We start from the raw sequence: 55,458 nt of genomic DNA, 5'->3' as shown, positions 1-55,458 counted from the left end.
CTGTTGGGCGGACAATCGCGCGAGGAGCAATCGCGTGAGGAGAACGTGCAGCCTCCGCCGCCGGCCCCGACAGTCGAAGCGTCCATCCCGCTCCCGAGATCCCGGCCGGTCCTGGCCAACCTTCAGTCGGCGAGAAGCGATCCGCCGCCGGTCTCGTCCGACAACCGCACCATGTTCGACAAGCTTGCCGATCTGGTGCCGATGCGCTTCTCGCTGGCCTCGTTGACGCCGGGGGATGGGCTGCTCAGCGAGCGCAAGGATCTGGCGGCGCTAGGCTATGACAGTCAGACCGCCGTCTACGATATTTCGGCCCGCGCCGTTTATCTGCCGAGCGGCACCAAGCTCGAGGCACACTCAGGGCTGGGCAACCTGATGGACAATCCGGCACATGTCGACCAGCGCATGGTCGGCGCGACCCCGCCGAACGTTTACGATTTGAAGCCGCGCGAGAAACTGTTTCACGGCGTCGCGGCGCTGCGCATGACCCCGATCGGCGAAAACGAAATGCACGGGCGAACGGGCCTGCTCGTGCACAGCTACCTGCTCGGGCCCAACGGCGATTCCAACGGTTGCGTCTCGATCAAGGACTACGACAGGTTCCTGCAGGCCTACCGGAACGGCGAGGTCAAGCGGCTCGTCGTCGTGCCGAGTCTGCGCGAAGGCCTCACCGCGTCGCGGCGTTCGCCATCTTCGTCATGACCGCAGTTGCGGGCGATGCCGCCGATTCCGACACTCCGCTGCGGGCGCTCTTCAAGATCAGCCTGAACGGCAGGACGGTGTCGATCGCCACCGTCGGCCAGGCCTATCGCTTCATCACCAATCTCTCCTCGATCGAATGGATCGAATTCCGCGCGCTGCATGCCGAGGCCGTGCAGGCGCTGCAGGGCGCCGCTGATAACGCGATGCTGACCGTGCAGGCGACCGACGCCTTGCGCGCGCTGTTCGTCCGCGCGAAGCTGTTGTGAAGACGCCGGCCTGTCAGTGGAAGTCCCCACGGTTATGTCTCATGGATGCTTGAGAAAATACGTCCCAAGGGAAAAATGCCCGCATGCCTTTAAGTCACGCCGAAATTGAAGACGATCGCCTGATCCGGGAATTGTTGCAGAACTGGGCAATCTGGCGCGATGCCGGAGACTGGGAGCGTTTCCGCACGGTCTGGCATCCGGACGGCCGCATGATGGCGACCTGGACGCAGGGCACCGGCGACCAGTTCATCGAAATCAGCAAGCAGGCCTGGGCCAAGGGCGTCAGCATCCTGCATTTTCTCGGCGGCATCTCGGTTGACCTCGCAGGCGCCCGCGCGATTGCGCAGACCAAAATGACGATCTCGCAGCGTGCCGAGGTCGAGGGCGTGCTGTGCGACGTGCTCTGCACCGGGAGATTCTACGACTTCCTCGAAAAGCGGGAGGGACGCTGGGGCATCGTGCTGCGCCAGCCGATCTATGAGAAGGACCGCATGGACCCCGTCACGCCGGGCACGGCCCCGGTGCTGGACAAGGCTCTCCTCGAGCAATTCCCGCCGGGCTACCGCCATCTCGCCTATTTGCAGACCCGTATCGGCTACACAATCAAGCGCGACATGCCCGGCCTGAAGGGCCCCGAGGTCGAGGCTTTGTATGCGCGCGGTGCGGCGTGGCTGCAGGGCAGGCCGCTTAGCTGATCTCCTTGCGCACCGTCGCTGCCGCGTCGCACATCGCCTTCAATTTCCCAAACGCGACATGGCGCGGCATGTATTTCATGCCGCAATCGGGCGCGATGACCAGCCGGTCGGCGGCGACGTGCTTGAGGCCGTTGCGGATGCGGCCGGCCACCACGCCGGCGGATTCGATCTCGGGATTGCCGAGGTCGAGTACGCCGAGCATGATCTTCTTCGACGACAGGTCCTTGAGCACGCCGAGATCGAGCTTCGGCTGCGCTGCCTCGATCGAAATCTGCTCGGCACTGGTGTCGGCAAGTTCAGCAAGGAAGGAATAGCCGGCCGGCTTGGTCGAGCCGGGGACGACCGCGGCATAGCCGAAGCACAGATGCACCACGGTCGGCACGGTGATGCCTTGCAGGGCACGGTTGATCGCCTTCACGGCGTAGCGGCGGGCAAGGTCCGGGTTGTTGCGCACCCAGGGCTCGTCGAGCTGGATCACGTCAGCGCCGGCCTTTTGCAAATCGAGCGCTTCGGCGTTGACGGCTTCGGCAAATGCCATCGCCAGCTCCTCGTCGTCCTTGTAGTACTCGTTCTTCGCCTGCTGGCTCATCGTGAACGGGCCGGGCAGGGTGATCTTGGCCGCGCGATCGGTATTTTCCCGCAGAAATTCCATGTCGTGCAGCTCGACCGGGCCGCGGCGTTTTACCGGGCCGACTACACGCGGCACCGGCGTTTCGTGTCCGCTGCGCGAGGTGATCATCGCCGGATTCTCGTCGTCGATGCCTTCAAGCGCGGTGGCGAAGCGATTGGAATAGCTCTCGCGGCGGATTTCGCCGTCGGTCACGATGTCGATGCCGGCGCGCTCCATGTCCCTGATCGCAACGATGGTGGCATCGTCCTGCGCTTCTTCCAGGTGCTCCGCAGGCAGTCGCCACATCGCGTGCAGGCGTGTGCGCGGCACGACCTTTGACAACATCGCGCGATCGACCAGCCATTCCGGCTGCGGGTAGCTGCCGACGACGGTGGTCGGCAGAAGATGTTTCGGCAGGTTCATCAGTGTCTCCTTGCTCTTGTTATTGCTTTCTCAATTCTCAAGCCGCGCGTGTCGCAGCCGCCGCAACCTCGTCCTTCACGGGATTGCGCAGCACGCCGATGCCGGATATCTCGACCTCGACCACGTCGCCATCCTTCATCCACAGCGGCGGCGTGCGGTAGGCGCCGACGCCGCCGGTGGTGCCGGTGACGATGACGTCGCCCGGAACCAGTTCGGTGAAGGTCGAGCAGTAGGCGATCAGGGCAGGGACGTCGAACACGAGGTCCGAGATCGGCGCGGCCTGCACTTCGACGCCGTTGAGGCGGGTCGCAATGGTCTGCTTGCTGATATCGGGGATTTCGTCCGTCGTGACCATCCATGGTCCGAACGCGCCGGTGCCGACAAAATTCTTTCCCGGCGCGAATTGCGAGGTGTGGCGCTGCCAGTCGCGGATGCTGCCGTCATTGTAGCAGGCATAGCCCGCAACATGCGCGAGCGCCTCTCCCCGCGAAATCCGGCGGCCGGCCTTGCCGATGATGACGGCCATCTCGCCCTCAAAGTCGAAACGTTCGGATTCCAGCGGCCGGATCATCGGCTGGCCGCCGCCGACCTGGCTATTGGCGAAACGGGTGAAGATCATCGGGTGCGGCGGCGTGGGATGGCCGCTTTCGGCAAGGTGGGTGGCGTAGTTGACGCCGATGCAGAAGACCTTGTCCGGGTCGGGCACGGTCGGCAGCAGCTCGATTTCGGCCAATGCATAATCGGGACGCTCACCCTGCAGCGCTTTCAGTTCGTCGAGCAATCCGTTGGCGAGCAGCGACTTCAGGCTCGGATAAGCCTTAAGCCGCTTTCCGGCATCGATAATGCCTGCGTTCGTGACCAGGCCGTAGGTGGCCGTTTGACCTGCCTTGAAACTCGCGATCCTCATGTTGTGACACTCTCTTCGATGTTGGAAACGTAGGGTTGGATGGGCAGCACGATCTTGCCCGACCGGATCGGGACGCAGTCGGGCGGAAAGTCCTGGTGGAAGCGCGCGCCGGCTTCCTCTGCTCGGTCGAGAAAGCGCTCAAGGTGATCCATGGCGCCGCCAGGCAGATCGTGCAGCACCATCAGGCTCCACGGCTGCGAGCGGCACAGGTCGAGGGCTCGGTCGACCCAGCCATCGGGATCGTCCCAGTCGCGCGGGATCGCATTCCAGAGTACGCAGCTATGCCTGTTGCGAATGAGGTACTCGACCACGGAGGGTTTCAAGAGCCGCTGATCGAGATTGCCGCCGCCGCCGAACGGCCTGAACCAGCGCTCTGGATGGGCGAGGTTGCCGATCGCGTCCTGCGTCCGGCCGATCTCGCTTTGTGCCACGTTCGGATCGCGTTGCTGCCCGAGCGGAACGGCGTGCGTAAAAGTATGATTGCCGATCCAGTGGCCTTCTTCATGCGCGCGTGCGGCCAGCCGGCGGCGTTCCGGATCGGAGAGCTTTTCGCCGATCACAAAGAACGTCGTCTTGATACCGCGTTCGCGTAAGGTATCCAGCACGCGCGGCGTGACGCCGCGGTCGGGACCATTGTCGAATGTCAACGTCAGGTCGAACACGTTCAAACTCCGTCAAGTCGCAGGCTGCAGGGCAGTCGGCGCGACTTCGCCCGCGGAGTCTTGCCCGGCGCGTGTGCCGGTCTGCCAGATCGCGGCCTTGCGCTCGATCCATTTGATGGCGGCGTTGAAGGCGATGGCCATCGCCAGCACCAGCAACACGCCGGCGAACACATGTGGACTGTCAAGAATGGTGCGGTAGCGCGAGATCAGATAACCGATGCCTGCGGACGAGATCAGCATTTCCGACACCACCACACCGACGATCACAAGCGCGCCGCCGACGCGCAGTCCCGACAGCACGGTCGGGATCGCTGCTGGAATGATAACGCGAACCAGCCGCTGGCTCAGCGTCGCGCCCATGCTGCGGGCGGCCAGCAGCAACTGCGGATCGATGGTCTGGATACCCGCGGCTGTCGCCAGCATCGTTGGCAGAAAGCCATAGATCGAAGCGAATGCGATCTTGGATTCCGAGCCAATGCCGAGCCAGACCGTGAAGACGGGGTAAAGGATGACCAGCGGCACCGCATAGAGGCTCGAGACCATCGGCATGATCAGGATGCGCGGCCGCGGCAGGCTGCCGACGATGGCGCCGAGCAAAATGCCGCCGCCGCAGGCGAACGCCATCGAGATCGCGACCTCGTAGAGCGTGACGGCAAGGGCGTGGCCGTATTCGCCAGCCTCGTTCCATCCGGCCGCGAGCGTCGAGGACAGCGACGGCAGAAACAGTTCCGGAATGAAGCCGGCACGCGGCAGGATTTCCCACAGCACAATCAGGCCGATCACGATCAATCTGCGAAGTGTTGCCGCGCTCATGCCAGTCTCACGCCGATTTACGGATGTGCCGCCAGATGCGGTCGCGCAGGCTGCCGAACGCGTCGCCGCTCAGCATCTCATAGGTGCGTGGGCGGGGCAGCGAGACCTGCAGATGATCGACGATGCGGCCAGGGCGCGGCGACATCACGATCACCTCGTCGGCGAGATAGACCGCTTCCGTCAGGCTATGGGTCACGAATACCACGGTCTTGCCGGTCGCCGCCCAGATCCGCAGCAACTCGTCGCCCATGGTCATGCGGGTCTGTTCGTCGAGCGCCGCGAACGGTTCGTCCATTAGCAGCACCGGCGGATCCTGCACCAGGCCGCGCGCGATCGAGACGCGCTGCTTCATGCCGCCCGACAACTCGTGTGGATGGCGCTTGCCGAAGCCGTCAAGTCCGACGAGCTTCAGCGCGTCTTGCGCCCTGGCGCGGCGATCGTTTTTTGTGACGCCGCGCAGCGCCAGCGGAAACTCGACGTTTTCTTCCGCCGTCAGCCAGGGGAACAGACTGGCTTCCTGAAACACCACGCCGACCCGGTTCGGATCGGGCTCGGGGATCGGCGCGCCGCTGATGGTGATGGTGCCGGAGGTCTGCTGGCGCAAACCCGCCATCATCATCAAAAGCGTCGACTTGCCGCAGCCGCTCGGGCCGACCAGCACGACGAAGCGGCCCGGTTTGACATCGAGCGAGACGTCCTCCAGTGCGACGACGTCCTGCGTCGTGGTCTTGAAGATCTGCCCGACATTGCGGACTTCGATCGCGCCGGCCGGCTTCAGCGGGGTTATGTTCGCCAATGGCTGCATCGTGTTTCCACCCATCTGACCAGTTCATTGAAGGCAATCGCGATGGCGGCGATCATCACCACGCCGGCCAGCAATTGCTTCATCTGGAAGTTCTCGCCCCAAGTCGCAATCTGGTGCCCGATCCCGTCGCGCGAGGCGTACATTTCGGCAAGAATGACGCCGGTGACGTTGAAGATCATCGAGATCCGCAGCGCTTCCAGCAGAACGGGGAGCATGCTCGGCAGGTAGACGCGGAACGCAGTCTGAACAGGGGTCGCGCCATAGGAGCGGGCGACCGTCAAATGCTCAACCTTGACCGACTCTACCGCCGTCGTGGTCGACATGATCACGATGAAGATCGTCGAGAAGAACCCGAAGCCCACCTTCTGCGAAAAGCCGACCCCGAACACCAGGATGAACATCGGCAGGAAGATCGACTTCGGAATGCTGAAGGCGAAGAACAGCAGCGGCTTTGCCACCTCGGCAAAATAGCGGTTCTCCGCGATCAGGAAGCCGATCAGTGCGCCGACCGGAACGGCGAGGGCGAACGCGGTCACCACCTCGGTTGCGGTGACCGCGAGATCCTTGCGCACACTCGCGCGCTGCAAGAGCTCGCCAAGCGTTGACAGCGTATCGGAGGCGGAGGGAAGCAGGCGCGGATTGACGATGCCGGTCCGCGACAGGATTTCCCATATCGCAAACAGCGCCACCACAATGGCGATCCGCGCCGCCTTTACCACTAACCCGCTTTGCATCGCGCTTGTCTCAGAACTTGGTCGGAACCGGCTTGAACTGCGTCGAGATTATTTCCGCGGCCGGCCCAAGGTCCTTCATGCCGCCGGCCTTGGCCATGTCGAGCGCCAGCTGGAGCTGTTCCGGAATTTTCGACCCATCCATGCTGCCGTCGGTTTCCAGCTTCATGATCGTGTTCTCATATTCCAGCGCCGCGATCTCGGCGGGAATTTCATAGAGTTCGGTGATCAGCTTGACGGAGGCGTCCTTGTTGGCGCGCATGTACATCAGTGCGCCATAGAGCGCGTTCAGCGTCTTCTGTACGAGCTGCGGCTTGTCCTGCACGTATTTGTCGAGCGCGATCCAGCCTGCGGCGAGGTTCGGCGGTACTTCCTTGGAGAAATCGAGGATGGTGCGCGCTTCGCCAGATTTTGAGATCTGGAAGCTCAGCGGCGAATAGACGACGGCCGCGTCGACGTTACCGGCGAGCAGGTTCGGCACCAGGCCGCCGCCGCCAACGGGAACGCGGGTGAATTCGATCTTCTTGTCCTGCTGGGTCCACAACGCCAGCAGGTCGGAGCCGGAGCCCGCGGAGGTGATGGCGACCTTCTTGCCGTTCAGGTCCTTCACCCCAAGCGTCGATTTCGAAAGCGTCATCAACTGCCAGCCGTAATAGCCCGTTGCGGCGCTCGCGAGCACCTTGGAGTTCACGCCCTTCTTGCGCCCGGCCGATACCAGCGAAGTGGCGTCGAGAATGACGTCGGCGGCGCCCGCCGCCATCGCCTCGAAGGTCTCGGCGCCGCCGCGATAGATCGTGAGTTCAGCCGTGATGCCTTCCCTCTCGAACAGTTTTTGGCGCACCGCGGTTTCCGCGATCGTCGTCGGCCAGTAGGTCTTTGTCGGAAGCCCGATGCGGACGGTATCGGCAGCTTGCGCCATGCCGGATGCGCCAAGCGCGGTGGCGGCCGCAATCGTTCCCAATATGTAGCGTCGCGTTATTCTCATGGTGACGTTTCCCTTTGCTTTTCTTGATTTGATTTGGTCTTCGAACGGTCGATCACGCGGTGTCGCCACCTCCGAAGGTTTTGGGTGTAGCGAGCTCGACGAGGTGCATGGTCGTCATGAAGTGCTTAGAGAGAGCCGCGACCGCGGCATCGGCATCGCGCCTGCGCACGGCATGCACGATTGCCGCGTGTTCGGCCTCGACGTCGCGTGTGTGTTCAGTGTTGCGCCGGATCGCAAGCCTTCGATAGCGTTCGCTCTGCTCGTGCAGGACGTCGCGAAAGCCCAGCAACCATTGCGAGCCGCAGGCGTTCACGAGTGTCCGGTGGAAGACGCGGTGCCGCACTATCCATTCTTCATAGTGATGCGTCGGATCGTCGGGATAGGTGTGGGGGACGGCGCAGAGCGCCGTAAAAGACTTCTCGACCGAGGCAAGCCAAGCCGCATCGCCACGCTCGATCGAACGGCGCAGCGCCAGACCTTCGATATCGACGCGCGTCTGAGTCACGTCCCTGAGGTCGGCTGATGATACCGGGCTGACACGAAAGCCGCGCTGGTCGGATGCCTGCACCAACCCGTCCGCGACCAGCCGCGACAGCGCTTCGCGCACCGCGGCGAGGCTGACCGAAAACTGTTTGGCGAGACCGGCGATATGCAGCTTCTGGCCGGGTGGCAGCCGGGTCGAGAGAATATCCGCGCGCAGCCGTTCCTGAACGGCGGACGTCAGGCTTCGCGGCCGCTCGTCGGCGAGGCGCTCACCAAAGCTCAACCCGATACTGCTCATGGCGGGCAGCTTGGCGAGAGCAGATGGGATCGTCAATCGAAAATCGATTTTTTAACTAAGTCACTGTCTATACTTGATTTTCTTCCTCGCCAGGTCTTTTCAAGCCGACGAGCCCGTGAATATCATCGATGAGCCCGATCAAATTCATCGTGACAACTTCCTTGCATTTGCCTTAGATAGTTCGCATGCGAAATAAATTGATCTAATCGATATGAGTCCGCGTCGCGAGCACCGGCTGGTGTTCCTGCTTAACGTCGCGCAGCGCCGGCTGCAGCGCTGGATGGCGGCGCGGTCCCCGCACGGCGGCGTGACTGCCGCGCAGTCCGGCCTGCTCTTCGTCCTGGGTCAGCGCGACGGCGCCCTGATGGGCGAGGCGGGTGCGGCGCTTGATCTTGGACCACCCGGGATCAGCGGATTGGTGGACCGGATGACGGCGGCGAACCTGATCGAGCGGCGGGCCGATCCGGATGACGGGCGTGCATGGCGTCTCTGGCTGACGCCGGCCGGCCGCGCGGCGATGGCGCAGTCGAAAGCCGGGCTCGCTGAGGTCAACGCGCGACTCACGGATGGGTTTACCGACGCCGAGATCGATGTCGTTGCGCGCTGGCTTGCCACCATGCAGAGCAGATTTCCCAAAGGAGAAGACGAATGACCGAGCACATCAAGATCGAGAAGAGCGACGGGATTTTGAGCCTGACGATGGCTCGCCCCGACAAGAAGAACGCGCTGACGAATGCGATGTACGGCGCGCTTGCGGACGCGATCGAAGCCGCGGAGACGGATTCATCTGTGCGCGTGCTGCTGATCCGCGGCGAGGGCGACATGTTCACCGCCGGCAACGACGTCGGCGAATTTGCAGCCATTGCGACCGGCGCACTTCAGGGCGAGCGCCATGTCGGCCGCTTCCTGCAGGCGCTTGCACATTCGAGCCGCCCCCTGGTCGCAGCCGTACAGGGCCGCGCCGTCGGCATCGGCACCACGATGCTCTTGCATTGCGATCTGGTCGTGCTGGCCGAGAATGCGCTGTTGTCGACGCCGTTCGTTAATCTGGCGCTGGTGCCGGAAGCAGCTTCCAGCCTGCTGATGCCGCTTCGCATTGGGTATGCCCGCGCCTTCGAGATGTTCGCGCTCGGTGAGGCGGTCGATGCCAAATCCGCATTCGCGTGGGGACTTGCCAACCGTGTGGTGCCGCTCGACAAGCTCGATGCGGAAGCGAAGGCTTTCGCGTCCCGCTTGGCAAAACAGCCGGCGGGCGCCGTCAGCACGACCAAACGGCTGATGCGCAATCCGGAACTTTTGATGGCGCAGATCAAGGCCGAGAGCGAGCAGTTCGCGGCTCGCCTGAAGACGATGGAGGCGCGTGAGGCTTTCGTTGCGTTTGCCGAGCGCCGGCCACCGGACTTTTTGAAACTGGCAAGCTAGCCGGCGCCGGCTGCAATTGAAGATCGATTCTACTTGCCTGCGACGGCGAGGCAATTGACCGCCCGTGGCGGCCCAGCTACCTCTTTGGGCGCCCGCGGGGGAAACAAATGAACAATAACAATGACACTTCCGAATTCGACTACGTCATCGTCGGTGCCGGATCGGCCGGATGCGTGCTCGCCAATCGATTGACGGCCGACGGCAAGCATTCCGTCCTGTTGCTGGAGGCCGGGCCGAAGGACACCAATCTCTGGATCCACGTGCCGCTCGGCTACGGAAAACTCTTCAAGGAAAAATCCGTCAACTGGATGTATCAGACCGAGCCGGAACCGGGATTGAATGGGAGGCAGGTGTTCCAGCCGCGCGGCAAGGTGCTTGGCGGCTCCAGTTCCATCAACGGCCTGCTCTATGTGCGCGGCCAGCATGAGGACTACGATCGCTGGCGCCAGCGCGGCAATGCCGGCTGGGGCTATGACGACGTGCTGCCCTATTTCAGGAAGGCCGAAAACCAGCAGCGCGGAGCGGACAAATATCACGGCGCCGGCGGTCCGCTGCCGGTGTCCGACTGGCGGCATCACGATCCCCTGTCGGAAGCCTTTGTGATCGCTGCGGCCGAGACCGGCATTCCAACCAACCCCGATTTCAACGGCGCCACGCAGGAGGGCGCGGGATTTTTCCAGACCACGACAAGGCGTGGGCGCCGGGCCAGCACGGCGTTCTCCTACCTTCGTCCCGCTAGGAAGCGACCTAACCTGCACATCGAGACTTCCTCGCTGGCGCAGCGCATCCTGTTCGAAGGACACCGCGCCAAGGCGGTCGAGTACAAGCAGGAAGGCCGCGTGCGCACGGTGCGGGCGCGTAAGGAAATTCTGGTCTCCAGTGGCGCATACAACTCGCCGCAACTGCTGCAGCTCTCCGGCGTCGGACCGGCGGATCTGTTGAAGCAGCACGGCATCGAGATCGTACTCGACGCGCCCGGTGTCGGCAACGATCTGCAGGACCACATGCAGGTCCGCCTGATCACGCGCTGTTCGCAAAAGTGTACGCTCAACGATGTCGTTAATAATCCGATCCGCAAGATGATGGCGGGCATTCAGTACGCAGCCTTGCGCAAGGGGCCGCTGACGATCGCCGCCGGCACGTCAGGCGCTTTCTTCAAGACCAGTCCGCGGCTGGCGTCGCCCGACATCCAGATTCACTTCCTGCCGTTCTCGACCGACAAGATGGGCGAGAAGCTGCATGCGCTTTCCGGCTTCACCGCCTCCGTCTGCCAGTTGCGCCCCGAAAGCCGCGGCTCGCTGCGTATCAGAAGCGCGGACCCTTCGGTGCCGCCGGAAATCCGTATCAACTACCTCGCCACCGAAACCGATCGCCGCGCTTTCATCGACGGCATCCGCATCCTGCGCAAGATCCTCGCAGCCCCCGCGCTGAAGGCTTACGCGGTCTCGGAAGTCGATCCGGGTTCGAAGGTACAGAGCGACGACGAACTGCTGGATTTCTGCCGCCGCACCGGCAGCACGGTCTATCACCCGACCTCGACCTGCCGGATGGGCAGCGACGCGCTCGCGGTCGTCGACCAGCGCTTGCGCGTGCGCGGCACCGAAGGCCTTCGCGTGGTCGATGCCTCGATCATGCCGGACCTGATGTCCGGCAATACCAATGCGCCGACCATCATGATCGCGGAAAAGGCGTCCGATATGATTTTGGAGGATGCAAGGTAGGCAACGGCGTTAGCGGCAAACACCGCCGTCATCATCCGCCAACGGGTCGCGCGAACGCGCGCCCGATGACAGGCTCCGGCGGATGATCCAGTACGCCGTGACGTCTCGGCTCTTACCTCCGCTGGCGGTTACTGGATGCCCGCCTTCGCGGGCATGACGACGATGTCGCGCATCATCCCTTCCACCCCCGCACCCGCTTGAGCATCTGCTCGACATGGGCGATCGGGGTTTCCGGCTGGATGCCGTGGCCGAGGTTGAAGATCAGCCGTTCTTGCGCGTAGTTCGCCAGCACATCGTCGACGGCGCGGTCGAGTGCGTCACCGCCTGCGATCAACACCAGCGGATCGAGATTGCCCTGCACGGCGACGCGGTTCTGCACGCGCTCGCGGATCATCGAAGGCTCGGCCGCCCAGTCGATGCTGACCGCGTTGACGCCCGTTGCCTCCACATAGGCTGGCAGCAGCGCGCCGGCGCCGCGCGGAAAGCCGATGATCTTGGCATCCGGCACTTGCGCGCGCACGCCGGCGACGATGCGTTTCGCCGGCTCGACCGACCAGCGCTCGAATTCGCGCGGCGGCAGCACGCCGGCCCAGGTGTCGAAGATCTGCAAGCAGTCGGCGCCGGCCTTGAGCTGGCCGAGCAGATACTGGATCGAATTCTCCACCAGCACGTCGATGATTTCAGCGAACGCCTCGGGATGACGATAGGCCATCATCCGCGCCGGCGCCTGGTCCGGCGTGCCCTGTCCTGCAACCATGTAGGTTGCGACCGTCCAGGGCGCGCCGCAGAAGCCGATCAGCGCGATCTCAGGTGCGAGCTCGCGCTTCACGCGACGTAACGCTTCATAGACCGGTTCGAGCTTGCCGAAATCGGCATGGCGCGCGAGCGCCGCGACATGCTCGGGGGTATCCAGCGGATCGAGCCGCGGACCTTCGCCGGCCTCGAAGCGCACGGAGCGGCCGAGCGCGTAGGGGATGACGAGAATGTCGGAAAAGATGATCGCCGCATCGAAGTTGAAACGGCGAATCGGCTGCAGCGTTACCTCGGCGGCATATTCCGGCGTAAAGCACAGGTCGAGAAAGCTTCCAGCTTTGGCGCGCAGCTCGCGATACTCCGGCAGATAGCGACCGGCCTGTCGCATCATCCACACCGGCGGCACCTTCTGCCTGCGGCCGGAGAGCACTTCGACAAAAGGTTTCACGACGGACTTCTGAGACAAAACGTGGATTCCTGCGGGCGAGGCTGATGCGCCTCTGATACACGCAGGTTCCCTCGGGGCCAAGGACGGATAGCGGGCGCAAACGTGGAACCGGCGCAAAACGGGGCCGTTATCTCACTTATGGAGGTTCCTATGGCCCAGAAGTTCAATCCTGCTGCGCATGACAAGCACGCAGACGATCCCCGCGAAGCGCTGAAGGCCGACCGGGAAATCCACGAAAAACTCGAGGCCGGACTGGTCGACACTTTTCCGGCATCGGACCCCGTGAGCGTTGCGCAACCGGCGCCGTCGAAAGCCGATCACGATGAGAATCCATCGCTGTGGCACAAGATTCGCGCCGTCTTCCGCTAATGCAAATGGCGTGAATCGTTTCGTGTGGCAAACGGTCTCCCCAAGCGGAAGCCGTTTCTGTTTGTACTTCAATAATGCGGCGGCGGCTCGTTCGCCGGGCCGGGGAAGTTGCTTTCGGCTTCCCGCAGGCGCTCCTTCAGTTCAGCCAATTGGCGCGTCAACGCATCGATCTGGTGCCACTGTGCGGTAATCGTGTGGTTCAGTACCTCGATCGTCTCATCCTGGAACGTCGCCCGTATTTCCAGTGCGTCGATGCGCTCGCTCAGTGCGGCGACGTCATTCTTGGGCGCCATCGTTCCCTCGTCGTTGCCGCAGGCCGTGGCCCAGCGCCACGCGTTCGTCGAACACGAAGCATTCGCCGCGCCAGCGGCTCTCATTCTCCGGTACGCCCTCGAGGTAGCGGAGGATACCGCCCTTGAGATGATAGACCTCGTCAAATCCTTGCGCCAGCAGATAGGCGCTGGCCTTCTCGCATCGGATACCGCCGGTGCAGAACATCGCAATCTTCTTGTGCTTCGCCGGATCGAGCTTCTGCGCGGCGAATTCCTTGAACTGCCCAAAGCTCTTGATGCCGGGGTCGACCGCGCCTTCGAACGTCCCCATCGCCACTTCGAAGACGTTGCGGGTATCGATCACCAGAGTGTCGGGCGCTGCGATCAGTTCGTTCCAGTCTGACGGCTCGACATAGGTGCCGACCTGTCGGGTCGGATCGACCGCCATATCTCCGAGTGCAACGATTTCCTTCTTCAGCCGGACCTTCAGCCGCCGAAACGGCATCTCGGAAGCGGTCGAAAACTTGAGTTCGAGATTGCTGAGCCGCCCGCCGAAAAGGGCGCCGTGCTGCAATTCGCCGACGAACGCGTCGATGCTCGCATCGCCGCCCGCAACCGTACCGTTGATGCCCTCATGCGCCAGCAGCACGCTGCCCTTCAGCCCGAGGCCTGCAGCAAACGAGCGCAGCGGTTCGCGCAACTCCCGGAAGTCCGATAGCGCGGCGAATTGATAGAAGGCGGCGACCTTGAGCGGCATGGCGATCGTTTATCAGGCGGACTGCGCAGGGGAAACCCCGTAAAGCCCTGCATATTCCGCGCATTGCCCCTGACGTGCCATTGGCATGCCAGCCATTGCCCTGCCGGGGATGAATATGCCAAAGAACCGTCTGTAAACCCGCCCGATGCTTCCGCGGGATGTTCAAGAAGCGCTGAAAAGAAAGCACTCGCGATGAGGAATTTCCATTTCGCCGGCCGCTCGACGGTCCATGCCCAGAACGCGATGGTAGCAACATCGCATCCTGAGGCCGCATTGACCGCGATCGACGTGATGCGGGCGGGTGGCACGGCGGCGGACGCCGCGGTCGCGGCTTGCGCGCTGCTCGGCGTCATCGAGCCGCAATCGACCGGTATCGGGGGCGATTGCTTCGCGCTGATCCAACCCAAGGGCGAGGGCAAGATCGTCGCCTATAATGGTTCCGGCCGCGCGCCGATGGCGGCCAAGGCCGAATGGTACCTCGAACGCAAGATCCATTCGGTACCGCTGACCTCGGCGCACGCGGTGAGCATTCCCGGCGCGATCGACGCCTGGGAGACGATCCTACGCGACCACGGCAAGATGGGACTCGACACGCTTCTGCAGCCCGCGATCAAGGCTGCCGAGGAAGGCTACGTCGTCGCGCCCCGTATTGCTTTCGATTGGAAGAACCAGTTCGACAAGCTGAAGAACGGCACCAACACCGAGCGCTATCTGCTGCCGCACGGCAGGCCCGCCGTTGCCGGCGACGTGATCCACCAGCCCGAATTGGGCAAAACCCTGCGTGCGATCGCCAAGAATGGCCGCGATGCGTTTTATACCGGCGAGATCGCCGAGGACATGGTCGAGACCTTGCTCGGCATCGGCGGCCTTCACACCTTGGAAGATTTCGCCGCACATTCGACCGAGACGACATCGCCGATCGGCACGATGTACAAGGACCACGATGTCTGGCAGTGCCCGCCAAACGGTCCTGGCATCACCATGCTGTTGATGCTGAATATCCTCTCCCGCTTCAATCTGACGAAATTCGCGCCGCTCAGCGTCGAGCGTTTCCATCTGGAGGCGGAAGCCGCGCGCATCGCCTACATGATGCGAGAGCAGCACGTCGCCGATCCGCAGCATGTTCATGTCGATGTCGCCGGAATCCTCGCCAAGGAATTCGCCGACGAGCACATCAAGAACATCCGGATGGACCGGCTGCTCGATCTGCCGAACGTCGCGCCGCCGATGAATCCATCGACCGTCTACATCACGGTGGTCGACAAGGACCGCAACGTCTGCTCGTTCATCAATTCGATCGCGCATTCCTTTGGCTCGGCGATCGTTTCCAACAACACCGGCATCCTCCTGCAGAATCGCGCCGGCGGTTTCCGGATCCAGCCCGGTCATCCCAACTGCATTGCGCCGGGCAAGCGGCCGCTGCACACCATCATCCCGTCGCTCGCGACCAAGAACGGCCGCGCGGTGATGCCGTTCGGAGTGATGGGCGGCCAGTATCAGCCAGTGGGACAGACCCATGTGCTGACCAATATGCTGGACTATGGCTGCGATGTGCAGGAAGCCATCGATATGCCGCGCGGCCTGCACTACGAAGGCGTCTATCAGCTCGAGGACAGCGTGCCGGCCGAGATCGTCGAAGGCCTGAAGAAGATCGGCCACAAGACCACCAGCGTGGTCGGTCCGCTCGGCGGCGGCCAGGCGATCTGGATCGACTGGGATAAGGGCACGCTGACCGGCGGTTCCGATCCCCGCAAGGACGGTTGCGCGCTGGGCTATTGAGCGTCTAGAAGCTCCGTCTCTCCAGAAAGAGGTTCAACAGATGCGCTTCTCGCGACGCACGATCTTCCGGACCGCAGTTGCCGCCGCGGCAGCCGCGGTTTCAACGCCCGCTGCCATCAGGATGGCAGCGGCCCAGACCGCAGGAAAACCCATGACCACAGCTTCAGGCTTGCAGATCATCGACAGCAAGGTCGGCACCGGCGCCTCGCCCAAGACCGGCCAGACCTGCGTCATGCATTACACCGGCTGGCTCTACGAGAACGGCCAGAAGGGCAAGAAGTTCGATTCCTCCGTCGACCGTAACGAGCCGTTCGAGTTCAAGATCGGCCAGCGCCAGGTGATCGCCGGCTGGGACGAAGGCGTCGCGTCGATGAACGTCGGCGGCAAGCGCACGCTGATCATTCCGCCCGCGCTCGGCTACGGCGCGCGGGGTGCCGGCGGCGTCATTCCGCCGAATGCGACGCTGATGTTCGACGTCGAATTGCTGGCGGTGAAGTAGCCGCACACTGAACGAGGGAGCGCATCGTGAAGGTCTCGATCCTCGACGACTATTTCGACACGCTGCGCACTCTCGATTGTTTCGGCAAGCTGGCCGGACACCATCTGGAACGACCACGTCCCAGATATTGATGCGCTGGTGGAGCGGCTTCGCGATACCGAAGCGCTGGTGCTAATCCGGGAGCGGACGCAGATTCGCACGCCGCTGCTGGAACGCTTGCCGAAGCTAAAACTGATCAGCCAGCGCAGCGTCTATCCGCACATCGACATCGACACCTGCACCCGGCTCGGCATCGTCGTGTCGTCGAGCCAGCATGCCGATACGCCGTCCTATGCGACCGCCGAATTCACCTGGGGTCTGATCCTGGCGGCGATGCGCGCCATTCCGCAGCAGATGGCGGCGCTCAAGGCCGGCAAATGGCAGATCGGCGTCGGCCACACGCTGCGTGGCAAGACGCTCGGCATTTATGGCTATGGGCGGATCGGTGCTGTTGTCGCGGGTTACGGCAAGGCGTTCGGCATGAACGTGCTGGTATGGGCGCGCGAACCGGCCAGGGCGAAGGCCCGCGCCGACGGATACGAGACTGCCGCAAGCAAGGCTGATTTCTTCGAACGATGCGATGTGCTTTCGCTGCACATGCGGCTCGTCGATGCCACGCGCGGCATCGTGAAAGCAGAAGATCTGGCGCGCATGAAGCCGTCGGCGCTTCTGGTCAACACCAGCCGTGCGCCGCTGATCGAGCCGAACGCGCTGGTCAACGCAATGCGCGCCGGACGACCTGGCATGGCAGCGGTGGACGTCTACGAAAAAGAGCCGCTCCGCGACGTCAACGATCCGCTCCTGAACATGGACAACGTGGTCTGCACACCGCATCTCGGCTACGTCTCGCGCGACGAATACGAAATCCAGTTCACGGATATCTTCGATCAGATCGTTGCCTATGCCGCCGGAACACCGACGAATGTCGTCAATCCGGATGTGATGTCCAGACGGCGTTGAATAGGCGGGGTGCGCCCGGCCATGACGAAAACCGGGACGCCTATGCGCCGCCGGCTCCCTTAATCCTCTGGTTTGCGGCCCCGGATTTCGATACCGTTCGGGACAAACGATATTTCGAGAAGGCGCCCAATGACCGGCACGCATGACCACACCCATTCACATCACTCCCACGATCACGACGAGCGCTGGAAGCATGACGGCGTCCGCGTGATTCCCGGTAATCAGCTCGATCCCAACGTGCCCTCGACCGCGGGCATGGATCGCAAGGCCGCGATCAATTTCGCCCGCGTCGGCGCGCAGAAATTGTGGGCGGGCACGGTGACGATCCGGCCCGACGCCAAGACAGGCGCGCATCACCACGGCCATCTCGAAAGCATCATCTATGTCGTGAAGGGCAAGGCGCGGATGCGCTGGGGCGAACATCTGCAGTTCACCGCCGAGGCCGGCCCCGGAGATTTCATCTTCGTGCCGCCCTACGTGCCGCACCAGGAGATCAATGCCAGCCGCGACGAGGTCCTGGAATGCGTGCTGGTGCGCTCTGACGGCGAGGCGGTGGCGATCAATCTCGACATCGAGCCGGTGGAAAAGCCGGAGACCGTGTTGTGGGTCGATCCCGTGCACCGCGATCCCGCCGAGAAGAAGTGACGATTGCAACGTTACCTGGCATCGCCGCCGCTTGAGAGAATCCCATGAAGCTTGTTCGCTACGAGAGCACGGGCTACGTCGCCACCATCACGATGGATCGTAGATCCTCGCACAACGCGCTCAACAACGCCTTATGCGACGAACTGCGGCAGGCCTGGCAGAGTTTTCACGACAGCGACGATCGCGTGGCGGTGCTCGCCTCGTCCGAGGAGGCGTATTTCTCGGTCGGCGCCGACGTGAACGATCTCCCTGTCAACATGTGGCACGCGGTGCCCGGCTTGGGCGTTGAGCTGGACAAGCCGGTCATTGCCGCGACCTCGGGATGGGTCGTCGGCGGCGCCTTCGTGCTGGTGCAGATGGCCGACATGTGCGTGGCCTCGGAGACGACGCGCTTCATCTACCCCGAGGGCAAGATCGGCACCACCGCCGGCGGTGTCTCCTCGGTGATGGCGCGCATGCCCCACAAGATCGCCATGGAATTCCTCCTGGTCGGTGAGGAAATGTCGGCGGAGCGGGCCTATCAGATTGGCTTCGTCAACAAGGTCGCGCCAAAGGGGCAGCATGTCGTGCTCGCCCAGGGGATCGCCGCAAAAATCGCCGCGAATGCGCCGCTGGTGGTTCGGGCTCTCAAGAAGCTCGCCCGCGATGCGATGCCGAAGGGGCCCCTGGAAACGGTCGCCGAAGTGCGCCGGCTGCTGGACGTCGTGCGCGACAGCGACGACCTCAAGGAAGGCGTCAAGGCGTTTGCGGAAAAGCGCAAGCCTGACTTCAAGGGCAGGTAGCGGCTATCAGCGGGCAGGTTCCAGTGACCGCGCGCCAACTCGCCGCCAGAAGAATAATTTGAAACGGGATGTCGGACTTGTCTCCGTCCGTTCGTCCTGGGTCCGAACCCCGCGAAAAGGAGCCCATCATGGCTAAAATGATCTTCGTCAATCTGCCTGTCAGCGATCTCGCCCGCTCGACCGCCTTCTACCAGGCGATCGGCGGCGAAAAGAATCCGCAGTTCTGCGATGACACGGCGTCCTGCATGGTCTTCTCCGAGACCATCTACGTCATGCTGCTGACGCACGACAAATACCGCCAGTTTACCCCGAAGAAGATTGCCGACGCCAAGGCCACCAGCCAGGTTCTGATCTGCCTTTCTGCCGACAGCCGCGAGGCGGTGGACGACATGGTCAGCAAGGCGCAAGGCGCAGGCGGTGGCGCCGATCCGGGCCCGAAACAGGATTACGGCTCCATGTACGGCCGCAGTTTTGAAGATCCCGACGGCCACCATTGGGAAGTGATGTGGATGGATGTCGCGGCCGCAACCGCTGCGCAATCCGCCACGGCCGCCGCCTGATAAGAATGCAGGAATCGTCGGGTGGGCACAGCGCTCTCGCGCCTTTGCCCACCCGACGCCTCTGTTAGACCTCATCGCGTGACGACGGCCGCTTCGCCGACGCGCGTTTGTGCGCGCTGGACCTACAACCAGGCCAACTGCAGACCGCGAACAAAAGCAGTTACAGAAATTCATTTAAGGCCGGTCGATTATCCCGACATCGCGCCGGGTCGCACGCGCGTTTCGATGTGGCAGAATTATCACTCGCGCGGCTTACTCGCCTGCGGGGCTAGTGGTTGCGAAATCGAAAACGCCTTCAATGCAATGGACTTAAGAATCCGGAGCCATCACACTCGATTTCGCCGCAATGTCATCTCGTCCCTGAATTCTGTGACAGATCGTCCGTGAAGCCAACAACCCGATCATTTTCTGTTCTGTCCGATTCGATGATGCGCACGGGCGTCACCGCGGGACTTCTTTTTGTTCTCGCGCACTTCGCGATGCTGATCGGCGTCACCGCACCGGAAAAATTCTATTTCGACGAGGTGCATTACGTCCCGGCGGCGCGGCAGATGCTTGAGCCGGTGATGCGAGAGCCGATGCTCAACCCGATGCATCCACCGCTTGCCAAGCAGTTCATCGCCCTGTCGATCCATTCATTAGGGGACGGACCGCTGGGCTGGCGCTATCCGGCCGTGCTGTTCGGATCGCTCGCCGTTGTTGCGGTGTATCTGTGCGGCCTGGCGCTGTTCGCCGCCCAGAGCCCGGCGATTGCGGCGAGCCTGCTCGCCCTTTTCAATCAGATGCTGTTCGTCCAATCGCGGATCGCGATGCTGGATATTTTTGCGCTCGCTTTCGGCCTGTTCGCCATCGCGGCATTCATGCATGGCTTTCGAAGAGAGCGGCCGCATCTGTGGTTCGCGCTTGCCGGGATCGGCTTTGGCCTGTCGGTCGGCTGCAAATGGAGCGGGCTGTTCGCGCTCGCAGTCTGCATCGCCATCGTCGCCGTGATCCGCTTGATGCAAAGCTGGCGCACTCACTTCGCGGATGCCCGGTCGGCGGATTGGTACCGGCCCGATCTCTGGCCCGGTTTCAAGGCCTGGCATTTCGCCGTCTGCTTCGTACTGGTGCCGGCCGTCGTTTATCTTGCCACTTTCATTCCGCTTTATGGACTGTCGGTTTCGGATATTCTGCAGGCGCAACGGCGCATCTTCAGCGATAACACGACGAGTGCGATTGCGGGCCACACCTACATGAGTTCATGGCCGTCCTGGCCGCTCCTGATGCGCCCGGTCTGGTATCTCTTCGATAAAATCGACGAAGACCATATCGCGGCCGTGGTCTTCCTCGGCAATCCTCTGATCCTGTGGCCGGCGCTGATTGCGGTCGCGATCTGTCTGCGCGACTGGATCGTGACGCGGCGCGTCGATGCCTTCCTGATACTGGCTTTCTATTTCGGCCCATACCTCGCATGGGCGTTGCTGCCGCGAACGCTCGGCTTCATCTATTACTATCTGCCGGCGGCGACCACGGCGAGCCTTGCGCTGGTGTATGCCTTAAAACGCGGCGCCATGCCCGGTTGGGTGCTATGGGCCTATGTCGCAATCGGCTTTGCCGGCTTTGCCGCAATGTTGCCGATATCGGCCGCGTTCGTAGGGACTTCGATGGCAACGTTCAGCCGCCTGATGATCTTCCAGAACTGGATTTGAGGCGGCCGTTACGCCAATCGCAACGCGAACAATCAATTCCAGACACATCTTGATCCGCGATTGCTTTCTTGACCTCTCGCGATTGCGGGGAGGTCCGCCTGCCGCTGGCGGCAGGCGGACCGGCTTTCAAGACCTCACCTTTCAAAATCTCACTTGGAGGCGGTCTTGCTATCCATGTTGACGACCTGAACGCGGCGGTTGGTAGGGTCCATCGGCGCGTTCGCATCCTTCGGCTTGGTCTCGCCGTAACCGACCGTCACGAGATTGGAACCGGCGATGCCGTACTTCTCGGTCAGGTACTTCTTGATCGTATCGGCACGGCGCTCGGAAAGATCCTGGTTGTAGGCCTCGCTGCCGATCGCGTCGGTATGACCGGCGACCACGAAGGTCGAACCCTTCAGGCTCGAATCGGAGAGCGCCTTGCCGAGTTCCTGCACCGCGGAAACCGAGTTCTTGCTGATGTCGGCCGAATTGTAGTCGAACTGAATTTCGAGATCGATCTTCGGCTTGCTCGCGGCAAGTTCCGCGATTTCCTGGCGCTCGCCGAGCGACAGCGACCGGGTCTTGCGGTTGCGTAGGGTGTCGACGAAGCCGACTTCCTTGGCCTTTGCGGCAGCATCCACCGGCTGCTGCGGGCCGGTCGAAAGGCCGCGGGTCGCGCCCGGCTTCGGCTTCAGAGCGTCCAGGATCTTGTCGGCCGAGACGGTGTCGCCGGCGATGGCCAGCCCCGCCGTCATCGACAGCGCGGCGCCGATAGTTATGATAGAGAGAAAGCGGGTCATTGTCGTAATCCTCACTGTTAACGCCTGCAAACTGGCGTGCATGACGTTTTGATGCTGCGACGATAAGACGGGTTCAAAGCAGGCAATGTGATTCAAATCACATTGGTAAAGGCTGCCCGATGTCGAAGCCGGGGCCGGTGAACGCCGGGGGTCGCGGCGCCAGCTACGCTGTCGTGACTGAACGGTCCGAGCAGGTGGCAACGACGCTTCGCCGGATAGCGCGCCGCTCCATCGCTTCCCGCCGCTGACTCGGAAAAGAAAAAAGTGGCTCGTCGCGCCAGCGTCGATCTGTGGACAACAAATCGGCCAGATGCGCGCCTAGCAAAACTACTCACAAAAAATCTGAAGAAGAATTCGTTCGGGGCAACCAAACGGGCGGGGCGGGTGTTACAGTCAGTCAAACGTCAGCGTGAGTATCTCGGTCATCGCACCGGCGCATCGGAGCCAGCCGGTTCCGGAAGTTCAATGCCAACACTGATCGGCGCGGCGATGATCGCCGCTGCAATCTTGCTGTCGACGCTGCTCAACTCGCTCGGCAGCCGCTATGTCGGGTTCGAAAGCCCGACGGAAGAGAGCGCGTGGCTGGTCGATCGCCTCACCGGCCATGTCTACAAATGCCATGCGCCGCAGCCCGGCCGCGCCTCCTGCGAGGCCGAGATCGCAACCGGCAGCGTCGGAGAGCAGCAGAAGCGGTGAGGTGATTTCGCGCCGAGGCGGCGGTCAGGGAACCCGGGACTCCCCACACGCGCGAATCCCGCTACATTGCCGTGCGATGCCCCGCACGACTAAGCCCCATCCCCTGACCAAGCTCGAAGCCCGGCGAATCTGGCTGCACGCTCAACGGCTCGACACCAGCGAACCGTTCGGCGCCGGACCGCAGGCGGTCGCGGCCGCGGTGGACCATCTCGGCTATGTCCAGATCGACACCATCCACGTCATCGAGCGCTGCCATCACCACATTCTCTATAGCCGCATCCCGGCTTACGCCCGCGCCGACCTGCGCCAGGCGCAGAGCGTCGACAAGAGCGTGTTCGAATACTGGACCCATGCCCTGTCCTATGTGCCGGCGAAGGATTTTCGCTTCTTCGTTCCGACGATGCGAGAGCATCGGCGCGAAGGCCACCCATGGTTTGCCTCCGTCAAGCCGGAGGACACCCGCAAGGTGATGCGGCTGTTGCGGCGCGACGGCGCGCTCACCATCCGCGACATCGAGGATGACATCCTGACCGAGAAAGAGCATCTGTGGCAGAGCCGAAAACCCTCGAAACGGGCGCTGCAGCTTGCCTTCTACACCGGCGAGGTGACGATCTCCGAACGCACCGGCATGCTCAAGACCTATGAGCTGATGACGCGGCATTTCGGTTGGGACAAGCCGCCGAGGCCGGCTCCCTCGGCTGAGATCACCGCCTACCTGCTCGACCGCGCGCTTCGCTCCCAAGGCGTCGTCAGCCTGGATTCCGTCTGTCATCTCGACGCGCCGAGCAAGCCCACGGTGCGGCGCCTGATCGAGGCGCGGGTACGGCGCAGGGAACTGGTGCCGGTCGCGCTAGAAGGCGCAGGCAAGCAGGAGCACTGGGCGCGGCCGGAAGTGCTGGAGGCGAATGGGACGGCGGATATAAGCGAGGGCCCGGTGCACATCCTCTCGCCGTTCGACCCACTGATCATCCAGCGCAAGCGCACCGAGCTGTTCTTTGACTACGGCCACCGTTTCGAGGCCTATGTGCCGAAGGAGAAGCGCCTATTCGGCTATTTCGCGCTACCGGTACTGGTCGGCGAAGACATCGTCGCCGCCATCGATCTCAAAACCGACCGCCAGAACAAGAAACTCCTGATGCAGAAATGGAGTTGGGTCGGCAAGGGCGCGGTGAGGGCGGCGCGCAAGGACTACAAGCGGCGCATCGAGGAAGAGCTGGATCGCTTCGAGCGCTTTCAGTTGGGGGAGTAGGGTTTGCGTTCAGGAACCCGACTCCGCCTCATCGGTTAGTTCCCATGTGCCACAGTCCGGGAGGGCGACATGGGCAAGGACAAATCGGTTCTGGAGAAATTCACCGACACGGTGAAGGAGATTGCGAACACCGCGACCGAAGCTGCCGGCCAGGCGCTGAAAGCCGACGAGCCGGGGTTCAAGGCCGACGAGCGCGCGGCAGGCTACGTGCCGCTTGCTGCCGATGGTCTCGTGTCCGATCCGCTGATGGTGCCGCCGACCGCAGCCGCGACCGCACGGCGGAGGCGCGCAACGAAACAACGGCGCAGCGTGCCGGCGGCCAGGGCCACGAAAGCTGGAGCTGCCAAGTCTCGAAGTGCGAAGTCTCGGACTGCGAAGACTCGAACTGCGAAGGCCGGAGCCGCCAAGACTCGAACCGCACAGGCGCGGAGCGCCAAGAAGACGGCGAAAAGGTCGGCCGCAAGGAAATCGAGCAACCAGAAATCAAGGTCGGCGAGCAAGTCCGCGGGAAGCGCGACGAAGGCCACCGCAAAGAAGGCTCGCAAGAAAGCTCGACGTGCTTGATGCACGGGTGACGGGCGAGGCGAAAGCCGCATGGCCCGGTGGAGCAGTGTTCCAGCCCGGCGTTCGGCGGGAGGACGCTTGAGTTTCGCGTGCCCTGCTAAGAACTGGCTGGTCCGCAGCCAATTCCCTTGGGAAGCAACTACCTCTCAACTTCATCCGTCTTCACGAATTCATGATCTATGACGAATATTGACATTCGTCAGTCACCATTCAATACTCTTCATCAGTTTCCGCGATGGAGAGTTCCATGTTCGCCCGGTCCATTTTCTCTAGCTATTACAGGCTCTTGACAGGAGCTTTTTTGGCGTTCGCGGTGTTCGTGCTGGCAGGCTGCAACGAAAAGGCGGCCAAAACGGCCGCCCCGGGGCGCCCGGTTCTGGTTGCCACCGTGCACTATGCGGCCGAGACGCCGGAACGCAGTTTCGTCGGCACCATCCGTCCCCGAATCGAGACCGATATGGGTTTTCGCGTCCCCGGCAAGGTTGCCCGGCGTCTGGTCGAGGTCGGCCAGACCGTGGATGTCGGTCAGCCGCTCGCCACGCTCGATGAGGTCGATCTGAAACTGCAGGCCGAGCAGGCCGAGGCCGAATTCCGCGCCGCCACCGGCGTGCTGGCGCAGGCCGGCGCCGCCGAGCAGCGCGCCAAGGATCTGCGCGCCAAGGGCTGGACCACGGATGCGCAGCTGGATCAGAGCCGCGCCGCCGCCGATGAAGCGCGCGCACGCCTTAATCGTGCCGAGCGGCAGGTCGAACTCACCAAGAATTCTCTGTCTTATGCGACGCTGCTGGCCGATAGCCGCGGCGTCGTCACTGCGACCCTGATCGATCCCGGCCAGGTCGTCGCCTCCGGCCAGACTGCGGTCCGCGTCGCACGCTTTGGCGAAAAGGAAGCCGTGGTCGCGATCCCTGAAACGCTGGTCGGCCGCGCCAAGTCGGGCTCCGCCACCGTGACGCTGTGGTCGGATTCGGAGAGGAAATACAACGCGAAGCTGCGCGAGATTGCGCCTTCCGCCGATCCGGCGACGCGGACCTATCTGGCCAAATTCTCGCTGCCGGAAGCCGACGACAAGGTCTCGCTTGGCATGACCGCCACACTGACGCTTGCCGATGCCGCCAGCGAGCGCGTGGCAAAACTGCCGCTGTCGGCGCTGTTCAGCCAGGGCAGCAATCCCTCGCTCTATATCGTCGACGATTCCGGCGCGGTAACGCTGAAGCCGGTCATCGTGAAATCCTACGACAGCAACTCCGTCGTCATCGCAGGCGGCGTCAACGAGGGCGCCAAGGTGGTTGCGCTCGGCGTGCAGAAGCTCGATCCGGCCCAGAAGGTCCGGGTGGTCTCGTCGCTGTCGTTCTAGTTACGTCCCGTCATTGCGAGCGTAGCGAAGCATTCCATGTCGCCGCGAGGAAGTATGGATTGCTTCGTCGCTTCGCTCCTCGCAGTGACGGTCTCAATCGGTGTAGTCCGCAACAATTGGATTATCGTTGGAGAGTGAAATGAAGCGCTTCAATCTCTCAGGCTGGGCGGTGAGCCATCCGACCCTGATCCTGTTTCTGATGATCGCGCTCGGCGTCGCCGGTTACTTCTCCTACCAGCGGCTCGGCCGCGCCGAGGACCCGTTCTTCACTGTGAAGGTGGTGAACGTTTCTGCGATCTGGCCGGGCGCGACCGCGCAGGAAATGCAGACCCAGGTGGCCGACCCCATCGAGAAGAAGCTGCAGGAACTGCCGTTCTTCGAGAAGGTGCAGACCTATTCCAAGCCTTCTTTCACGGCGCTGCAGGTCACCTTCAAGGATTCGACGCCGCCGAAGGACGTGCCCTATCTGTTTTATCTGTTGCGTAAGAAGCTCGCTGACGTGCAGGGCCAGTTGCCCGCGGGGCTGCTCGGGCCGAACGTCAACGACGAATTCTCCGACGTCGATTCCATTCTCTACATGATGACCGGCGACGGCGCCGATTACGCGCAATTGAAGAAGGCCGCCGAAGGCATGCGTCAGCGCCTGTTGAAGGTTTCCGGCGTCACCAAGGTCAATCTTTACGGCACCCAGGACGAGCGCATTTTCGTCGAATTCTCCCATGCCAAGCTCGCAACGCTCGGCATCACGCCGCAGGCGCTATTCGATTCGCTCGCCAAGCAGAACAACGTCACGCCCGCTGGCACGGTGGAAACTTCCTCGCAGCGCGTGCCGCTGCGCGTCACCGGCGCACTCGATGGCGCCAAGGCAGTCGCGGAAACCCCGGTCGAAAGCAATGGCCGCGTGTTCCGGCTCGGCGATATCGCGACCGTCACCCACGGCTTCGTCGATCCCCCGACCTTCGTCGCCCGCCAGGAAGGCAAGCCTGCGATCGGCATCGGCGTCGTCACCACCAAGGGCGCCAACATCCTCGAGCTCGGCAAGGAAGTCGAGAAGGCGACTAACGATTTCATGAAGGCGGTGCCGCAGGGCATCGAGGTCGAGCAAATCGCCGACCAGCCAAAGGTGGTCGAGCGCGCTGTCGGCGAGTTCGTTCATTCCTTCATCGAGGCGCTGGCGATCGTGCTGTTCGTGTCGTTCGTCGCGCTCGGCTGGCGGACGGGAATCGTCGTCGCCATGTCGGTGCCGCTGGTGCTCGCGATCGTGTTCATCGTCATGAACGCGATGTCGATCGACCTGCACCGCATCACGCTCGGCGCGCTAATCATCGCGCTCGGCCTGCTGGTCGACGACGCCATCATCGCGGTGGAGATGATGGTGGTAAAAATGGAACAGGGCTGGGACCGCGTTCGCGCGGCGTCCTTTGCCTGGGAATCAACTGCGTTTCCGATGCTCACGGGGACGCTGGTCACGGCCGCTGGCTTCCTCCCCATCGGCTTTGCCAATTCGGCGGTCGGCGAATATGCCGGCGGCATCTTCTGGATCGTGGCGATCTCGCTGGTCGCGTCCTGGTTCGTGGCGGTGATCTTCACGCCCTATCTCGGCGTCAAGCTGTTGCCTAATATCGCCGTGCACCACAACCACGATCCGCACGCGATCTACGAGACGCGGATGTATCGGGGCCTGCGCGCCGTGGTGCAGTGGTGCGTCGACCACCGTATCAAGGTAGTGGCGGCGACCGTCGGCGTGTTCGCGCTCTCGATCGTCGGCTTCGGCCAGGTGCAGCAGCAATTCTTCCCGCTTTCCGAACGGCCCGAGCTGTTCCTGCAGCTACGCCTGCCGGAAGGCACCGCCTTCAACGTCACGGAAAAGTCCGTCAAGAAGGCCGAGGCGCTCTTGAGGGACGACAAGGATATCGCGACCTACACCGCCTATGTCGGTCAGGGCTCGCCACGCTTCTGGCTCGGCCTCAATCCGCAACTGCCCAACGAGGCCTTTGCCGAGATCGTGATCGTCTCCAAGGACGTCGAGGCCCGGGAGCGGATCAAGGCGCGGTTGGAGAAGGCGGTCGCCGAGGGCGAACTGTCCGAAGCGCGCGTTCGCATCGACCGCTTCAATTTCGGCCCGCCGGTCGGCTTCCCGGTTCAGTTCCGCGTGATCGGCCCCGATCCCAACACCGTACGCGACATCGCCTACAAGGTCCGCGATGTCATGAAGCAAAATCCCAATGTCACGGAGCCACAGCTCGACTGGAACGAGCAGTCGCCTTACCTGAAGCTCGTGGTCGATCAGGACCGGGCGAGGGCGCTCGGCCTCACCCCGCAGGACGTCTCGCAGGCGCTCGCCATGCTGATCTCGGGCGCGCCGGTCACCACCATCCGCGACGGCATCGAGAAGGTCGGCGTGGTCGCGCGCGCGGTGCCGTCCGAACGGCTCGACCTCGGCCGCGTCGGCGAGCTGACCGTGACGTCGCGCAATGGCGTCGCCGTGCCGCTGCAGCAGATTGCCAGGATCGAATATTCCCATGAGGAGCCGATCATGTGGCGGCGCAACCGCGATATGGCGATCACGGTGCGGACCGACGTCGTCGACGGCGTGCAGGCGCCCGACGTCACCAACCAGATCTGGCCGAAACTGACGGAAATCCGCGACCAGCTCGAACCGGCCTACCGGATCGAGCCCGGCGGCGCGTTCGAGGAATCCGAAAAGGGCAACGCCTCGATCGCCCTGCTGTTTCCGCTGATGGCGCTGGTGATGCTCACCCTGCTGATGATCCAGTTGCAGAGCTTCTCGCGCCTGATCCTGGTGTTCCTGACCGCGCCGCTCGGCATCGTCGGCGCCTCGCTCGGCCTCAACATTGCCAATCAGCCGTTCGGCTTCGTGGCGCTGCTCGGACTGATCGCGCTGGCCGGCATGATCATGCGCAACGCGGTGATTCTGGTCGATCAGATCGAAGCCGACGTTTCCCAGGGCCTGACGCGGAAGGAAGCCATCGTCGAAGCCACCGTCCGGCGCGCCCGGCCGGTGGTGCTGACGGCGCTGGCGGCGATCCTGGCCATGATCCCGCTGTCACGTTCCGCCTTCTGGGGGCCGATGGCCATCACCATCATGGGCGGCTTGTTCGTTGCAACCTTCCTGACTTTGCTGTACCTGCCGGGCCTTTACGCCCTGTGGTTCAGGAAGAGCCTGGAAGAAAGCGGTCAGGCCGAGCAGCCCGATCTTGCGGCGCAACATCAGGCCAAGGAGCATCCCAAGGGTCCGCACGCAATTCCGCTTGCCGACGCCGCAGAATAATTGAACATTGAGAGCTGACATGACGCTGATTTCGGAACACATCGAGACTGACACCCGCGAGAAGATCCTCGTGGTGGCGGAGCGTCTGTTCAGGCAGATTGGCTACCAGAAGACGACGGTCGCCGACATCGCCAAGGAATTGCGGATGAGCCCCGCCAACGTCTATCGCTTTTTCGATTCAAAGAAGGCGATTCACGAGGGCGTGGCGCGGACCCTGATGAGCGAGGTCGAGGTCGAGGCGCAACGGATCGCGTCGATGCCCGGACCCGCGGCAGTCCGTCTGCGCGACATGATGAAGACCATCAATCGCATGAACACCGAGCGCTATGTCGGCGATTCCAAGCTGCATGAGATGGTCGAGATCGCGATGCAGGAGGACTGGGGCGTCTGCGTCGCTCACATGGAGATGATTGCCCGGACCATCGGCCAGGTGATCGGGCAGGGCGCCGCCTCCGGCGAGTTCGAGGTTGCCGATTTGCAGCTGGCCTCGCTTTGCGCCTGCACCGCGATGATGCGGTTCTTCCACCCGCAGATGATCGCGCAATGCGCCACCAAGCCCGGCCCGACGATCGACGAAATGATCGATTTCGTCCTTGCCGGCCTCTCGCCGCGCGCCAAGGCGAATTGAGCTCTTCGCCACTTGACTCCACCGTCGTTGCGAGCGATGCGACTTGTCCGCCGTAGCTTTAGCGAAGGCGGAAGCAATCCATCGCGCCGCGTGCCGTGAAATGGATTGCTTCGTCGCAAGCGCTCCCTAGCGCAAACGCTTCGCGTTTGTCGCAGGCAATGACGAAGAAGGACGAGCCGGAATGGACGCCAAGAGCCCAAAAGACCTGCATTTCTACGAGCCGAAGAACGGACACGGCCTCAAGCACGACCCCTTCAACGCCATCATTGCGCCGCGCCCGATCGGGTGGATTTCCTCGCGCGATGGCAAGGGCCACGTCAATCTGGCGCCTTACAGCTTCTTCAACGCCTTCTGCTATCACCCGCCGATTATCGGCTTTTCCTCCACCAACTGGAAAGACAGCGCGGGCAATATCCAGGAGACCGGCGAGTTCGTCTGGAATCTCGCCACGATGGATCTGGCGAAGCAGATGAACGCGACGGCGGCCCACGTTGCCCCTGATGTCGATGAGTTCAAGCTCGCAGGCCTTACGGCCGCGTCCTGCAAGCTCGTCAACGTGCCCCGGGTGGCGGAAAGCCCCGTTGCCTTCGAATGCAAGCTGACGCAGATCATCCAGTTGCAGGGCAAGGACGGAAAAAAGGCGCAGGCCTGGCTGACGCTGGGCGAAGTCGTCGCCGTCCACATCGACAAGGCCTTCATCAAGGATGGCGTCTACCAGACCGGCCTCGCCCATCCCATCGTCCGCGCCGGCCGCCGCGGCGACTATTTCGAGATCAAGCCGGAAAACATGTTCGAGATGATCCGGCCGGATTAAGCGAATGTAGTCCGGATAGAGCCAATGGGTCGCGCGCATGCGCGGCCCCACGGCAACACGGAACTCCGACGCGCCGAAATGCTTATCGTCTGTATTTCGGAGATTGCCGATGATCCGCTTGTTTGCCGGGCTGACCGTGCTCGCCTGTCTTGTCCACCCGGCCCTCGCAGGCCCCGATGCGGCAGCCATCAACAACGCGGAGTTCAGAGGCAAGCCGCCGGCCAACGACAAGATCGATCCCATTGTCGTCAAGGCCCAGGTGCTGCTCGACCGCGCTAATTTCTCGCCGGGCGAGATCGACGGCAAGCTCGGCGAGAACGCTCAGAAAGCCTTGCGGGCGTTCGCCGAAGCCAAAGGCCTCATCGTCAACAAGCAGCCGCTGACCCCGGAGGTCTGGAGCGCTTTGATCGCGACCAGCGCGGATGCCATCGTCGTCGACTACCAGATCGCAGCGGCAGACGTGAAGGGGCCGTTCCTGAAGAAGCTGCCCGCCAGGATGGAAGACATGAAACGGCTGAAGGCGCTCGATTACACCAGCCCGCGCGAGGCCATCGCCGAGAAATTTCACATGAGCGAGGCGCTGCTCGCGGCCCTCAACCCCGGCAAGAAATTCGACAAGGCCGACCAGGCGATCTCGGTAATCAATGTGATGGCGAACGAGACGAAACCAACTGCAACCCGTGTCGAGGTCGATAAGAGCTCCCAGACCGTCAAGGCATTCGCGAATTCCGATCTGATCGCCTTCTTTCCCGCGACCGTCGGAAGCGAAGAAAAGCCGACCCCGAGCGGCGTACTTAAGGTGACCTCGATCGATGCCCGCCCGCACTACCGCTACAACCCGGATTATAAGTTCAAGGAAGTCAGATCCAGGCGCGCCTTCACGATCAAGCCCGGGCCGAACAACCCCGTCGGAACGCAGTGGATCGGACTTTCCGCGGAAGGCTACGGCATTCACGGCACGGCCAATCCGTCGAAGGTAAGCAAGGCGGAATCTCACGGCTGCGTGCGTCTCACCAATTGGGACGCCGACAAACTGGCAAAGCTCCTGAAGAAGGGCACCGAGGTCGCGTTCATCGAGCGCGAGGTGGCCAACAGGAAGTGACGTCTGGTGGGAGGAGGGCTGGCACGCAATTATCATGGTCGCCACCAACATCATTTGCAATGACGCATGTGAGCGGTGAATATGCGCCATGTCATTTGCCTCAATCCAGAACAATGTCCGACAGCTTTACGAGGGTGCAACGCCGGAAGGTGTCCGTTTTCGCTACGCACTACTAACGTTCGATATCGTAACCGTCCTGTTCATCGTCGCGACGTCGTTTTTCCTCCCCAACGATATCACTGAAGTACTTGATGTCCTGTTTGGCATCGTGATCCTGGCGGATTTTTCCGCGCGGCTGCTCGTCAGCCGGCATCGAATGCTGGAGTTCACACGCTTCTCGACATGGACGGATGTCATAGCGATCATTTCGTTCCTGGCGCCGCTGGCCGGAGAGGCCGGTGGTTTTCTGCGGATCCTGCGAACGCTGCGGCTGCTGCGCGGTTATCAGATGCTGGTGAGGCTGCGCCAGGACAGTTCATTCTTCCGGCGCAACGAGGAAGTCATCTTCGCGGTGACCAATCTGGCGGTTTTCATCTTCGTGATGACCGCGATCGTCTATGAGACGCAAAAATTCCGTAACCCTCAGATATCGAACTATGCGGATGCGCTCTATTTCACCGTCACGGCGCTGACGACGACCGGCTTTGGCGACATCACCCTGCACGGGACTGTCGGCCGAATGATCTCGGTCGTCATCATGATTTTCGGAGTCACCCTGTTTTTCAACCTTGCCCGCGCGCTGCTCTCGCCCAACAAGGTGCGGTTTGCTTGTCCCGCCTGCGGATTACAGCGCCATGACAGCGATGCGGTTCACTGCAAGGCCTGCGGTACGGTGTTGAATATTCCCGACGAAGGTTTGACGTAGCGCAACGCCACCGGTCATTCGTCCGTGGCAAACGCGTCGTAAACCAGCTTCTTGAACGCGGGTATGATGCGTCCACGTTCGTTCTGGGTCTGCTCCAGCAGGATGTAGATCATGTCCAGCTTCGGGTCGACACCGAAATAGGTGCCGCTGCCGCTGTCCCATTTGAGTTCGCCAATCGACCCGGGCGGCGGCGGCTTGGCATTTCCCGGATCGGTGCGCACGGCAAAACCATAGCCGTAGCCAAAGCCATCTCCGGGAAAGTAGTAATAATCCCGCGCGACGCCGGAGCCGGGCCCGATATGGTCTGACGTCATCGACTTGAATGCGGCCGGGCTAAGGTACCGTTTGCCGTCGAGTTGCCCGCGGTTGAGGATCATCTGGGCAAAACGGGCATAGTCGTTTAGTGTTGAGACCAGCCCGCCGCCGCCGGATTCCCATTCCGGATGGGCGCGGCGTTCAGTCTCCGCAAGTTTCAGTATGGTATCGCTTGGCAGCGGCTCCGCCATCCGCGCGCGTTCGTCGGCACTTTCCAGCACGAATTTCGTGCTGGTCATGCCAAGCGGATCGAAGATGTGCTGCTTCTCGAACTGATAGAGTGTCTGCCCGGATACGATCTCGATGATGCGTCCGAGGACGTCGGTTGAATGTCCGTAACGCCAAAGCGTGCCGGGTTGTCGTGCCAGGGGCAATCTGGCGATGCGATCGGCAAACACCTTGTTGGTGTAACGCTCGTCGAAAAGGCCTGATTCCGAATAGGCCTTCATGATCAGCTTGCCGCCGATATAATCGTACGTGATGCCCGACGTATGGCGTAGCAGATCCATAATGGTCACCGGCCGATCTGCCGGAACAAGCGTTAGAACGTTCTTGCCGTCAAGTGTGTCAGAACCGACAACTACCTTCGCGTCAGCAAACCCCGGAATGAATTTGGACGCGGAATCGGCGGGCGAGAGCTTGCCTGCGTCGATCAACATCATCGCCGCGACGCTGGTGATTGGCTTCGTCATCGAATGAAGCGCAAAGATCGTATCTGATGTCATCGGAGCCTTGGTCTCGACATCCTGAACGCCGAAACATTTCAGATAGACCGGTCTGCCGTGTTGCTGAATCAATACGACGGCGCCCGGCAACCGCCCCGTCGCAACTTCATTGTTGAAAAATTCGGTGATACGTTCGAGCTTGCTCGGCGACGGCGCGGGGACTTTGGCCGCTTGGTCGGCTGCTGCCATGTCCGTCCAGATTGCCAACGACAAGGCCGCAGCAAATGACAAGCCCACAGCAAAAAGTCGTTTGCCGCGAGATCCAGCGGTGCAAGGCAGTATCTGCCGGGTCGGCGTCTTCATTTTGATTTGCCCCGCGAGCCGACTGATTTACCGGAGATCGACCAACTGTCGAGTGACTAGCATGTCGCGCACCTTGTCGCCACGTGGGCAATTGCCCCATGCGCGATGAAGAGCGGAGCTCCCGGACAGACATGCATTGGACGAGTTGATGCCATTTCGGCTGCAAGCTTGAACCGGGGCTGAAATCAAAAGCAGCTCTCGCAACCGGGCACGGACCGGACTAACCTCAAGTTGCCCGGCCGGATCAACGGCCGGCGAACAGATTGGGAGGATGCGATGACACGCCAGGAGCGGCGCGATTCACAACAGCATGATCCAGAAGTCGGGATTTCACGACGAACGCTTGTCCAGGGTTTGGCGGTATGCGCCGGTGCTACCGTCGCGGGGGCCGGCAGCGCATTGGCCCAGACCGGTCCTGCGGCGCCCCCGTCAACAGTCACCAGCCCGCCGCGCGATTTCAGTCCGCGCGGTGCCCCCACCACCTATTTCTGGGATCCCGACATCATCGCCGTCGATCCATCCTTCAACAATCTCGCCCAGCCCAATACGGCGATCAAGCGCCTCTACACCGGTCTGTTGTGGGCCGAAGGCCCCGCCTGGAGCGCGCAGGGGCGCTATCTCCTGTGGAGCGACATACCCAATAACAGGCAGATGCGATGGTCGGAGGATGACGGTCACGTCAGCGTCTTCCGTACGCCGTCCAACAACAGTAACGGCAACTCGTTCGATTTCCAGGGACGACAGCTTTCCTGCGAGCATCTCACCCGGCGCGTCGTGCGCTATGAGCATGACGGCACCGCAACCGTGCTGGCTGACTCCTACAACGGCAAGAAGCTGAACTCGCCGAACGATGTCGTCGCGCATCCGGACGGCAGCTACTGGTTCACGGATCCGCCCTATGGTGGCATGCTCTATGAGGGTGAGCCTGACGTCGCGGGTGGGCCGAGCAATTCTGCCGGCAAGCTCAATCCACGGATCGGCCAGCCGGCAGGCTTCGTGCCGGGCAAGCGCGAATTGCCGACCAACTGCTATCGCATCGATCCGTCTGGCCGTGTCGACCTCGTCGTGACCGAGGAACAGGTGCCCGATCCCAACGGCCTCTGCTTCTCGCCTGACTACAAAAAGCTGTATGTCGCCTCTACCGGCAAGGGGCCGGGCGACACCGGTCCGGGCGGCAAGGGCGACATGTTCGTGTTCGACGTCGGCACCGACAACAAGCTGGCCAACCACAAACGGTTCAGCGATTTCATGGTCGACGGCGTGAAGTGCGGACCGGACGGCGTGCGCTGTGACGTCAACGGCAATGTTTGGTGTTCCAGCAATGCCGGCCGTGCCGTTGGCTACAGCGGCGTGACGGTATGGTCCCCGGAGGGTAAGCTGATCGGCCGCATCCGCTTGCCCGAAGTGTGCGGCAACATCTGCTTCGGCGGCCCCAAGCGCAACCGCCTGTTCATGGCCGCGAGCCAGTCGCTCTACGCCGTGTACACGGCAACGCAGGGTGCCGGACCGGGCTGACCGGCTAGCCTTGCTCACGACGTCATTTCGGGATGCGCCCGTTTGGGCGCAGGCCCGGCATCCATCGGGCCGCAGCTACTGTTGCAGAATGGATTCCGGGGCTCTCGCCTCGCGAGCCCCGGAATGACGAGTGGGCGATTCACTAAAATTCGTCATAAATTCGCAACCGCCAACCAACCGCTCCGGCAAAAGTTGGGCACGCTTAAACTGGGCGTTTATTGCGAACGGTCCACCCTTCTTCGCAAGAAGGGAGGCTCGTCCACCAATGCCAATATTCAAGTATTTTATCGCCGTAGGATCGACACTGCTCGTATTCCTGTTTGTTTCGAACGCTTATCTCACCGACGACGAAAGCAATTTGCGCTTCGATGGATCGCTGTACGGGAGCGCGCTTTACGCGCCTCGCGTGGCAGAAACCCAAGCGACCGCGGAGCTTCGTTTTACCCGCGATGTCACGCCTGCCGTTCGCGTCAAGGAAGTATTTGCCGTGTTCGTCCCCAATGAGCGACGCCGCAGCAAGCGTGATTCATAACACCGGTGTGCCCGCGGTAGAGACCGGCGAGCACTCCCGAGCGGCATCTGTCCGGCAACGTTGCTGGTTTCTAAACGCCGGACAATGCAGGCATTTTGGGAACGGGCCCGGGCCTCCGCCGTTATCTCCAAGTTCAGTTTCGCTTCATTTCCCGACGCGAAGCGTCCCCGAAACTCGTGCTTTTCAGCTAGGATGAACCCATGTTTGGTATAGGTGAGGCGAGACGTCGCGCCCCGATCATGAGGAGGTCGCCATGAGCTTCCGCCGCGATTTCATCAGCAAACCGATCTTCGCTTTCGCGCGCGGCGCTATGCCCGCGATGTCCGACACCGAGCGGGAGGCGCTGGAGGCGGGCGACGTCTGGTGGGACGCCGATCTCTTCACCGGCAATCCCGACTGGTCGAAATTGCTGGCTGTCGCACCGGCGATGCTGACTGAAGAAGAAAAGGCCTTTCTCAACGGCCCTGTCGACGAGCTTTGCGCCATGCTCGACGAGTGGAAGATCAATTGGGAATGGCGCGATCTTCCGCCGGAGGCGTGGTCCTTCATCAAACGCCACAAATTCTTCGGCATGATCATTCCGAAGGAATTTGGCGGGCTCGGCTTCTCGCCTTATGCGCATTCGGAAGTGGTGCGAAAGCTATCGTCGCGCTCGCTGACCGCAGCCGTTACCGTGATGGTGCCGAATTCGCTCGGCCCGGGCGAGCTGTTGATGCGCTTCGGTACCAAGGAGCAGCAGGATAGATGGTTGCCGCGGCTCGCCGAAGGCGCCGACATTCCTTGCTTCGGCCTGACCAGCCCTGAAGCCGGCTCGGACGCGGCCTCGATGGTCGACACCGGCATCATCTGCAAGGGCAATTTCGAAGGCAAGGAAGTCATCGGCCTGCGGCTGAACTGGCACAAGCGATACATCACGCTGGGGCCGGTCTCGACGCTGCTCGGCCTCGCGTTCAAGGCCTATGATCCCGATCATCTCGTGGGCCAGCAGGAAGAGCTCGGTATTACCGTAGCCCTGATCCCGACCCATCTGCCCGGCGTTGAGATTGGCCGCCGCCATCTGCCGGCGATGCAGATGTTCCAGAACGGTCCGAACTGGGGTCGCGACGTGTTCATTCCGATGGACTACATCATCGGCGGGCAAGAGCGGCTCGGGCAGGGCTGGAAGATGCTGATGACGGCGCTCGCCGCCGGCCGCGGCATCTCGCTGCCGTCGCTGTCCGCCGCGGGGGCGGCGTATGCGGCACGCACCACCGGCGCCTATGCTCGCATCCGCGAGCAGTTCGGCATCTCCATCGGCAAGTTCGAAGGCATCGAGGAGCCGCTCGCGCGCATCGCCGGCACCGCCTATCTGCTCGATGCCGCGCGGCGGCTGACCTGCGCGGCGCTCAACCAGGGGCATCATCCCGCCATCATCTCCGGCATCATGAAGCTGCACGCTACCGAGCGGATGCGGATCGTGATCGACGACGCCATGGACATCCATGGCGGCAAGGCCGTGATCGATGGACCGCAGAATTACATGGGCAGCCTCTATCGCGCGGTGCCGGTCGGCATCACCGTTGAAGGCGCAAATATCCTCACGCGAAATCTGATCGTGTTCGGGCAAGGTGCGATCCGCGCTCATCCATTCCTACTCGACGAAATGAATGCGCTGGGTGAAGCCGACCGGCCTAAGGGCTTGGAAGCCTTCGACAAGGCGTTCTGGCGTCATGTCGGCCACAGCTTCAAGACCATGTTCCGTGCCTGGGGCCGAAGCTGGACCTTCGGCCTGTTTGCGCCAGCGCCCGATGCCGGCGAGGCGACGCGGTTCTACCGCCAGCTCTCGCGCTATTCCGCAGGCTTCGCGCTGTGCGCCGACATGGCGCTGTTGACGCTTGGCGGCGCGCTCAAGCGCAAGGAAATGCTCTCGGCCCGGTTCGGCGACATTCTGTCCGAACTGTATTTGCTGTCCGCCGCGCTGAAACGCTGGCAGGACGAGGGACGGCAGAAGGAAGATTTCGCCGCGCTCGAATGGTGCATGGCTACGGGCTTTCGCACCATCGAGAACCGCTTTGCGGAAATTCTGGCCAACCTGCCGAACCGGTTCGTGGCGGTGATCCTGAAATTCCTGATCCAGCCGTTCGGTGCGCGCGTGCTCGGCCCCTCCGACCGCATCGTGCATCAATGCGCGCAGCTGGTGCTGGAGCCATCGGCGGCGCGCGACCGGCTCACCTCCGGTCTGTCAGCCGTCGATGATGATGGCGGCATCGCGCGGCTGGAGAAGGCGTTCCGGCTGGTGACGGCTGCGGACGACGTCGCAAAGCAGATGCGCGCCGCGCGGCTGCATGACTGGAAAGAGGCGGTGAAGAAGGGTGTCATCACTCAGGCCCAGGGCGAGAAGCTGCAGGCTGCACATGAAGCCGTTGCCAAGGTGATCGAGGTCGACGATTTCGCGCCCGAGGCGTTGTCGCCGATTTACAGCGAGGGGGCCGACGTGCATCAGTTCTTCCAGGAACTGGGTGAACAGAGGGCGGCAAGCTGATGGCGCGACCGGTCTTTATCGTCGACGGCAGCCGGACGCCGTTCCTGAAAGCGCGCTCCGGCCCGGGACCCTTCACGCCAGTTGATCTCGCCGTTCAATGCGGGCGTCCGCTGTTGGCGCGGCAACCCTTTGCGCCATCGGCGTTCGATCAGGTCATCCTCGGCTGCGTCAACGTCATCGCCGACGAAATGAATCCGGCCCGTGTCGCCGCGCTCCGGCTCGGCATGGGCGAGAAGATGGTCGCCTTCACCGTGCAGATCAATTGCGGCTCCGGCATGCAGTCGATCGACACCGGCTATCGTTACATCCGCGAGGGCGTCTCCGACCTGATCCTGGCCGGCGGCGCCGAAGCGCTGAGCCATGCCCCGCTGGTCTGGCCGCAACAGGGCGTGCGCTGGTTCGCTGGGCTTGCAGGGGCGAAAGGCATCGGCGCGAAAGTCATGGCTGCGCTGAAAGTGAAGCCCGGCTATTTCAAGCCGATCATCGGGCTTGAGCGCGGCCTGACCGATCCCATCACCGATCTCAATATGGGTCAGACCGCCGAAGTGGTCGGCCATCTCTTCGGCATCACCCGCGCGCAATCGGATGCCTATGCTGCCGAAAGCCACAGGCGGCTCGCAAACGCGCAGTCGCAAGGTTGGCTCAAGGGCGAGGTCGAAACCGCATTCGCGCGCGATGGAACGTTCTACGATCACGACGACGGCGTGCGGCCGGACTCGACACCGGAGAGCTTGGCAAAGCTGAAGCCGGTGTTTGAGCGTCCCTGGGGTAAGGTCACCGCCGGCAATTCCTCGCAGATCACCGATGGCGCGTCCTGGGTGATCCTGGCTTCCGAAGAGGCCGTGGCCAGGCACGGCCTGACGCCGAAGGCGGTCATCCTCGACAGCCAGTGGTCGGCGCTCGATCCCGGCATCATGGGCCTGGGACCGGTGCTGTCGGCGACGGAGCTTCTCAAGCGCAACAAGCTGACGCTTTCGGATATCGAGAGCTGGGAATTGAACGAGGCCTTTGCGACGCAGGTGCTGGGCTGCCTCGCCGCCTGGAACGACGAAAAATTCTGCAATGAGATTCTCGGCCTCGACGGCGCGGCGGGCGAGCTCGATCAGACAAAGTTGAACGTCGATGGTGGCGCGATCAGCCTCGGCCATCCCGTGGGCTGCAGCGGCAACCGCATCGTGCTGCATTTGGTCAACGCCATGAAGCGATTGGGCACCAGGCGCGGCATCGCCACCGAATGCATCGGCGGCGGGCAGGGCGGCGCGATGCTGATAGAGACGGTGTGAGCATGGATAGCCAGATCATGAACGTTCTCGGCGATCGCGTGCTCGAACTCGGGCCGAAGTCTGACGCTGAGGGCCCGTACAAGAATTTCAGGCTGACCCGCGATGGCGACGGCGTCGCCTGGCTCTTGTTCGATCGCGAAGGCACCAGCGCCAACACGCTGTCCGCCGATCTGATCGAGGAACTCAGCAACGTGTTGTCCGAGCTGGAAACCGCGCGGCCTACCGGCCTCGTCATCCGCTCCGCCAAAAAATCCGGCTTCATCGCCGGCGCCGACGTCAATGCCTTTCGCGGCGCCACCGATGTGACAGCAGTCGAGGCCGAGATCGGCCGCGCGCATGCCGTGATCGATCGGCTCGAAGCCCTGCGGGTTCCGAGCGTGGCCGTGATCCACGGCTTCTGCCTCGGCGGCGGCCTCGAAGTGGCGCTGGCCTGTCAGATGCGGATCGCAATCGAGGACGCGCGGTTTGGCTTCCCCGAGGTGATGCTCGGCCTCCACCCCGGTCTTGGCGGCACCGTGCGCTTCACGCGGCTTGTCAATCCGATGCAGGCGATGCCGCTGATGCTGACCGGCAAGACCATCGATGCCCGCCGCGCAAAATCGCTCGGACTGGTCGATGCCGTGACGCAGGAGCGGCATGTCTTGAATGCCGTGAAGGAAGCCGTGTCCGGCCGCTTGAACCGCGCGAAGCCCGGTTTTCTCAATTCCGTTCTCAGCCTCGGCCCGATCAAGGGCTTTCTCGCCTCGCGTATGCGCCGCGAGGCCGGCAAGGCGGCGCGCGAGGAGCATTATCCCGCGCCCTATGCGCTGATCGATCTCTGGGAAAGGCACGGCGGCGACCGGCGGGCGATGCTGAGTGCGGAGAAAGCGTCTTTCGCCAGACTGATGGTGACGCCGACCGCGCAGAACCTGATCCGCGTGTTCTTCCTGCGCGAGCAGATGAAGAAGCTCGCGGGTTCCGGCAACAGGATCGAGCATGTTCACGTCATCGGCGCCGGCGCCATGGGTGGCGACATCGCCGCCTGGTGCGCCGGCCAGGATTTGCGGGTGACGCTCGCCGACATGAAGCCGGAGCCGATCGCAGGCGCGATCAAGCGCGCCGCCGATCTCTACGGAAAGATCCTGCGCAAGCGGACCGCCGTGCGCGATGCACTGGACCGGCTGATGCCGGATATGCAGGCCGAGGGCGTCCGCAACGCCGATCTCATCATCGAGGCGGTGCCGGAAAAGCTGGAGCTGAAGCAGAAGGTTTATGCCGACCTCGAACCGAAGATGAAGCCCGGCGCGATTCTTGCTACCAACACGTCGAGCATCCCGCTGCAGGACCTGCGCACCACGCTGCAAAAACCCGAGCGGCTGCTCGGGCTGCACTTCTTCAATCCGGTGTCGCGGCTGCAACTCATCGAGGTCGTCAGCCATGACGGTACCGACGCGCAACTCTTGAGGGAAGCGCTCGCCTTCGTCGGCGCCATCGACCGGTTGCCGCTGCCCGTAAAATCGTCGCCCGGCTTCCTCGTCAACCGCGCGCTGACGCCCTACATGCTGGAAGCGATGCTGATGCTGGACGAGAAGATCGACAAGACGGTGATCGACGCCGCCGCGAAAAAGTTCGGCATGCCGATGGGGCCGATCGAACTCGCCGACCAGGTCGGCCTCGACATCTGTCTCGACGTAGGCGACATGCTGCGCTCGAAGTTCGGTGACGCGCTTCCGCCGACGCCGGCCTGGTTGCGGGAGAAGGTTGCCAGAGGCGAACTCGGCCGTAAGTCGGGCAAGGGCTTTTACACCTGGAAGGGCGACAAGGCCGATACCTCATCCGGCCTGCCCGCGACATCGGAACCCTCGGCGGAGATGATCGACAGGCTGATCCTGCCGATATCGAATGTCTGTGTCGCCTGCTTGCGCGAAGGCATCGTCGACGATGCCGACGCGGTCGACGGCGCCGTCATCTTCGGCACCGGCTACGCGCCGTTCCGCGGCGGTCCCTTGAACTATGCGCGAACCCGAGGGGTGGAGAACGTGGTCTCGACGCTGCGGGCGCTCACGGAAAAATTCGGCGGAAGATTTGCGCCGGATGCTGGTTGGGAGAATTTCAAGTGAACGAACCCCGTCTGCACGCGCCGGTCTCGACCGAGAGCGAGACCCGCGGTGATCTCTGCATTCGCACGCTGGCGATGCCGGCCGACACCAACGCCAATGGCGACATCTTCGGCGGCTGGCTCTTGAGCCAGATGGATATCGGCGGCGGCGTGTTCGCTTCCAAGATCGCGAAATCGCGCACGGTGACGGTCGCAATCGAGGCGATGAATTTCCGCAAGGCCGTCTATGTCGGCGACCTCGTTTCAGTCTACGCCAATCTGGTGCGGGTCGGGCGCACCTCGATCATGGTGCATCTCGAAGCCTGGGTCGTGCGCCGCAAGGAGTTGCAACAGATCCTGGTGACCGACGGCAACTTCACCTACGTCTCGATCGACGACAACGGCCGTCCGCAGCCGGTCAGTCCGGACGGCGTGATCAAGACCTAAATCTTACGGGCAGGGACGCTCGTAGCCGTCACGGCCGATGAAGGTGCCGCGGCGCGGGTCATAAGTCTGCGAGCGCATGCAGCGCGGCGTGTCGTCGTAATACCGGGGCGGCGGGGGTGCGTATTGCGCCTGGACGCCGCAATAGCGCGGCGAAACTTCCTGCCACCCGCCGGGCTGCTCCACGTAGCAGCCGCCCTGATAGTAGCGATAGCCGCCGGGCCGCGGCTCGCCCTGGGCGCCGATCGCAGCACCCGTCGTCGCCCCGACGATCGCGCCAACCGCCGCACCGCGGCCGCCGCCAAGCGCGCCGCCGACAATCGCGCCCGCCGCGCCGCCGAACAGTGCGCCGCCGAGCGTGCTTTCCTGCGCCGCCGCCTCCTGGAGCGGTGCGCAAGCCGCAAGGGCAATCAGCATCGAGAGTGCGAATTTCGGCATCATGTCAGTTCTCCGGCCATTTGGACGATTCGCTAGCGTGTTCCGCGACCAGCTTTGGCATAGGTTGGCCTTGCGGCGCAACGCCGGAAGCAGGAACAATTGCCCGTGCAACCCGTTGTAGGCCCGGAATAAATCTGAGGCTGGGCCATGTCGGACACCTACATCATTGAAGTCGGCTCACAGCCGGCTGGGATCATCGTGCGCGCTCCCGGCGGCTATCGGTTCTTTGCCGCCTCGCACCGTTTCAACCGGCTGGAAGGGCAGATATTCCGCAACGCGCGCGAAGCCGAGCGTGCGGCCTACCGTCTCGTCAGCGGGATGACGCTGGCGGCGTAACCGCCAGCGCCGGTCTTCCGGCGGTCAGAGCTTGGTGGCCGACCGCGACAGCAGCTTCCAGTCCGAACCCTGTTTCTGCCAGTTCATCAGGACGTGCAGGTTCTGCGGAACCTTTTTGCCGTCGGCCGCAAATTCCTGCTCGCCTACAAAATTGAAGCGCACGATGGCCGCCGGGCCGACGATACGGATGGTGGGGTTCTTGTATTCAAGCGAGGTCCATTTGTATTTCGCATTCTTGACGCCTGCCAGCAGTGCCGCCTTGTCGTCGACAGCTCCGCTGGAGTGGCTGTAGCTGAGTTCTTCCGCGCAGAGCGGGGCGATGCCGTCGGCATTGCCGGCCGCCTGCGCTGCACGGAAGGCTTCGACGTTCTTCGCGATGGCATCCTCGTCCGCGCCGGCAAAAGCGGGGACCACGCTCATGAACCCCAGTGCGAGTACGGGCAAGGCGAACTGACGGCGATCGATCTTCATGGTTTCCTCCATTCGTTTCTGGTTGTGATCACAGTGTTGCAGCCACAAATTGCTTTATCGAGCGGCCGGGCGCATGTGCGGCTCGCACGGCTTCGGGCGGCGGTCGCCTTAACCAGGATTCGTTGTTTCGCCCTGCCAAACGCCTTTGCGGCCGATCTCCCTCGTTGACCGCGCTCCTAATCAGCCGCACCATAACGGCATCTTTGTGCCCAAGTCTGTTCTTCAGGGGTGCTGCCATGGCCGGATTGTCCCACCGTCAGACTGAAATCCTCAACATTGCCCGCGCCTTTGGCCGGGTGATGGTGGAAGATCTCGCCAAGCGGTTTGAGGTCTCGGCGCAGACCATCCGAAAAGACCTCAACGACCTTTGCGACCAGCGCTCGCTGACGCGCATCCATGGCGGCGCCATTATCGCCTCCGGCGTGGAGAACCTCGCCTATGAGGCGCGGCGCTTCGTGGCGGCAGAGGAAAAGCGGGCGATCGGCGTGGCCGCTGCATCGCGGATTCCGAACGGCTGCTCGCTGTTCATCAACATTGGCACCACGACAGAAGAAGTCGCGAGCGCGCTAACCTCGCATGAGGACCTGCTCGTCATCACCAACAACCTCAACGTCGCGATGCTCTTGTATCGGCATCCGCGCATCGAGGTGATCGTAGCGGGCGGTGCGGTGCGTCGCGCCGACGGCGCGGTGATCGGCTCGACCGCGATCAGCCTGATCGGGCAGTTCAAGGTCGACTACGCCATCATCGGCGCATCCGCGATCGATGAGGAGGGCGCGCTGTTGGACTTCGATTATCGCGAGGTGCAGGCCGCGCAAGCGATCATCGCCAACGCCCGCAGCGTCATGCTGGTCGCGGATTCCACAAAACTCCGCCGCAGCGCGCCGGTGCGCATCGCCCATCTCAGCCAGATCCAGACCTTTGTGACTGACGCGCCGTTGCCGGCCGGTCTTGCCAGTATCTGCAGCCACCGTGGCATCGAGGTGGTCCAGGCGATGGAGAAGCCGGCGACGGATATCGATGATCCTGCTACTGAGCCTGCCGCGGCGACGGCCGCCGCGCCTATCCGCTTGCGCTAGTTTCTGGCCACGGCGCGCCGCCGCCGCTGTTTTTCGCGATTGCCGCACCCGATCATGCTGCACCATTGCCGGCGCTGGCTCTTGCTCGTGTCGAGGTAGTAGACATCGCAATCAGCGGCAGCGCATTTTCGGATTCTCGTGCGCTCCTCATCGACCAGGAGAGATTCGATCGCCAGCGCGCAGGCATGCAGCGGAATTTCGGGTGTTCGCGGCGAGCACCAGCGGTATCTGACCAATCCTCCCGACCGCGAACTGACCAGCGCTCGGGCTGCGTGGGCGGCCTTGATCGCGGCAGAGAGGGCGTCCAGGTCAGGCTGCCGCGTCGGCCGTCCAGAGACTTTCGCTCCCAGGATGTCGTGAAGGTGCTCGCGAAGCCTGCGCGCGCCTTTCACGATGCGACTGGGCGCCGGACCAAGCAGCCGCAGCAGCGGCTTAACAATCGGTGGCTCGATAAGTCCAGCCAATTCAGCGAACCGTACCAGGTCATGGTAAGTCGCAAGATTTTCGATTGGCTCGTTAGAGGGCCGTTCATCCAGCGTATTCACGAAATCGAGGGCTGGATGTCCGCCACTCCATTCAAAACCATCGCCGCGGTTGTTCATCTCGTCCTTGTTCGATGGCTCGTTCTGGCGTAACCGTTAAAATGCTCGATTCAGGTTATCGTTCCTGCGACCTTGATGGAAGTAAATCATGTCCGAGTTGGCCGCCGATCGGCGCGTGCCCGGGAATTACGTTCGCGGGGCTCTCTACGGACTCGCGGCCGTAAGTATCTGGTCGGGTTGGATTGTTGTGGCTCGGCTCGGGCTAAAGACGAGCCTTACACCGTGGGACATCGCGGCGCTTCGTTTCGGCGTGGCCGGCGTGCTCCTGCTGCCTTATGTGCTGCAGAAGGGTCTTGCGTTCGAACGCTTGGGCTTGATCGGATTGGCGGCAATCGTGCTTGGCGGTGGCGCTCCCGTGCTGCTCGCCAACACCGGGCTGCTGTTCGCCCCTGCGGCCCATGCCGGTGCCCTGTTTCCCGGAGTGATGCCGCTGGCGGTTGCCGTTCTGGCTGCGGCCTTCCTGCACGAGGCGTTCACGGGCGCGAAAAAGATTGGCTTCGCGCTGATCGTGATGGGCATCGCCGGCATCGCATGGGGCACGGCGGGGGCGGTCGATCCGAAGCAGACAACGGGACACGCGCTGTTCCTTGCCTCCGCGTTTGCCTGGGCCTGCTACACGGTGGCGATGCGGCGGGCGCGGCTTGACGGATTGCATGCTGCGGGCATCGCCGCGGTCGGCGCCATGATGCTCTATGTACCCGTCTACTTTCTTGCGGAGGGCGCAAGCCTCGGCAGGGCATCATGGGGTGACGTCGCTCTTCAGGCATTTGTCCAGGGCGTTCTGACGGCGATTGTTTCGCTGGTTTTTTACGGACGTGCGGTCAGCCTGCTCGGCGCTTCAAGCGGGGCCGCCTTTGCCTCACTATCTCCAGTCATGACCGCAGTGATGGCCATCCCGATTCTCGGGGAATGGCCGTTGATGCTGGACTGGATTGCTATCGCCTCGATCTCGGCCGGTGTTTACGTCGTGAGCGGCGGACCGCTGCCGCGCCGGGCCTACTCGGATTCTGCGTAGGCCAAAGCATCCCGGTGTGGCGTACCTGTTTCCGTCTTGCTTTCGTTGTCATGCTGGTCGCGGATTTCGAAAAACTCCGCCGCAGCGCGCCGGTGCGCATCGCCCATCTCAGCCAGATCCAGACCTTTGTGACTGACGCGCCGTTGCCGGCGGGTCTTGCCAGTATCTGCAGCCACCGTGGCATCGAGGTGGTCCAGGCGATGGAGAAGCCGGCGACGGATATCGATGATTCCGGCGGCGAGCCGGCTTCGACCGTGGTGCGGCTGAAGTAGCGGGCGATTATCCGGGCGAGCCGAGCAGCGATCTCGTTTTCAGGAACTCCCGACATTTGGCGAGGCCAGGCCAAACGACAAGAGAAGCCTGTGCATGGGGTGAGAATGCCTGGTGCAGATTCAGCACCTCCGCATGCATTCCCGGGTAAGGGCCCGGTCCCGGACGCAGGATCGCATCCAGCGCGCCACTTAAGAGGTTCGCGACATCATCGGTCGAGGTTATCAGAACATAGTCCGGCGACTGTTCTGTGTTCGCAAGTTTCGCCAACAGGCCATGCGGGTCGTCCGTCAAGTTCGGAGAAACACCCAGCCGCAACGCCTTAGTCGGCAATGTGCGCGCGACAGCATCCGCAGCCGCCGACATGCGCTCGAACGCATCGCTGATGGTGGGCAGCATGGCCTCGCCATGGCCGGTGAGGGTGAGGCCGCGGGGCATGCGCTGAAACAGCGGAACTCCCAAGATCTGCTCCAGATGCTTGATCTGCTGGCTGACGGCGCCCGGCGTTACCGAAAGCTCCTGCGCAGCCAGTTTGAAGCTGAGATGACGGCCGGCAGCCTCGAAGGCCCGCAGTCCGTTGAGCGGAGGCAGTCTGTAGCTCACCAGGATTCCATCCATAGGACGTTAGGCGCGCGCAGATTAGAAAATCTAACTGAACTGTCCAGGAAAAATGGTTTGTGCGCGACGAGTGCAGCGGTGCACGAGATGATGTTTTGAGGACAGGAGAAACCTAATGCACATCCGACGCATCAATGCCGAAACAGTAACCGTGCCGACGACTGGCTACAGCCAGGCGCTAGAGGTCAGCGGTCACACCCGTCTGCTTTTTGTAAGTGGCCAGATCCCGCTCAGCGTCGACGGCACCGTCCCTGAAGGCTTTGAAGCGCAGTGCAGGCTCGCTTGGCGAAACGTCGAGGCTCAGCTCAAGGCAGCCGGCATGACCCTCGACAATCTAGTCATGCACCGGACCTACCTTGCCGACCGGCGTTACGCCCTTCTCAATCGCTCCGTGCGAAACGAGGTACTTGGCGGACGGGAAACAGCGCTGACGGTGGTTATCGCTGGTATCTTCGACGAGGCGTGGCTTCTCGAAGTCGAGGCCGTGGCCGCGGGCTGATATCGAACCCATGCGCCGCGGTCTGAGCCCGTGGTACGGGCCTGTGCGGCCAAACCTGAACTTACCCTCAAGTAGGAAATTCGGTTCCCCGCTTTCGCCTTGCTTTCGTTTTTCTTTGTGATTAACTCTCATTCGAAAGCAAAATCGCCGAAGTGAAGAGGCGATCGCCGGGGAAGCGTTTCGTTGGATCGGATATTCGACATCGCCATTATCGGAGGCGGCATCAATGGCTGCGGCATCGCGCGCGACGCGGCGGGCCGGGGCTATTCCGTTTTCCTTTGTGAAATGAACGACTTGGCGAGCGGAACGTCATCCTGGTCGACCAAGCTGGTGCATGGGGGCTTACGCTACCTCGAGTATTACGAGTTCCGCCTGGTCCGCGAGGCGCTGATCGAGCGTGAAGTCCTGTGGCAGATCGCACCTCACATCATCCGTCCTTTGCGTTTCGTTTTGCCGCACCACGCTGGCTTGCGGCCGGCCTGGCTGCTCAGGTTAGGGTTGTTCCTGTACGACCATATCGGTGGCCGCCATCTGCTGCCGCCGACGCGCTCGGTCGATCTGGTCCATGACGAGGTGGGCAAACCCTTGATCGCCAACCGTTACAAGCGCGGTTTCGAATATTCCGATTGCTTCGTCGATGACGCGCGCCTTGTCGTGCTCACCGCACGCGACGCAGCCGATCGCGGCGCCGAAATTCACACCCGCTCGCGCGCGGTCGAGATCAGGCAGGTGAACGGCATCTGGCACGTCACCGTCGAGAAGGCCATTAGCGGCGAGCGCACCACCATCCAGGCGCGCGCGCTGGTCAATGCTGGCGGTCCGTGGGTGGAGCAGGTGCTGTCGTCGGGCTCAGGCGTCAACGCGCGGGCAAAGGTGCGGCTGGTGCAGGGCTCACACATCGTGGTGCGCAAGCTATATGAGCACGACCGCGCCTACATGTTCCAGAATGCCGACGGCCGCATCATCTTCGTCATCCCCTACCAGGACGACTTTACGCTGATCGGCACCACTGATCGCGACTACGACGGCGACCCCGCCAAGGTGAAAGCCAGCCCTGAGGAGATTCAATATCTCTGCGCCTCCGCCAGCGAGTACCTGAAGAAGACGGTACTGCCCGCGGATGTGGTCTGGACCTATTCCGGCGTTCGCCCGCTCTATGATGACGGCGCCAGCGAGGCCAAGGCCGCAACCCGCGATTACGTGTTCGAACTCGATACGCCCGGTGGTGCGCCGCTGCTATCGATCTATGGTGGTAAGATCACGACCTATCGGCGGCTCGCCGAGGAAGCACTGGAACGGCTTTCACCATATTTGAGCAGCGACAAAGCGAAAGAGGGCTGGACGGGCAAGGCGCCACTGCCTGGCGGCAACATGGATGTTTCGGCGGTCGCCGCGCTGACGGCAGAACTGACGCGGAAGTATCCGTTCCTCACCTCGGCGCATGCTGGCCGGCTCGCGCATGCCTATGGCACGCGCGCGGCAAAATTGCTCGGCAATGCGAAATCATTGACCGATCTAGGCCAGGCGTTTGGCGCTACCTTGACCGAAAGCGAGGTCCGGTACCTGATTTCGACCGAGTGGGCTTGCAGCGCCGAAGACGTGGTGTGGCGAAGGTCTAAACTCGGCTTGCGACTGTCGGCCGATGAAATCGCCGTGCTTGACGAATGGATCAAGGCCAACAGCGCCTCCGGTGAACGTACCTTGCGCGAAGTGGGAGGGCGGACATGAGCGTCACGCTCGAACACGTCACGCGAACCGTGGATGGCATGGCGACCATTCGCGACGTCTCGCTGACGCTGGAGCGCGGAACGCTGAGCGTGCTGCTCGGGCCGACGTTGTCGGGCAAGACCTCGATCATGCGGCTGCTCGCCGGCCTCGACAAGCCGTCAACAGGTCGCGTGCTGGTCGACGGCAACGACGTCACCGGCGCCGACGTGCGGCAGCGCTCGGTCGCAATGGTCTATCAGCAGTTCATCAATTATCCCTCGCTGACGGTGTACGAGAACATCGCCTCGCCCTTGCGGGTGCAGGGTCGGCCGCGCGAGGAGATTGACCGGCGCGTGCAGGAAGCCGCGAAACTCTTGCGGCTCGATCCCTATCTGAAGCGCACGCCGCTGCAGCTTTCCGGCGGCCAACAGCAGCGCACCGCGATCGCACGTGCGCTGGTCAAGGGCGCCGACCTCGTGCTGCTCGATGAGCCGCTCGCCAATCTCGATTACAAGCTCCGCGAGGAGCTGCGCACCGAACTGCCGCGCATCTTCGAGGCGTCGGGCGCGATCTTCGTCTATGCCACGACTGAGCCCTCGGAGGCGCTGCTGCTCGGCGGCAACACGGTGTGCATGTGGGAAGGCCAGGTGCTTCAGGCCGGCAATACATCGCAGGTCTATCGCCGTCCCGATACGCTGCGGGTCGCACAGGTATTTTCAGATCCGCCGCTCAACGTCGTCGGTATCGAGAAGAAGAACGGGCAGATCGCATATGCCGGTGGCATCCAGGCGCCGGCCACCGGGCTCTATGCGCAGCTTTCTGACGGCCTCTACCGCGTCGGTTTCCGCGCCCACCAGCTCGAAGTAGCGAACGGCATTGCCGGTCGCCACGCGTTTCACGCCACCGTCACCGTGACCGAGATCACCGGCTCGGAAAGTTTCGTGCATCTCAACCGCGACGCCTCCAACTGGGTTGCGGTGCTGCCGGGCGTGCATGAATACGAGCCCGGCCAGACGCTCGATGCCGTGCTCGATCCCGACAATGTCTTCGTGTTCGACGCCGCCGATCGCCTGGTCGCAGCGCCAGCCATCGCGTTTTCAAGCGAAATGCGTAGCGTTTCGCATGGAGAAAACGCATCAAAAGCCAAGAGCATGTGAGGGAGATGCGATATGGCACGCATTGACCTCGTCGATCTCGCGCATTCCTACGGCGGCAATGACGCTGCGCCCGAATCCTTTGCGTTGAAGCCGGTGACCATGACCTGGCGGCAGGGCGGGGCCTACGCGCTGCTCGGCCCCTCCGGCTGCGGCAAGACCACGCTGCTCAATCTGATCTCCGGCATCGTCACGCCGTCGCGCGGAAAAATCCTGTTCGACGGCGCCGATATCACGCCGCTGTCAACCCAGAAGCGCAACATCGCGCAGGTGTTCCAGTTTCCGGTGATCTACGACACGATGACGGTCGGGCAGAACCTGGCATTCCCACTGCAGAACCGCGGCGTGCCGAAGTCCGAGGTCGAGGCGCGGGTGAGGCAGATCGCCGATCTCCTCGATCTGACGTTCTATCTCGACCGCAAGGCGACGCGCCTGACCGCGGACGCCAAGCAGAAGATTTCGCTCGGCCGCGGCCTCGTCCGTTCCGACGTTGCCGCCGTACTATTCGACGAGCCGCTGACGGTGATCGATCCTGAATTGAAGTGGCAGTTGCGCTCGAAGTTGAAAGCGCTGCATCGCGAGCTCGATCTCACGATGATCTACGTCACCCATGACCAGACCGAGGCGCTGACTTTTGCCGATACGGTGGTGGTCATGCATGACGGCCGCGTGGTACAGAGCGGCACGCCGGCCGAACTGTTTGACAAGCCCGCCCATACATTCGTGGGTTACTTCATCGGCTCGCCCGGCATGAACATCGTGCCGGCTGTCGTGAGCGGGCATGAGGCCCGGATCGACGGCCACATCATCGGCCTGCACCGCAATTACGGCGTGCTGCCGGCGGGTGCGAAAATCGAAATCGGCGTGCGCCCGGAGTTCGTCAACATAGCCGCTCCCGCGTCGGGCCTGTTATCGGCCGCGATCGAACGGATCGACGATCTTGGTCGCGCCCGCTTTGCCCGCGTTCGCATCGGCGACGCAAAGTTTGCCGCGCGCGTGCCGCCCGGATTCTCCGTGCCCGACGACAACATGGTCGGGCTGGTGTTCGATCCCGCGCATGTTCACGTCTATGCCGACAGCCGTCTGGTCGAGGGGGTTGCCTGATGGACAAGATCGTCAATCAAAAAGCCTGGTTCCTGGTGCTGCCGGTATTCGCGGTGGTCGCGTTCTCCGCGATTCTGCCGCTGATGACGGTGGTGAACTATTCGATGCAGGACACGTTCGGCAACAACCAGTTCTTCTGGAACGGCGTCGGCTGGTTCAAGGAGCTGCTCGATCCCTCGACCGATCTCGGCGGCCGCTTCCTGGCGTCGCTTGGCCGCAATCTCTTGTTCTCTGCCATCATCCTGGCGATCGAGGTGCCGCTCGGTATCGTGGTGGCGCTGTCGATGCCGCGCGAGGGCTGGACCGTTGCCGTATGTCTTGTGATCCTCGCTTTGCCGCTGCTCATTCCGTGGAACGTGGTCGGCACGATCTGGCAGATTTTTGGCCGGCCCGATATCGGCCTGCTCGGCTATACGCTCAACAGCCTCGGCTTCGACTATAACTACGTTTCCAACGAGTTCGATGCCTGGGCGACCGTCATCGTGATGGACGTGTGGCACTGGACCAGCCTCGTCGCGCTGCTGTGCTATGCCGGGCTGAAGTCGATCCCGGACGCGTATTACCAGGCGGCTCAGATCGACGGCGCCTCGCGCTGGGCGGTGTTCAAGGCCATCCAATTGCCGAAGATGAACCGCGTGCTGCTGATCGCGGTGCTGCTGCGCTTCATGGACAGTTTTATGATCTACACCGAGCCGTTCGTCGTGACCGGCGGCGGTCCGGGCAACTCGACCACCTTCGTTTCGATCGAACTGGTCAAGATCGCGCTCGGGCAATTCGACCTCGGCAAGGCTGCCGCTCTCTCGCTCGTCTACAATCTCATTATCCTGATCGTGTGCTGGGTATTCTACACGGTCATGACCAATGTCGGGACCGAGCGTCCCCAGAAGAAGGGAGCCGCGTGATGCACTCGATTCCCGGCCGCCGCCTCATCATCTCGCTGTTTTTGATTTTCTTGCTGTTGCCGATCTACTGGCTCGTCAACATGAGCTTCAAGACCAATGCCGAGATCGTCACCACGATGACGCTTTGGCCGCACCAGCCGACGCTGGAAAACTACAAGCGCATCTTCACCGACGAGAGCTGGTATTCCGGCTACATCAACTCGCTGACCTATGTGTTGATCAACACCGTGATCTCGATCGCCGTGGCGTTGCCGGCCGCTTACGGCTTCTCGCGCTACCGCTTCCTCGGCGACAAGCATCTGTTCTTCTGGCTGTTGTCGAACCGCATGGCGCCGGCCGCGGTGTTCGCGCTGCCGTTCTTCAATCTCTACTCGGCGATCAATCTGTTCGATACGCCATGGGCGGTCGCGCTGGCGCATTGCATCTTCAATGTGCCGCTGGCGGTCTGGATTCTCGAAGGCTTCGTCTCGGGTGTGCCGCGCGAGATCGACGAAACCGCATTCCTCGACGGCTATTCGTTCCCGCGCTTCTTCGTGAAGATCCTGGTACCGCTGATCGCGAGCGGCATCGGCGTCGCCGCGTTCTTCTGCTTCATGTTCTCCTGGGTCGAATTGCTGCTGGCGCGTACCTTGACGTCGGTCAACGCCAAGCCGATCTCCGCGATCATGACCCGCACGGTCTCAGCCGCGGGCATGGATTGGGGCCTCTTGGCCGCCGCCGGCGTGCTCACCATCATTCCCGGTGCTTTGGTGATCTGGTTCGTCCGCAACTACATCGCGCGCGGTTTTGCGCTGGGCAGGGTGTAGCCATGGAAAACATCGCATGGATGGCCTGGACGCTGCCGACCGCGATCTTCTTCGTGATGCTGGCGCTGACGCTCGGCGTGATGACATGGCTTGGGATCGCGTATCCCGAAGCTGAGCGCGTCGGCATCCTGCGCATCCCGACCACCCGCGGCGACCGGCTGTTCATTTCGCTGGTGCTTGCCGCCGTCATTCATTTGCTGTGGATCGCCCTTGTCGGCACCGATCCGATCGCGACGCTGCCGATCGGGGAGGGCGTTGAGATTTCGAGCCTGTGGCTCGCAACCCTGATTTCGCTCGTTTCGGCCGTTGCGATCTTTCGCACGGTCTGAAACGGCGGAAAAAGACAGATCCGGGATCAACCCGGGCCTGAATATGTGTTTGTCGCTGCAACGGAGGATCCAACATGCGACGCTTGAGAGGAAGGAACGGTCCCTTGACCAAGGAGAGCTTTCTGACGATGACCAGCGCGGCTGCGCTGATCGCCGCATCCGTGACCATTGCCGCACCTGCGCGTGCGGACGACGCCGTCAACCAAAGGTGGATCGACAGCGAGTTCCAGCCCTCGACGCTGTCGAAGGCGGACCAGATGAAGGAGCTGCAATGGTTCGCCAAGGCCGCCGAGCCCTTTAAGGGCATGGAAATCAACGTCGTGTCGGAAACGATCACGACGCATGAATATGAATCGCGGACGCTGGCGAAAGCCTTCACCGAGATCACCGGGATCAAGGTCAAGCACGACCTGATCCAGGAAGGCGACGTCGTCGAGAAGCTGCAGACCCAGATGCAGTCCGGCAAGAACGTCTATGACGGCTGGATCAATGATAGCGACCTGATCGGAACCCACGTCCGCTACGGCCAGACCGTGATCCTGTCGGACTACATGACCGGTGAGGGCAAGGACGTCACCAACCCGCAGCTCGACGTCAATGACTTCATCGGCAAATCCTTCACCACGGGCCCGGACGGCAAGCTCTATCAGCTTCCCGACCAGCAGTTCGCGAACCTGTATTGGTTCCGTTACGACTGGTTCTCCAATCCGGAATACAAAGCCAAGTTCAAGGCCAAGTATGGCTATGAGCTCGGCGTTCCCGTGAACTGGTCGGCCTATGAGGACATCGCCGAGTTCTTCACCAACGACATCAAGGAGATCAATGGCGTCAAGGTCTATGGCCACATGGACTATGGCAAGAAGGATCCCTCGCTCGGTTGGCGTTTCACCGACGCCTGGCTGTCGATGGCCGGCAACGGCGACAAGGGCATCCCGAACGGCCTGCCGGTCGACGAATGGGGCATCCGCATGGACGGCTGCCGTCCGGTCGGCTCGTCGGTCGAGCGCGGCGGCGACACCAACGGCCCGGCGGCGGTCTATTCGATCACCAAGTACCTCGACTGGATGAAGAAGTATGCTCCGCCCCAGGCGCAAGGCATGACCTTCTCCGAAGCAGGTCCAGTGCCGGCGCAGGGCAACATCGCCCAGCAGATCTTCTGGTACACCGCCTTCACCGCCGACATGGTGAAGCCCGGTATCCCGGTCGTGAATGCCGACGGCACGCCGAAGTGGCGGATGGCGCCGTCGCCGCACGGCTCGTACTGGAAAGAGGGCATGAAGCTCGGCTATCAGGACGCCGGCTCCGCGACGCTGCTGAAGTCGACCCCGCCCGATCGCCGCAAGGCGGCCTGGCTCTATCTGCAGTTCATCAACTCCAAGACGGTCAGCTTGAAGAAGAGCCATGTCGGCCTCACGTTCGTGCGTGAATCCGACATCTGGGACAAGTCGTTCACCGAGCGTGCGCCGAAGCTCGGCGGCCTGATCGAGTTCTACCGCTCGCCGGCGCGCGTGCAGTGGACCCCGACCGGCAACAACGTGCCTGACTATCCGAAGCTCGCGCAATTGTGGTGGCAGAACATCGGCGACGCGTCGTCCGGCGCGAAGACGCCGCAAGCCGCGATGGATGCGCTGGCCGCAGCGCAGGACTCGGTGCTCGAACGCCTCGAGAAATCCGGCGTGCAGAAAGAGTGCGGGCCGAAGCTGAACAAGAAGGAGACGGCCGAGTTCTGGTTCGCCAAGGCCGAGAAGGACAAGACCATCGCGCCGCAGCGCAAGCTGGCGAACGAGAAGCCGAAGGGCGAGACGGTCGACTACGACGCGCTGATCAAGTCGTGGCCGGCGACGCCGCCGAAGCGGGCGGAGGCGAAGTAAGCTTCGCGCGTACGAGTGATGCAGACGAAAGGCCGGGAGCGATCCCGGCCTTTTTTCTTACCTCGCCCCGCTAAAGCGGGATGAGTTTAGGCTGAATCGATTTGGGATTCCCAAATCAGCGGGTT

At 62.4% G+C, this 55,458-nt stretch carries 55 protein-coding genes and 3 pseudogenes (1 of these 58 only partly in view); 41 read left to right on the top strand and 17 right to left on the bottom strand.

Going from position 1 to position 55,458, the window contains the following annotated elements; all coding sequences use genetic code 11:
• From CQ13_RS17505 to CQ13_RS17495, 3 genes are all read left to right on the top strand, one after another.
• Positions 1-699: the 3' portion of a DUF2778 domain-containing protein gene (locus CQ13_RS17505; RefSeq protein ID WP_057844097.1), read on the top strand. It extends 237 nt beyond the left edge of the window; the window shows 699 of its 936 coding nt (coding positions 238-936); the start codon falls outside the window, past its left edge; it ends in the stop codon at positions 697-699.
• Positions 696-965, top strand: a complete 270-nt coding sequence (locus CQ13_RS17500) for a hypothetical protein (protein ID WP_057844096.1) — start codon at positions 696-698, stop codon at positions 963-965. Before CQ13_RS17505 ends, CQ13_RS17500 begins: the two co-directional genes overlap by 4 nt.
• An 83-nt stretch (positions 966-1,048) precedes the next feature.
• Entirely contained in the window at positions 1,049-1,660 is a 612-nt protein-coding gene (locus CQ13_RS17495; RefSeq protein ID WP_057844095.1) for a nuclear transport factor 2 family protein, read from the top strand.
• Here CQ13_RS17495 and CQ13_RS17490 read toward each other — a convergent pair.
• Genes CQ13_RS17490 through CQ13_RS17455 form a run of 8 tightly spaced genes read right to left on the bottom strand, consistent with a single transcriptional unit; the run spans position 1,653 to position 8,377 of the window.
• Positions 1,653-2,693, bottom strand: coding sequence for a 5-methyltetrahydropteroyltriglutamate--homocysteine methyltransferase (locus CQ13_RS17490; RefSeq protein WP_197427359.1), 1,041 nt, complete (start codon positions 2,691-2,693; stop codon positions 1,653-1,655). The genes CQ13_RS17495 and CQ13_RS17490 overlap by 8 nt on opposite strands.
• A gap of 37 nt (positions 2,694-2,730) precedes the next feature.
• The gene (locus tag CQ13_RS17485) at positions 2,731-3,600 is read right to left on the bottom strand and encodes a fumarylacetoacetate hydrolase family protein (RefSeq protein ID WP_057844094.1); all 870 of its coding nucleotides are present in this window, start codon (positions 3,598-3,600) and stop codon (positions 2,731-2,733) included.
• The gene (locus CQ13_RS17480) at positions 3,597-4,262 is read right to left on the bottom strand and encodes a polysaccharide deacetylase family protein (RefSeq protein ID WP_057844093.1); all 666 of its coding nucleotides are present in this window, start codon (positions 4,260-4,262) and stop codon (positions 3,597-3,599) included. The genes CQ13_RS17485 and CQ13_RS17480 overlap by 4 nt, the downstream gene beginning before the upstream one ends.
• Before the next feature lie 12 nt (positions 4,263-4,274).
• Positions 4,275-5,075: an ABC transporter permease gene (locus CQ13_RS17475; protein ID WP_057844092.1), complete on the bottom strand. Its 801-nt coding sequence runs from the start codon at positions 5,073-5,075 to the stop codon at positions 4,275-4,277.
• 7 nt (positions 5,076-5,082) lie between these two features.
• Positions 5,083-5,880 carry an ABC transporter ATP-binding protein gene (locus CQ13_RS17470; RefSeq protein WP_245309208.1) on the bottom strand — a complete coding sequence of 266 codons (798 nt, stop codon included), beginning with the start codon at positions 5,878-5,880 and terminating at the stop codon, positions 5,083-5,085.
• Complete coding sequence (locus CQ13_RS17465; RefSeq protein WP_057844090.1) at positions 5,859-6,614, bottom strand: ABC transporter permease; 756 nt, start codon at positions 6,612-6,614, stop codon at positions 5,859-5,861. The genes CQ13_RS17470 and CQ13_RS17465 overlap by 22 nt, the downstream gene beginning before the upstream one ends.
• Positions 6,615-6,624: 10 nt before the next feature.
• Positions 6,625-7,596 (bottom strand): ABC transporter substrate-binding protein, encoded by a 972-nt coding sequence (locus tag CQ13_RS17460; RefSeq protein WP_057844089.1) that lies wholly within the window; start codon positions 7,594-7,596, stop codon positions 6,625-6,627.
• 52 nt (positions 7,597-7,648) lie between these two features.
• On the bottom strand, positions 7,649-8,377 hold the full coding sequence (locus tag CQ13_RS17455; RefSeq protein WP_057844088.1) for a GntR family transcriptional regulator: 729 nt from the start codon (positions 8,375-8,377) through the stop codon (positions 7,649-7,651).
• Between the two features lie 211 nt (positions 8,378-8,588).
• Between CQ13_RS17455 and CQ13_RS17450 the strand changes: the two genes are divergently transcribed.
• The 3 genes from CQ13_RS17450 (at position 8,589) to CQ13_RS17440 (ending at position 11,520) form a co-directional block, all read left to right on the top strand.
• Positions 8,589-9,029 carry a MarR family winged helix-turn-helix transcriptional regulator gene (locus tag CQ13_RS17450; RefSeq protein WP_057844087.1) on the top strand — a complete coding sequence of 147 codons (441 nt, stop codon included), beginning with the start codon at positions 8,589-8,591 and terminating at the stop codon, positions 9,027-9,029.
• Positions 9,026-9,799, top strand: a complete 774-nt coding sequence (locus CQ13_RS17445; RefSeq protein WP_057844086.1) for an enoyl-CoA hydratase — start codon at positions 9,026-9,028, stop codon at positions 9,797-9,799. Before CQ13_RS17450 ends, CQ13_RS17445 begins: the two co-directional genes overlap by 4 nt.
• 107 nt (positions 9,800-9,906) lie before the next feature.
• Complete coding sequence (locus CQ13_RS17440; RefSeq protein ID WP_057844085.1) at positions 9,907-11,520, top strand: GMC family oxidoreductase; 1,614 nt, start codon at positions 9,907-9,909, stop codon at positions 11,518-11,520.
• A 172-nt stretch (positions 11,521-11,692) separates the two neighbouring features.
• Here the strand turns inward: CQ13_RS17440 and hemE are convergent, their stop codons facing one another.
• Positions 11,693-12,739, bottom strand: coding sequence for a uroporphyrinogen decarboxylase (gene hemE, locus CQ13_RS17435; protein WP_057844084.1), 1,047 nt, complete (start codon positions 12,737-12,739; stop codon positions 11,693-11,695).
• A 132-nt stretch (positions 12,740-12,871) separates the two neighbouring features.
• On the opposite strand from hemE, the gene CQ13_RS17430 reads away from it, so the two are divergent.
• Positions 12,872-13,090: a hypothetical protein gene (locus tag CQ13_RS17430; RefSeq protein ID WP_057844083.1), complete on the top strand. Its 219-nt coding sequence runs from the start codon at positions 12,872-12,874 to the stop codon at positions 13,088-13,090.
• Positions 13,091-13,158: 68 nt separating this feature from the next.
• Here CQ13_RS17430 and CQ13_RS17425 read toward each other — a convergent pair whose 3' ends face one another.
• A complete protein-coding gene (locus tag CQ13_RS17425; RefSeq protein WP_057844082.1) occupies positions 13,159-13,383 on the bottom strand; it encodes a SlyX family protein in 225 nt (74 codons plus the stop codon).
• Positions 13,367-14,119 (bottom strand): oxygen-dependent tRNA uridine(34) hydroxylase TrhO, encoded by a 753-nt coding sequence (trhO, locus tag CQ13_RS17420; RefSeq protein ID WP_057844081.1) that lies wholly within the window; start codon positions 14,117-14,119, stop codon positions 13,367-13,369. The genes CQ13_RS17425 and trhO overlap by 17 nt, the downstream gene beginning before the upstream one ends.
• A gap of 192 nt (positions 14,120-14,311) precedes the next feature.
• On the opposite strand from trhO, the gene ggt reads away from it, so the two are divergent.
• The 7 genes and pseudogenes from ggt (at position 14,312) to CQ13_RS17385 (ending at position 21,071) form a co-directional block, all read left to right on the top strand.
• Positions 14,312-15,898 carry a gamma-glutamyltransferase gene (gene ggt, locus CQ13_RS17415; protein ID WP_057844080.1) on the top strand — a complete coding sequence of 529 codons (1,587 nt, stop codon included), beginning with the start codon at positions 14,312-14,314 and terminating at the stop codon, positions 15,896-15,898.
• A 40-nt stretch (positions 15,899-15,938) separates the two neighbouring features.
• On the top strand, positions 15,939-16,397 hold the full coding sequence (locus tag CQ13_RS17410; RefSeq protein WP_245309207.1) for an FKBP-type peptidyl-prolyl cis-trans isomerase: 459 nt from the start codon (positions 15,939-15,941) through the stop codon (positions 16,395-16,397).
• A gap of 26 nt (positions 16,398-16,423) precedes the next feature.
• A pseudogene (locus CQ13_RS17405) lies at positions 16,424-17,396 on the top strand (D-2-hydroxyacid dehydrogenase family protein).
• A 129-nt stretch (positions 17,397-17,525) separates the two neighbouring features.
• The gene (locus CQ13_RS17400; RefSeq protein WP_028349528.1) at positions 17,526-18,041 is read left to right on the top strand and encodes a cupin domain-containing protein; all 516 of its coding nucleotides are present in this window, start codon (positions 17,526-17,528) and stop codon (positions 18,039-18,041) included.
• A gap of 44 nt (positions 18,042-18,085) precedes the next feature.
• Entirely contained in the window at positions 18,086-18,823 is a 738-nt protein-coding gene (locus CQ13_RS17395; RefSeq protein WP_057844078.1) for an enoyl-CoA hydratase/isomerase family protein, read from the top strand.
• A 128-nt stretch (positions 18,824-18,951) separates the two neighbouring features.
• Entirely contained in the window at positions 18,952-19,383 is a 432-nt protein-coding gene (locus CQ13_RS17390; protein WP_057844077.1) for a VOC family protein, read from the top strand.
• A 428-nt stretch (positions 19,384-19,811) separates the two neighbouring features.
• Positions 19,812-21,071: a phospholipid carrier-dependent glycosyltransferase gene (locus tag CQ13_RS17385; RefSeq protein ID WP_430649693.1), complete on the top strand. Its 1,260-nt coding sequence runs from the start codon at positions 19,812-19,814 to the stop codon at positions 21,069-21,071.
• 149 nt (positions 21,072-21,220) lie between these two features.
• On the opposite strand, the gene CQ13_RS17380 is transcribed toward CQ13_RS17385, so the two are convergent.
• On the bottom strand, positions 21,221-21,853 hold the full coding sequence (locus tag CQ13_RS17380; RefSeq protein ID WP_057844075.1) for an OmpA family protein: 633 nt from the start codon (positions 21,851-21,853) through the stop codon (positions 21,221-21,223).
• A 465-nt stretch (positions 21,854-22,318) separates the two neighbouring features.
• Between CQ13_RS17380 and CQ13_RS17375 the strand changes: the two genes are divergently transcribed.
• The 9 genes from CQ13_RS17375 to CQ13_RS17335 all read left to right on the top strand — a co-directional run bounded on the left by CQ13_RS17375 (position 22,319) and on the right by CQ13_RS17335 (position 32,417).
• Positions 22,319-22,549 carry a hypothetical protein gene (locus tag CQ13_RS17375; protein ID WP_057844074.1) on the top strand — a complete coding sequence of 77 codons (231 nt, stop codon included), beginning with the start codon at positions 22,319-22,321 and terminating at the stop codon, positions 22,547-22,549.
• A gap of 76 nt (positions 22,550-22,625) precedes the next feature.
• Complete coding sequence (locus CQ13_RS17370; RefSeq protein WP_057844073.1) at positions 22,626-23,798, top strand: winged helix-turn-helix domain-containing protein; 1,173 nt, start codon at positions 22,626-22,628, stop codon at positions 23,796-23,798.
• A 69-nt stretch (positions 23,799-23,867) separates the two neighbouring features.
• Positions 23,868-24,362, top strand: coding sequence for a hypothetical protein (locus CQ13_RS17365; RefSeq protein WP_057844072.1), 495 nt, complete (start codon positions 23,868-23,870; stop codon positions 24,360-24,362).
• A 247-nt stretch (positions 24,363-24,609) separates the two neighbouring features.
• A complete protein-coding gene (locus tag CQ13_RS17360; protein WP_057844141.1) occupies positions 24,610-25,716 on the top strand; it encodes an efflux RND transporter periplasmic adaptor subunit in 1,107 nt (368 codons plus the stop codon).
• Between the two features lie 139 nt (positions 25,717-25,855).
• Entirely contained in the window at positions 25,856-29,008 is a 3,153-nt protein-coding gene (locus CQ13_RS17355; protein WP_057844071.1) for an efflux RND transporter permease subunit, read from the top strand.
• 19 nt (positions 29,009-29,027) lie between these two features.
• Complete coding sequence (locus CQ13_RS17350; RefSeq protein WP_057844070.1) at positions 29,028-29,636, top strand: TetR/AcrR family transcriptional regulator; 609 nt, start codon at positions 29,028-29,030, stop codon at positions 29,634-29,636.
• Positions 29,637-29,817: 181 nt separating this feature from the next.
• Positions 29,818-30,450 carry a flavin reductase family protein gene (locus CQ13_RS17345; protein WP_057844069.1) on the top strand — a complete coding sequence of 211 codons (633 nt, stop codon included), beginning with the start codon at positions 29,818-29,820 and terminating at the stop codon, positions 30,448-30,450.
• Positions 30,451-30,559: 109 nt separating this feature from the next.
• Positions 30,560-31,552: a L,D-transpeptidase family protein gene (locus CQ13_RS17340; protein WP_057844068.1), complete on the top strand. Its 993-nt coding sequence runs from the start codon at positions 30,560-30,562 to the stop codon at positions 31,550-31,552.
• A gap of 88 nt (positions 31,553-31,640) precedes the next feature.
• Positions 31,641-32,417 (top strand): potassium channel family protein, encoded by a 777-nt coding sequence (locus CQ13_RS17335; protein ID WP_057844067.1) that lies wholly within the window; start codon positions 31,641-31,643, stop codon positions 32,415-32,417.
• Between the two features lie 14 nt (positions 32,418-32,431).
• Here the strand turns inward: CQ13_RS17335 and CQ13_RS17330 are convergent, their stop codons facing one another.
• On the bottom strand, positions 32,432-33,646 hold the full coding sequence (locus tag CQ13_RS17330) for a serine hydrolase domain-containing protein (protein WP_057844066.1): 1,215 nt from the start codon (positions 33,644-33,646) through the stop codon (positions 32,432-32,434).
• Positions 33,647-34,036: 390 nt separating this feature from the next.
• Here CQ13_RS17330 and CQ13_RS17325 point away from each other — a divergent pair, with 390 nt between their 5' ends.
• The 6 genes from CQ13_RS17325 (at position 34,037) to CQ13_RS17300 (ending at position 42,135) form a co-directional block, all read left to right on the top strand.
• Positions 34,037-35,275: an SMP-30/gluconolactonase/LRE family protein gene (locus CQ13_RS17325; RefSeq protein WP_057844065.1), complete on the top strand. Its 1,239-nt coding sequence runs from the start codon at positions 34,037-34,039 to the stop codon at positions 35,273-35,275.
• A 130-nt stretch (positions 35,276-35,405) separates the two neighbouring features.
• Positions 35,406-35,807 carry a hypothetical protein gene (locus tag CQ13_RS17320; RefSeq protein ID WP_245309206.1) on the top strand — a complete coding sequence of 134 codons (402 nt, stop codon included), beginning with the start codon at positions 35,406-35,408 and terminating at the stop codon, positions 35,805-35,807.
• Positions 35,808-36,060: 253 nt separating this feature from the next.
• Positions 36,061-38,328 carry an acyl-CoA dehydrogenase gene (locus tag CQ13_RS17315; protein ID WP_057844063.1) on the top strand — a complete coding sequence of 756 codons (2,268 nt, stop codon included), beginning with the start codon at positions 36,061-36,063 and terminating at the stop codon, positions 38,326-38,328.
• A complete protein-coding gene (locus CQ13_RS17310) occupies positions 38,328-39,611 on the top strand; it encodes an acetyl-CoA C-acetyltransferase (protein WP_057844062.1) in 1,284 nt (427 codons plus the stop codon). Before CQ13_RS17315 ends, CQ13_RS17310 begins: the two co-directional genes overlap by 1 nt.
• 2 nt (positions 39,612-39,613) lie before the next feature.
• Positions 39,614-41,710, top strand: coding sequence for a 3-hydroxyacyl-CoA dehydrogenase NAD-binding domain-containing protein (locus tag CQ13_RS17305; RefSeq protein ID WP_057844061.1), 2,097 nt, complete (start codon positions 39,614-39,616; stop codon positions 41,708-41,710).
• A 74-nt stretch (positions 41,711-41,784) separates the two neighbouring features.
• A complete protein-coding gene (locus CQ13_RS17300) occupies positions 41,785-42,135 on the top strand; it encodes an acyl-CoA thioesterase (protein ID WP_156433732.1) in 351 nt (116 codons plus the stop codon).
• A 138-nt stretch (positions 42,136-42,273) separates the two neighbouring features.
• Here CQ13_RS17300 and CQ13_RS17295 read toward each other — a convergent pair.
• Positions 42,274-42,573 (bottom strand): annotated as a pseudogene (locus tag CQ13_RS17295) (YMGG-like glycine zipper-containing protein); the annotation flags it as partial.
• A gap of 144 nt (positions 42,574-42,717) precedes the next feature.
• Here CQ13_RS17295 and CQ13_RS17290 point away from each other — a divergent pair.
• Entirely contained in the window at positions 42,718-42,906 is a 189-nt protein-coding gene (locus CQ13_RS17290) for a hypothetical protein (protein ID WP_057844059.1), read from the top strand.
• 24 nt (positions 42,907-42,930) lie between these two features.
• Here the strand turns inward: CQ13_RS17290 and CQ13_RS17285 are convergent, their stop codons facing one another.
• Positions 42,931-43,377 carry a nuclear transport factor 2 family protein gene (locus CQ13_RS17285; protein ID WP_057844140.1) on the bottom strand — a complete coding sequence of 149 codons (447 nt, stop codon included), beginning with the start codon at positions 43,375-43,377 and terminating at the stop codon, positions 42,931-42,933.
• 236 nt (positions 43,378-43,613) lie between these two features.
• Here CQ13_RS17285 and CQ13_RS17280 point away from each other — a divergent pair, with 236 nt between their 5' ends.
• Positions 43,614-44,456 carry a DeoR/GlpR family DNA-binding transcription regulator gene (locus tag CQ13_RS17280; RefSeq protein ID WP_057844058.1) on the top strand — a complete coding sequence of 281 codons (843 nt, stop codon included), beginning with the start codon at positions 43,614-43,616 and terminating at the stop codon, positions 44,454-44,456.
• On the opposite strand, the gene CQ13_RS17275 is transcribed toward CQ13_RS17280, so the two are convergent.
• The gene (locus CQ13_RS17275) at positions 44,453-45,058 is read right to left on the bottom strand and encodes a CGNR zinc finger domain-containing protein (protein ID WP_057844057.1); all 606 of its coding nucleotides are present in this window, start codon (positions 45,056-45,058) and stop codon (positions 44,453-44,455) included. The two genes, CQ13_RS17280 and CQ13_RS17275, sit on opposite strands and share 4 nt — an antisense overlap.
• A gap of 88 nt (positions 45,059-45,146) precedes the next feature.
• On the opposite strand from CQ13_RS17275, the gene CQ13_RS17270 reads away from it, so the two are divergent.
• Together CQ13_RS17270 and CQ13_RS17265 are read left to right on the top strand one after the other, a co-directional pair.
• Entirely contained in the window at positions 45,147-46,073 is a 927-nt protein-coding gene (locus CQ13_RS17270; protein WP_063800098.1) for a DMT family transporter, read from the top strand.
• Between the two features lie 47 nt (positions 46,074-46,120).
• Positions 46,121-46,345: pseudogene (locus tag CQ13_RS17265) on the top strand (DeoR family transcriptional regulator); the annotation flags it as partial.
• Between the two features lie 7 nt (positions 46,346-46,352).
• Here the strand turns inward: CQ13_RS17265 and CQ13_RS46440 are convergent.
• Complete coding sequence (locus CQ13_RS46440; protein ID WP_082637523.1) at positions 46,353-46,946, bottom strand: LysR family transcriptional regulator; 594 nt, start codon at positions 46,944-46,946, stop codon at positions 46,353-46,355.
• A gap of 130 nt (positions 46,947-47,076) precedes the next feature.
• Between CQ13_RS46440 and CQ13_RS17255 the strand changes: the two genes are divergently transcribed.
• The 8 genes from CQ13_RS17255 to CQ13_RS17220 all read left to right on the top strand — a co-directional run bounded on the left by CQ13_RS17255 (position 47,077) and on the right by CQ13_RS17220 (position 55,333).
• On the top strand, positions 47,077-47,460 hold the full coding sequence (locus tag CQ13_RS17255; RefSeq protein WP_057844053.1) for a RidA family protein: 384 nt from the start codon (positions 47,077-47,079) through the stop codon (positions 47,458-47,460).
• Between the two features lie 183 nt (positions 47,461-47,643).
• Entirely contained in the window at positions 47,644-49,188 is a 1,545-nt protein-coding gene (glpD, locus tag CQ13_RS17250) for a glycerol-3-phosphate dehydrogenase (protein WP_057844052.1), read from the top strand.
• On the top strand, positions 49,185-50,324 hold the full coding sequence (locus CQ13_RS17245) for an ABC transporter ATP-binding protein (protein WP_057844051.1): 1,140 nt from the start codon (positions 49,185-49,187) through the stop codon (positions 50,322-50,324). The genes glpD and CQ13_RS17245 overlap by 4 nt, the downstream gene beginning before the upstream one ends.
• Before the next feature lie 12 nt (positions 50,325-50,336).
• Positions 50,337-51,425: an ABC transporter ATP-binding protein gene (locus CQ13_RS17240; protein ID WP_057844050.1), complete on the top strand. Its 1,089-nt coding sequence runs from the start codon at positions 50,337-50,339 to the stop codon at positions 51,423-51,425.
• Positions 51,425-52,327: a carbohydrate ABC transporter permease gene (locus CQ13_RS17235; RefSeq protein WP_057844049.1), complete on the top strand. Its 903-nt coding sequence runs from the start codon at positions 51,425-51,427 to the stop codon at positions 52,325-52,327. The genes CQ13_RS17240 and CQ13_RS17235 overlap by 1 nt, the downstream gene beginning before the upstream one ends.
• The gene (locus CQ13_RS17230) at positions 52,327-53,133 is read left to right on the top strand and encodes a carbohydrate ABC transporter permease (RefSeq protein WP_057844139.1); all 807 of its coding nucleotides are present in this window, start codon (positions 52,327-52,329) and stop codon (positions 53,131-53,133) included. Before CQ13_RS17235 ends, CQ13_RS17230 begins: the two co-directional genes overlap by 1 nt.
• 2 nt (positions 53,134-53,135) lie before the next feature.
• The gene (locus CQ13_RS17225; RefSeq protein ID WP_057844048.1) at positions 53,136-53,462 is read left to right on the top strand and encodes a DUF2160 domain-containing protein; all 327 of its coding nucleotides are present in this window, start codon (positions 53,136-53,138) and stop codon (positions 53,460-53,462) included.
• Between the two features lie 128 nt (positions 53,463-53,590).
• A complete protein-coding gene (locus tag CQ13_RS17220; protein ID WP_082637522.1) occupies positions 53,591-55,333 on the top strand; it encodes an ABC transporter substrate-binding protein in 1,743 nt (580 codons plus the stop codon).
• Positions 55,334-55,458 lie beyond the last annotated feature (125 nt).

It is taken from the genome of Bradyrhizobium retamae, assembly GCF_001440415.1.
Lineage (GTDB): Bacteria > Pseudomonadota > Alphaproteobacteria > Rhizobiales > Xanthobacteraceae > Bradyrhizobium > Bradyrhizobium retamae.
The sequence above is the reverse complement of the archived record's forward strand: the minus strand, read 5'-3'. Positions and strand labels throughout refer to the sequence as shown.

Excerpts from the sequence above, each read along its gene's own strand:
- CQ13_RS17460 (WP_057844089.1), bottom strand. The coding sequence starts at position 7,596 with ATGAGAATAACGCGACGCTACATATTGGGAACGATTGCGGCCGCCACC.
- CQ13_RS17345 (WP_057844069.1), top strand. The coding sequence starts at position 29,818 with ATGGACGCCAAGAGCCCAAAAGACCTGCATTTCTACGAGCCGAAGAAC.
- CQ13_RS17475 (WP_057844092.1), bottom strand. The coding sequence starts at position 5,075 with ATGAGCGCGGCAACACTTCGCAGATTGATCGTGATCGGCCTGATTGTG.
- CQ13_RS17310 (WP_057844062.1), top strand. The coding sequence starts at position 38,328 with ATGGCGCGACCGGTCTTTATCGTCGACGGCAGCCGGACGCCGTTCCTG.
- ggt (WP_057844080.1), top strand. The coding sequence starts at position 14,312 with ATGAGGAATTTCCATTTCGCCGGCCGCTCGACGGTCCATGCCCAGAAC.
- CQ13_RS17485 (WP_057844094.1), bottom strand. The coding sequence starts at position 3,600 with ATGAGGATCGCGAGTTTCAAGGCAGGTCAAACGGCCACCTACGGCCTG.
- CQ13_RS17230 (WP_057844139.1), top strand. The coding sequence starts at position 52,327 with ATGCACTCGATTCCCGGCCGCCGCCTCATCATCTCGCTGTTTTTGATT.
- CQ13_RS17240 (WP_057844050.1), top strand. The coding sequence starts at position 50,337 with ATGGCACGCATTGACCTCGTCGATCTCGCGCATTCCTACGGCGGCAAT.
- CQ13_RS17395 (WP_057844078.1), top strand. The coding sequence starts at position 18,086 with ATGAAGCTTGTTCGCTACGAGAGCACGGGCTACGTCGCCACCATCACG.
- CQ13_RS17385 (WP_430649693.1), top strand. The coding sequence starts at position 19,812 with ATGCGCACGGGCGTCACCGCGGGACTTCTTTTTGTTCTCGCGCACTTC.
- CQ13_RS17300 (WP_156433732.1), top strand. The coding sequence starts at position 41,785 with ATGCCGGCCGACACCAACGCCAATGGCGACATCTTCGGCGGCTGGCTC.
- CQ13_RS17430 (WP_057844083.1), top strand. The coding sequence starts at position 12,872 with ATGGCCCAGAAGTTCAATCCTGCTGCGCATGACAAGCACGCAGACGAT.
- trhO (WP_057844081.1), bottom strand. The coding sequence starts at position 14,119 with ATGCCGCTCAAGGTCGCCGCCTTCTATCAATTCGCCGCGCTATCGGAC.
- CQ13_RS17350 (WP_057844070.1), top strand. The coding sequence starts at position 29,028 with ATGACGCTGATTTCGGAACACATCGAGACTGACACCCGCGAGAAGATC.
- CQ13_RS17400 (WP_028349528.1), top strand. The coding sequence starts at position 17,526 with ATGACCGGCACGCATGACCACACCCATTCACATCACTCCCACGATCAC.
- CQ13_RS17500 (WP_057844096.1), top strand. The coding sequence starts at position 696 with ATGACCGCAGTTGCGGGCGATGCCGCCGATTCCGACACTCCGCTGCGG.
- CQ13_RS17290 (WP_057844059.1), top strand. The coding sequence starts at position 42,718 with ATGTCGGACACCTACATCATTGAAGTCGGCTCACAGCCGGCTGGGATC.
- CQ13_RS17285 (WP_057844140.1), bottom strand. The coding sequence starts at position 43,377 with ATGAAGATCGATCGCCGTCAGTTCGCCTTGCCCGTACTCGCACTGGGG.
- CQ13_RS17470 (WP_245309208.1), bottom strand. The coding sequence starts at position 5,880 with ATGCAGCCATTGGCGAACATAACCCCGCTGAAGCCGGCCGGCGCGATC.
- CQ13_RS17360 (WP_057844141.1), top strand. The coding sequence starts at position 24,610 with ATGTTCGCCCGGTCCATTTTCTCTAGCTATTACAGGCTCTTGACAGGA.
- CQ13_RS17375 (WP_057844074.1), top strand. The coding sequence starts at position 22,319 with ATGCCAACACTGATCGGCGCGGCGATGATCGCCGCTGCAATCTTGCTG.
- CQ13_RS17465 (WP_057844090.1), bottom strand. The coding sequence starts at position 6,614 with ATGCAAAGCGGGTTAGTGGTAAAGGCGGCGCGGATCGCCATTGTGGTG.
- CQ13_RS17390 (WP_057844077.1), top strand. The coding sequence starts at position 18,952 with ATGGCTAAAATGATCTTCGTCAATCTGCCTGTCAGCGATCTCGCCCGC.
- CQ13_RS17330 (WP_057844066.1), bottom strand. The coding sequence starts at position 33,646 with ATGGCAGCAGCCGACCAAGCGGCCAAAGTCCCCGCGCCGTCGCCGAGC.
- CQ13_RS17255 (WP_057844053.1), top strand. The coding sequence starts at position 47,077 with ATGCACATCCGACGCATCAATGCCGAAACAGTAACCGTGCCGACGACT.
- CQ13_RS17425 (WP_057844082.1), bottom strand. The coding sequence starts at position 13,383 with ATGGCGCCCAAGAATGACGTCGCCGCACTGAGCGAGCGCATCGACGCA.
- CQ13_RS17410 (WP_245309207.1), top strand. The coding sequence starts at position 15,939 with ATGCGCTTCTCGCGACGCACGATCTTCCGGACCGCAGTTGCCGCCGCG.
- CQ13_RS17315 (WP_057844063.1), top strand. The coding sequence starts at position 36,061 with ATGAGCTTCCGCCGCGATTTCATCAGCAAACCGATCTTCGCTTTCGCG.
- CQ13_RS17440 (WP_057844085.1), top strand. The coding sequence starts at position 9,907 with ATGAACAATAACAATGACACTTCCGAATTCGACTACGTCATCGTCGGT.
- CQ13_RS17450 (WP_057844087.1), top strand. The coding sequence starts at position 8,589 with ATGAGTCCGCGTCGCGAGCACCGGCTGGTGTTCCTGCTTAACGTCGCG.
- CQ13_RS17380 (WP_057844075.1), bottom strand. The coding sequence starts at position 21,853 with ATGACCCGCTTTCTCTCTATCATAACTATCGGCGCCGCGCTGTCGATG.
- CQ13_RS17275 (WP_057844057.1), bottom strand. The coding sequence starts at position 45,058 with ATGAACAACCGCGGCGATGGTTTTGAATGGAGTGGCGGACATCCAGCC.
- CQ13_RS17335 (WP_057844067.1), top strand. The coding sequence starts at position 31,641 with ATGTCATTTGCCTCAATCCAGAACAATGTCCGACAGCTTTACGAGGGT.
- CQ13_RS17365 (WP_057844072.1), top strand. The coding sequence starts at position 23,868 with ATGGGCAAGGACAAATCGGTTCTGGAGAAATTCACCGACACGGTGAAG.
- CQ13_RS17220 (WP_082637522.1), top strand. The coding sequence starts at position 53,591 with ATGACCAGCGCGGCTGCGCTGATCGCCGCATCCGTGACCATTGCCGCA.
- CQ13_RS17445 (WP_057844086.1), top strand. The coding sequence starts at position 9,026 with ATGACCGAGCACATCAAGATCGAGAAGAGCGACGGGATTTTGAGCCTG.
- CQ13_RS17245 (WP_057844051.1), top strand. The coding sequence starts at position 49,185 with ATGAGCGTCACGCTCGAACACGTCACGCGAACCGTGGATGGCATGGCG.
- CQ13_RS17225 (WP_057844048.1), top strand. The coding sequence starts at position 53,136 with ATGGAAAACATCGCATGGATGGCCTGGACGCTGCCGACCGCGATCTTC.
- CQ13_RS17455 (WP_057844088.1), bottom strand. The coding sequence starts at position 8,377 with ATGAGCAGTATCGGGTTGAGCTTTGGTGAGCGCCTCGCCGACGAGCGG.
- CQ13_RS17490 (WP_197427359.1), bottom strand. The coding sequence starts at position 2,693 with ATGAACCTGCCGAAACATCTTCTGCCGACCACCGTCGTCGGCAGCTAC.
- CQ13_RS17325 (WP_057844065.1), top strand. The coding sequence starts at position 34,037 with ATGACACGCCAGGAGCGGCGCGATTCACAACAGCATGATCCAGAAGTC.
- CQ13_RS17370 (WP_057844073.1), top strand. The coding sequence starts at position 22,626 with ATGCCCCGCACGACTAAGCCCCATCCCCTGACCAAGCTCGAAGCCCGG.
- CQ13_RS17340 (WP_057844068.1), top strand. The coding sequence starts at position 30,560 with ATGATCCGCTTGTTTGCCGGGCTGACCGTGCTCGCCTGTCTTGTCCAC.
- CQ13_RS17270 (WP_063800098.1), top strand. The coding sequence starts at position 45,147 with ATGTCCGAGTTGGCCGCCGATCGGCGCGTGCCCGGGAATTACGTTCGC.
- CQ13_RS17355 (WP_057844071.1), top strand. The coding sequence starts at position 25,856 with ATGAAGCGCTTCAATCTCTCAGGCTGGGCGGTGAGCCATCCGACCCTG.
- CQ13_RS17495 (WP_057844095.1), top strand. The coding sequence starts at position 1,049 with ATGCCTTTAAGTCACGCCGAAATTGAAGACGATCGCCTGATCCGGGAA.
- CQ13_RS17280 (WP_057844058.1), top strand. The coding sequence starts at position 43,614 with ATGGCCGGATTGTCCCACCGTCAGACTGAAATCCTCAACATTGCCCGC.
- CQ13_RS17235 (WP_057844049.1), top strand. The coding sequence starts at position 51,425 with ATGGACAAGATCGTCAATCAAAAAGCCTGGTTCCTGGTGCTGCCGGTA.
- CQ13_RS17305 (WP_057844061.1), top strand. The coding sequence starts at position 39,614 with ATGGATAGCCAGATCATGAACGTTCTCGGCGATCGCGTGCTCGAACTC.